Here is a 57,671-nt window from a genome sequence, read left to right as displayed (position 1 = left end):
GGACTAAACTTTTTTGAAAAAAGTGGTTGCTTTTCCACAGAAACTATGCTATTATATCAGTTGCGTTTACAAGAATACCCTCCATGGAGAAAGAGGTGAACATACAATGAAGGAAGGCCTCCACCCTAATTATGAGCAGACCACCATCCGGTGCGCCTGCGGCAACGTGATCGAAACTGGTTCCACTAAGAAGGATATCCGCGTGGAAGTGTGCTCCAAGTGTCACCCCTTCTACACCGGCAAGCAGAAGATGGTAGACACCGGTGGCCGTGTCAGCCGCTTCAATAAGAAGTTTGGCCTGGCCAAGTAAGATCCCGCTTTCAAAAGCCGCACCGAGGAATCGGTGCGGCTTTTTGCGTATCGCTGCAAAAAAGACGGGTCAGCCGCATACCCTATTTAATGGTCCTGTATGATATTAAATTAAGGAGGACAATGTCATGTTCAAGAAAATCGCGCCTAAGGAGCTGAAAGAAAATCCCTTTTCACTGATCGGGGACAAATGGATGCTGATCACCGCTGGAACAGAGGAGCGGTGCAATACGATGACCGCCTCTTGGGGCGGGCTGGGTGTCATCTGGGGGGCGCCCGCGGCCACCTGCTATATCCGGCCACAGCGGTATACCAAGGAGTTCATCGACCAAGAAGAATATTTCACCCTGACCTTTTTTGGGGAGGAGTACCGGAAGGCCCTATCCCTATGCGGTTCCAAGAGCGGACGGGATATCGATAAGGTAAAGGAATGCGGCTTTACAGTAAAAACCGCGGAATGTGGCGCTCCCTATTTCGAGCAGGCCGAACTGGTGCTGGTGTGCCGTAAGCGATTTGCCCAGGCACTGGATGCCAAAAACATCCCCCAGGAGATCCGGGAGAAGTGGTACCCGGAGAAGGATTACCACACCCTGTACATCGGGGAAATCGTGGAAGTTCTGCAAAAATAAGGCGGGGGCAGTCCCGCGCTGTGATTCGGAGGAAAAATGTCAGACAAACTTACGCAAGAAAAATTTGACCGGGCTGTGCTGGTGGGGCTGAACGCCTTCAGCATGTCCCAGGAGGAGAACGCCACCGAGGAGACGATGGAGGAGCTGGCCGCTCTGTTGGAGACTGCGGGGGGAGAGACCGTGGGTGTGGTCACCCAGTCCAAGGACAGCCCAGACCCCCGCACCTTTATCGGGGAGGGCAAGGTGGCCGAGGTAAAAGAGCTGGTCCAAGCCATGGATGCCAACATGGTCGTCTTTGATAACGCCCTTTCCCCCTCACAGCAGCGGGCCCTCACGGAGGACCTGGGAGTGGCGGTTCTGGACCGATCCGCCCTCATTCTCGACATCTTTGCCCAGCGGGCCAGAACCAAGGAGGGCCGCCTCCAGGTAGAACTGGCCCAGTACAAATATTTGCTGCCGCGGCTGCTTGGTATGTGGAAGCACCTGGAGCGTCAGGAGGGCGCCATCGGCACCCGTGGCCCCGGCGAGACCCAGTTGGAGAGCGACCGCCGGCATATCCGGAAAAAGATATCCAAGCTGGAGGGGGACTTGAAGGAGGTCCGCCGGGTACGAGCCACCCAGCGGGAGCGCCGCATCAAGAACGAGGTCCCGGTGGTGGCCATTGTAGGGTATACCAACGCGGGCAAGTCCACACTGCTCAACCACCTGACCGGGGCGGAAATCCCGGCAAACGACCGGCTCTTCGACACGTTGGACACCACTACCCGGACTCTGGAGATCTCTGACACCTGTACCGTACTGCTGTCCGACACGGTGGGCTTCATCCGTAAGCTGCCCCACCATCTGGTAGAGGCATTCAAGGCCACATTGGAGGAACTGGAGTATGCCGATTTGCTGCTCCACATCATCGACGCCTCGAACCCCCAGTGGAGGGAACAGGCCCAGGTGGTGGACCAACTGATCCATGAGCTGGGAGCGGACCAAACTCCGCGCATCGAGGTATTCAACAAGTGCGACCTGTGGACGGGGGACATCCGGCCCCACGGGGAGGGCATTGTATCCATCTCTGCCAAGACCGGGGAGGGGGTGCCTGAGCTGCTGGCCGCCATAGGGAAGCGGCTGGACAACGGAGCCAGGCGGGTTACGATCCATCTGCCCTATGACCGGGGCGGACTGCTGGAAAAGCTATACCAGGACGCGAAGGTGGAGAACGTGGAGTATGGTGAGACCATCGACGTGGTGGCGGTCTGCACCCCCAAGGTCATCGGCCAGCTTGGCCCTCTGGTGGAGGGGTGGAAGCCTCACAGAGAGCCCTGGGAGGAATGACGGTGGGCTTTGAGCTTCGGGAATGGCGTCCGGAGGACGCCCCCTCCATTACCCGGTACGCAGATGACCCCCAGGTGGCGGCCAATCTCCGGGACATATTTCCTGCCCCCTGTCACCTGTCCGATGCACGGGAGTTTATCCAAAGCTGTATGGCGGCGGATGAGGGACAGGCTATCTTCCGAGCCATCTCTGTGAACGGGCAAGCAGTGGGCAGCATTGCCCTGACCAGAGGGACAGACGTATACCGCCGCTCCGCCGAGCTGGGCTACTGGCTGGGGCGGGAATTCTGGGGCCGAGGCATTATGCCGGCCGCTGTGGAGGAGATGTGCCGCCTGGGCTTCCATCGCTGGGATATCGTTCGCATCTTTGCCGAGCCCTATGCCCATAACGCTGCCTCCCGGCGGGTGCTGGAGAAGGCAGGCTTCCATCTGGAGGGCGTGATGGCGCGGGGAGTAGTCAAAAATGGACAGCTCCACGACTACTGTATGTACGCAAAGCTGAAATAAGGAGAGGCGGGACGGCCAGCGCCGTCCCGCTTATTTTGTAAAGATCCCGCTCAGGGAGAACAGGTCGTGGTCAGATACCGTATGGCGACACGAAGGAGAATGGCGTCTTCCAGCAGGGAGTCACAGCTTTCGGAAAAGTCTTCCAGCCATGCGCTGCGGTCTTCATACTATCACCTTAAATCGAGCAAGAGCTGTAAGCTCTTGTTTCAAAAAGAATAGCTATCAGCTATACTATAATTGAAAGCAGGTGATTGCAATGAAGGATTATCGTAAGATTATGAGAGCAAAGCGAGAAGCAAAAGGCCTGAGCCAGCATAAACTGGCCCAGCAGCTTGGGATTACGCAAACATTTTTGAGTGAAATAGAGAGAGGCCGTAAAAATCCTTCTCTGGAACAGTTCTTCCGCATCTGCGAGGCGCTGGACATCCAGATGTTTCCCGAGGAGGAATAGGGTGCCCCGCCCGGCGGGCTGGTCAAACGCATACTATCTGCACTGAGGTGACTATATGATCGAATACTATATTCCTACCCAGCACAGCCAGACAGAACTGGTAGAGAAGCGATCCCGGTTTATCGGCCAGGTGTGGCGGGTGTCCTCTGAGGAGGAGGCCAGGGCCCGGATTGAGGAGACCAAAAAGAAGCACTATGACGCCCGGCACAACTGCTGGTGCTACCGGCTGCGGGAGGGGGGCGTGGAGCGATACTCCGACGACGGCGAGCCCCAGGGCACGGCGGGCCAGCCCATGCTCAATGTATTCCAACGGGAGAACGTCAATGATGTGGTGTGTGTGGTCACCCGGTACTTTGGTGGGATCCTCCTGGGGGCTGGGGGGCTGGTTCGGGCCTATTCCGCCGCCGCCAAGGACGCCCTGGACGGGGCGGGGATCTCGGTGGTCCGCCGGTGGGTGGCCATGGAGGTCCCCTGCACCTATGCCCAGTTTGAGGGGATGCGCCGGGAGATCGGCTCCTTCGGCGGCGTGGTGGAAGCTGTGGACTATGGGGTGGACGTCGTGCTGTCTGCCCTCTTGCCCGAGGAGCGGGCGGAGGACTTTGCCGCCCACATCCTGGACGTGTCCGCCGGTACCGTGGAGGCGCTGGAGGCCGGAGAAGCGTTTAAGGATGTCCCCTGGAGGCTTCCCACGGCGGATGAGAGCTGAGTGCTGCTTAGAAAAAAGCCTCGCATTCTTTCGCGCCGGAAGGCGCGAAAGAATGATAATCTGTTTTTTTCGGCAGCGTGTACGTCGGAAAAAACACTTCAAAGGCCGCCCATGGGCGGCCTTTTCTGATGCGGTGCAGTGTTTCTTTGTAACAAAAGGGCCTCGTCGATAGTCTTATAGTTAAAAACAGAAGGGGGAGGGAGAAACGGTTGAGCTGGGAAGATTACCGGGAGTTTGAATTGGTCTATCGGGAAAACGCAAGGCTGGTATATCGCTTTCTTGTCAGCCGTGGATGCCCTCCACAAGAGGCGGAGGACCTAACTCAGGATACCTTTGTTAAGGCTCTGCTTCATATCCACCGCTTCAAAGGGGAGTGCAGGCTGTCTGTCTGGCTGTGCCAGATCGCAAAAAATACCTGGCTGACCCATGAGACGCGGAGGCGGCGGGAGCCGTTTCCGGTGTGTCAGGAGCGCGGAGCGTGGGATAGCTCCCTCTGGGAATGGCTGGATCTGGTAGAGCGCCTGGAGGAGCCATACCGTTCTGTCTTTGTAGCTAAGGCCCTGGAGGAGCGCCCCTATGAGGAGCTTTCTGCTCAATACGGGAAGAGTGAGAGCTGGGCCCGTGTGACCTATCACCGGGCCAGGGAAAAATTAAGAGCCATGATAGAGGAGGGAGAAAAATGAAAAACAACTGTGATATCATCCGTGACCTGCTGCCCCTGTATGTGGACGGGGTATGCAGTCAGGAAAGCGCCAAACTGGTGGAGGAGCACCTGACAGACTGTCAGAGCTGCCGGGAATTGCTGGACAAGCTAAGAGGGGAGGAGGAAATTATCCCCGGCTCCCCCTCCGCTGCCCCGCCGGAGGACGGCGCCAAGGTGCTGGAGCGGACAGCAAGGACGGTGGGCTTTCATGTGGTGCGGGCGTTAGTCGGCATTTTTGCCATCGTTATGATCTGGATGGTGTACCTCTGGCAGGAGGGAATGGCGGGTCAGGGGAATTACCGATATGTGTCCTACGGCCTTCATGAGATATTTAACCTGGTGATCCTGATTACTGTGGCGGCCACCTGGATATGGCTGATCGCGGTGCTATGGCGTATAGTACGGCAAAAACGCTGGCGGCGGTATTGGGCTCTGGCGCTGACCCTGGCGCTACTGGCAGGGGCACAGATCGCCTACTTTGTTTGGATGTCCGGATATACCGCCCATACGGGCGTGGCACAGGTCCTGGAGGTAACTGATCAGACACATGTGGTAGTTCAGATCGGGGAGGAGATTTGGGAGATGGAAACCGTTCCGATTTTGTCTGATCTGCTGGAGGAGGATGGAACCGTGTATATGATCGATTACTATACTCGGACCGACCGGCCGGGATGGGCCTATCTAAACTATGTCTGGGATATCGTGATAAACGGCCAGGGAGAGTACACAGATGGATAGAGGACTAAAAAAGTCAGCCGCCCGTATGGGCGGCTGACTTTCTATTTGCCATATTCCATTACACAGCGCGGGTGACCTTACCGGAACGGAGGCATCTGGTGCAGACGTACACGTGAGTGGGAGTGCCCTTCACGATCGCCTTCACGCGCTTCACGTTGGGCTTCCAGGTGCGGTTGGAACGACGATGGGAGTGGGAGACCTGGATGCCGAAGGTGACGCCCTTGTCGCAGAATTCGCATTTGGCCATGTTGCTTACCTCCTCGCTATGAGAATCGCTTTCCAAAAAGCTTCGACTGATATCATAACAGATATTCCGGCAGAATGCAAGCACTTTTTTCAAAAACTGGCCACGAAAAAATTTTAGAAAGAGGGGCGGTGCGCTTGCGTCCCAGTCGCTTTTCGTCTATACTGAAAAATAAGGAAGATCAAGGGGGGATGCCCCATTGATAACACAGTGAAAGGAGCGTGTCCCAATGGCGGAAGGAATAAGCAGTGTCCGGCTGGGAGATATTATCCAGGAATTTGGTCTGGAGGTGCTGAACAAAGGAACAAACTATGAGAACGTCCCACTCCGGACGGTGGACGTAAACCGTCCCGGTCTGCCGCTGACTGGATTTTTTGAGCATTTTGATACCGCGCGGCTGCTGCTCATCGGTCTGACGGAGTACACCTATTTGGAGACACTGGAGCCGGAGAAGCGGAGAGAACGCTTTGAGGCGCTGCTGTCTTACCCGGTCCCCGGCCTGATCGTCACTCGTGGGATGGAGCCCTTCCCTGAGTGTATGGAGATGGCGGAAAAGTACGACCGCACGGTGCTGCGCACCAAGGCACAGACCTCCGCCTTCATGAGCAACCTGATCGGCAGCCTATGTGACCGCCTGGCCCCCAAAATCACTCGGTCCGGAGTTATGATGGAGGTATATGGAGAGGGTGTTCTGTTCCAGGGGGAGTCGGGCGTGGGTAAGAGCGAGGTAGCTATCGAGCTGATCAAGCGCGGCCACCGCCTGGTGGCGGACGACGCGGTGGAGATCCGCCTGACGAACCACGGCACTGTGGAGGCAACTGCTCCCGAACTGATCCGGCACTACATGGAACTGCGGGGCATCGGAGTCATCGACGTGCGCCGGCTATTCGGTATGGGAGCTATCAAGGACAAGCAGCAGATCGATCTGGTCATCGACCTGGAGCCCTGGGACGACCATGCGGTCTACGACCGGCTGGGGCTGGATACCGTGCAGACGGATATTTTGGGGGTCAAGGTGCCGGAGGCCACTATCCCGGTGAAGCCCGGCCGGAACCTGGCCAGTATTGTCGAGGTAGCGGCCATGAACAACCGCAACCGCAAGATGGGCCACAATGCCGCTCTGGAGCTGACCAACCGGATGGACCGGCACTTCGAAAAGCTGATGGAAGAGGGAGATCTGTGACCATGTACTATGTGGGTATCGATGTAGGAGGGACCAACCTGGTCGCCGGTCTGGTGGACCGGGAGGGCAGTATCCTGAGGAAAGCTGGGGTGCCGGTGGACAAGTCCCTAGATGGCGCGGGGCTGTGTCGCCAGCTGGTCCGGCTGGCCGTAGAGGTATGCCGGGAGGAGGGGGTGGCCCTGGATCAGATCCAAGCTGTGGGAGCCGGCTTTCCGGGCCTGGTGGACAACAGGACCGGCGTGGTAGTCCAGACCGCCAATATGCCCTTCCGGGATACGCCGGTGCGTCAGTTGTTCCAGCAGGAGTGGGATGTGCCGTTCTTTTTGGGCAACGACGCCAACTGTGCGGCCATCGGTGAGTACTGGGCCGGCGCCGCGAAAGGCTGTGACCCGGCAGTGGTGGTCACCCTGGGCACAGGAATCGGCAGCGGTATGGTGGCGGGAGGCAGGCTGTTTACCGGGTATGCCAATTCGGGCATGGAGGCGGGCCACATGATTATCCAGCCCGGCGGTGCCCCCTGCGGCTGCGGCAATCACGGCTGCTGGGAGCAGTATGGCTCGGCCACCGCCCTCATTCGGATGACCCGCCAGGCGATGGAGCAGGACCGGCACAGTGTTCTGTGGGAGCTATGCGGCGGCGATCTCTCCAAGGTCCAGGGGCGGACCGCCTTCCAGGGGGCCAGACAGGGGGACGGAACCGCCCTTCGGGTGCTGGAGAATTACCGCCAGGGGCTGTCCATAGGTCTAATCGATCTGGTCAATATCTTACAGCCCCAAATCATCTGTCTGGGCGGTGGCATCAGCAACGCGGACGACGATCTGCTGCTGACTCCCCTGCGGGAGCTGGTAAAGAAGGGCTCCTATGACAAATCCATGCCCACCCGGCTGGAGCGGGCCGCACTGGGCAACGACGCCGGAGTGGTAGGGGCCGCTCTGCTGTGCGACATGATATAAAATTTTAATAAAAAAATCCGAACCAGATCCCACAGATTTCGTCTAGAGAATTAGAGGACGCGGAAGGCTTTCACCTTGGTGGGAAGTGACGCGCGAAAGAGTCGAGACGAAATGAAAAAGGGGGATCTGTTATGAGAGGAAAAAAGACACTGGCCACGGGGCTGACTCTGCTGTTTTTGCTGCTGGCAGGCTGTGGCAGCGGAAACAATGGCAAGGACTCTGGGGCCGCTGCGGGAAACACGGCTTCCAGCGCGGACATATCTTCCGGCTGGGACATAGGCTTTGGCGGGGAGGCCGCTCCTATGGAGCCCAGCGCGGACGAACAGGGCACGGATAGCTCCGTCTATCAGAACGCCGGAGCCAAACTGGTCCGCCGGGCGGAGTTCAGCATCCAGACGGAGCAGTTCGACCAGACGGCCCAGGCCCTGGACCGTCTAGTGTCAGAGTGCGGGGGATATTTTGAAACCGCCGCTGTGCGCGGAGGGAGCTACCGGGATGCCAGTGCCAGCCGCTGGGGGGAGTACGTCGTCCGAGTGCCGGCAGAGCGGTACAGCGACTTTTTCAATAGCGCCGGGACACTGGGCTATATCACGGAGAGCAGCGAGAGCAGCGAGGACGTGGGGGAGCGGTACTATGACGCTGAGACCCGGTTGAAGACGCAGCGGACCAAGCAGGAGCGCCTGCTTGCCCTGCTGGAACAGGCAAACACCATGGAGGATATCATCTCACTGGAAAATGCCCTGGGTGAAGTGGAGTATCAGATCGAGCAGTTGTCCTCCACCCTGAACCGCTACGATGCGTTGATCAGCTACTCTACCTTTACCATCTATCTGCAAGAGGTAGGAAAGGTGGTCCAGGAGGTGGGGGAGAGCTCTACCCTCGGCCAGCGGATGACCGCCGGCTTCAAGGCCAGCTGCGAGGGCTTTGTCCGGAGCGCTCAGGAGCTGCTGGTGTGGATGTCCTACAACCTGGTGGTCCTAGTCATCTTGATTGCTGCCGCGGCCATTGGCGGATGGGCAGGTCTGAGAAAGTATAAGAAGTGGAAAACGGAGCAGTCTGAAAAGCAGGAACCGTAAAACCGGCCCCTCCCCACACAGGGAGGGGCCCATTTTTTGCGGCATTACGGAGTGGAACCCGTGAAAGGGGTACTGACCGAACAGAGGAGGGAGCCCGGAGAGGATATATTTCTGATTCTGCCTATTCTATTTGGAGAAAAAATTTGTTATAATAATTCGGTACATGATTTTATCCTGAGGATGCCAGGAGGCAATATGGATCGATTGGAACAGTTGTTGCGTAATTTAAGAGATCGCTGCCCTGAGCTGGAGCTGAGGACGGAGGAACCTATGTCTCGGCATACCACCTTTCGGATTGGCGGCCCGGCGGCCCTGATGGCCCTGCCCAGAACAGTAGGGGAGGCAAAGGCGGCGGTGAGGGCGGCCGGGGAGCTGGAAATCCGTCCCTTCTTTTTGGGCAACGGCTCCAACCTGCTGGTGCCGGATGAGGGCTACCGAGGATTTGTGGTGAAGCTGTGCGGCTTAGATCAGACCCAGGAGGTGAACCGCCGCCTGTGGGCGGAGAGTGGGATCTCACTGGCCCGTCTGGCCTGGGCGGCCTTGGGCCGGGGATTGGCCGGGCTGGAGTTCGCCCACGGCATACCGGGGTCCCTGGGGGGCGGTGTAATGATGAATGCCGGGGCCTATGGAGGTGAGCTGTCCCAGGTGGTCACTGCCGTCACCTATCTGGATGGGGAGGGGAACGAGCATACCATCCCCGCCGCCGGGTGTGAGTTTGGCTACCGCAGCAGCATCTTTGCTCGGCACCCCGACTGGCTTATCCTGAAGGCGGAGTTCTCTCTGCCCCAAGGGGAAGCGGAGGAGATCCGGGCGAAAATCGAGGAACTGGCCCGGCGACGCAGCGAGAAGCAGCCTCTGGAATACCCCAGCGCCGGCTCTATGTTCAAGCGCCCGACAGGCCACTTCGCTGCCGCCCTCATCGATCAGTGTGGGTTGAAGGGTGTGTGTGTGGGAGGCGCTCAGGTGTCGGAGAAGCACGCCGGTTTCGTCGTAAATCGGGGAGGCGCCACCTGCGCGGATGTGCTGGAGCTGGTAGAGCGGGTGAAGGCCCGTGTCCTGGCGGAAACTGGCGTAGCACTGGAGATGGAAGTGAAAGTCCTCCGGTGACGGGAGGGTCCTGGCGACAAGCCGCTGGCTTATGCTCTAGGAATAGAGGTGTCCAGGTGCTTGCCCTAGGGGCCTGCCGCTCTACCCGGTGGAAGGTCCCATGCCGCCTGTTGGACCTTATAGAAAGAGAAAAGCCGCCTGGTCCTTGGCGGAGAGGCGGCGGTGAGGTGTAATTGGATGGAATTTGTTATCATCTCCGGCCTGTCCGGAGCGGGAAAGAGCAAAGCCGCCTCTTTTATGGAGGATATGGATTTCTTCTGTGTGGATAATCTGCCCGCCCCCCTGATCCCCAAGTTCGCAGAACTCGGTATGGCTGGCTCCGGGGAGTATGACCGGGTGGTTCTGGTCACCGACATCCGGGGCGGCACCAACTTTGATAGCCTGTTCCAGGCCCTAACTGACCTGAAGGCCATGAAGTGCGCTTACCGGATCCTCTTTATGGATGCCTCGGACGAAACTATTATCAAGCGGTATAAGGAGAGCCGCCGCAGCCACCCTCTGGCCGAGGAGTGCGACAGTCTGGAGCAGGCCATCTCTCTGGAGCGGCAGATGCTGGAGCCCCTGCGCCGGCGGGCGGAATATATAATCGACACCACTAATCTGTCCCCCGCCAAGCTGAAGGGAGAGCTGCGCCGCATTTTTGCTAAGGGCAGTTCCACAGAGGGGCGGATGGACATTCGGGTGTCCTCCTTCGGATTCAAGCACGGGGTGCCTATGGAGGCCGATCTGGTCCTGGATGTCCGCTTCCTGCCCAACCCCTACTATGTAGCTGACCTGCGTCCCCTTACCGGACTGGACCAGGGGGTGCGGGACTATGTGTTTCACGGCGGCCAGGCAGAGGAGTTTTTGGAGCGGCTGTGGGCCCTGGTGGGCTGGCTCCTTCCCCGGTATGAGGAGGAGGGCAAGACGGCTCTAGTCATCGCCGTGGGCTGCACCGGCGGGCACCACCGGTCCGTGGCCATCGCCCATGCTCTAGCCGAGCGGATCAGAGGGCAGGGCTGGCCTGTGGCGGAGAGCCACCGGGACTTGGGAAGAAACTGATGGCAGGGGCCGTGGCCTGGATACGGGACACGGAGCAGGTCTGTCCTTTCAGGGAAAGGAGCGGTTATGAGCGATACGTTGCCCAGCCTCCAGCAGTGGGAGCGGGGGCCCAAGATCGTCGCTGTGGGCGGCGGTACGGGCCTTTCCACCATGCTGCGCGGCTTAAAAAAATATACCAAGAATCTGACCGCCATCGTCACTGTGGCGGATGACGGGGGAGGCTCTGGAATGCTTCGCCGGGATATTGGAATGCCGCCCCCGGGTGATATCCGCCACTGTATGGAGGCCCTGGCCAACACGGAGCCCATCATGGAGAAGCTGCTGACCTACCGCTTTACTGAGGGCTCCCTCTCCGGACAGTCCTTTGGCAACCTGATTCTGGCGGCCCTGAATGGGGTGACCGGCTCCTTTGAGGAGGCGGTCAGCCAGATGAGCCAGGTGCTGGCGATCACGGGCCGAGTCATCCCGGTTACCAGTGCGGACGTGCAGCTGGAGGCCATCTTTGAAAACGGGGCCCGTGTGGTGGGAGAGTCCAAGATATACCATTTTAAAAAAGAGCAGGACTGCCGGATCTCTCGGGTGGCGCTGATCCCAGAGCGGCCCGCCCCTCTGCCCGCCGCTCTGGAGGCCATCCGTGACGCGGATCTGATCCTGCTGGGCCCGGGGAGCCTGTATACCAGTGTGATCCCCAATCTGCTGGTGGACGGGGTGGCCAAAGCCATCGCCCAGTCGGACGCGCCAAAGATCTATGTGTGCAACATCATGACTCAGGATGGAGAGACAGAGGGGTATACCGCCGCTGACCACCTGGAAGCCCTGTTGGTCCACGGGGAGCCGGGGCTGCTGGACCTGTGTCTGGCCAACAGTGCGCCAGTTCATCCTGGGCTAGTGGAGAAATACCGGGTGGAGGACGCGGCGCCTCTAACGGTGGACCGGGAGCGCGTCGCCGCGATGGGGCTGGAGCTGGAGGAGCGGCCTCTGGCCTCCGACAAGGGCGATTTTGCCCGCCATGACCCGGATAAGCTGGCGGCCGCCCTGTTGGAGATCTACCGTCAGCGGGCGGTGCGCATCTTCCGGGGAGAGAGGCGCTACATATTGGAGGAATGACCATGTCCTTTTCCGGAGATGTAAAGACTGAGCTATGCCGGATCCCACTCAACCGGCGGTGTTGTGCCCAGGCGGAGGCCTACGGTGTGCTGCTCTACTGCAATACCTTCAGTGCCCGGGAGATCCGGGTGATGACAGAGAGCGAAGCCTTTGCCAAGCGGCTGCCTCCACTGCTGAAAAAGGCGTTTCGTATCACCTTTGACCGCCTGCCAGACGGGGAGGGGAAGTATATCTTCTCCATCATGGACCGGGATAAGCTGGCGGCTGTCCATCAGACCTTCGGCAGCGACTTGGGCGCGCTGGCCCTCCATTTGAATTTTGCTGTACTGGAGGAGAGCTGCTGCCGGACCTCCTTTCTGCGGGGAGCCTTCCTGGCGGGCGGATCGGTGACCGACCCCAGAAAGGGCTACCACCTGGAGCTGGCTACCACGCACCAGAGCGTCAGCCGGGAGCTGGAGGCCTTGATGCGGGAAATGGAGCTGGAGCCCAAAGCGGCCCAGCGGAAGGGAAATTCTGTCATTTACTTTAAGCAGAGTGACCGGATCGAGGATTTTCTTACCTCCATCGGTGCCCCTGTGTCCGCTATGGAAGTGATGAACGCCAAGCTGGAGAAGGACATCCGGGGCAGCGTGAACCGAAGGGTAAACTGTGATGCCGCCAATCTGGATAAGGCGGTGGAGGCGGCCATGGTCCAGTTGGAGGCCATACGGCGCCTGGAGGAGCGGGGCCGGCTGGCCCTTCTGCCGGACAAGCTGAAGGAGACCGCCGCCCTTCGACTAGCCCATCCAGAGGACACCCTGTCCCAGCTGGCGGAGCGGTGTGATCCACCGATCACCAAGTCAGCACTGAACCACCGCCTGCGGAAGCTGGTAGAGTTGGGGAGAGAGGAAGGATAGATGAACGGGCGTATGCAGGGAAGGCGCAAAATGGTTAGCCGGGTCGCATTCCCTGGGAGTCCCAAAGCACAAACTGACAGATTTTGAGCTGCCCCGCTGTTCTCTGGTTCAATATGGAAATATAGGACCCATGGACAGGGGAAGCGGAGAGAAGCAAAAAGCAGTTAAGAAAAAAGCGGTAAGAGGGACAGGCCCTAGCCAATCAAAAGCGCGCCTATGACAAGGAGAGATACGATGACAGTTTGTACATTTCGGACCGCGGTCCCAGGGGATGAGGAGTTGATCCTGTCCTTTATCCGGGCTCTGGCGGATTATGAGCATATGTCCGACCAGGTGGTGGCCACACCGGAGCTGCTGCGGGAATGGATTTTTGAGAAACAGAAGGCGGAGGTCATCTTCGCTGCGGCCGGTGGGAGAGAGGTGGGCTTTGCTCTGTTCTTCCACAACTTCTCCACCTTTTTGGGCCGGGCGGGCATCTATCTAGAGGACCTGTTCGTTTTGCCTGAGGAGCGTGGAAAGGGCTACGGGGAGGCCCTGCTAAAGAGACTTGCCCGTATCACGGTGGAACGTGGGTGCGGGCGGCTGGAATGGGCCTGCCTGGACTGGAACACCCCTTCTATTAACTTTTATATCCAAAAGATGTGCGCCACTCCCATGGATGAGTGGACTACTTACCGCCTCACGGGGGAGAGGCTAAAGCAGGCGGCGGAGTGAACCGCACTCTAGAAATCAAATTTTAGAGCGAGAAATGAAGAAGTGGTGGGGCAGTTTGTCCCAGGGAGGAGAAAAGGCTATGTCCTTTGTCCATTTACATCTGCATACGGAGTTTTCCTTACTGGACGGAGCCTGCCGGATCAAAAAGCTGGTGGAGCGGGTCAAGGAGCTGGGGCAGGATGCGGTGGCCATCACTGACCACGGCTGTATGTATGGAGTCATTGATTTTTACCGGGCCTGCAAGGCCGAGGGGATCAAACCCATCATCGGCTGCGAGGTCTATGTGGCGCCACGGGGCCGCACCCGCTTCCAAAAGGTCCATGAGTTTGACGCGGATTCCCGCCACCTGGTGCTCCTCTGCCGGAACGAGGAGGGCTATCGAAACCTGTCCTATATGGTGTCTCAGGCCTATCTAGAGGGATTTTACATTAAGCCCCGCATCGACATGGACTTACTGCGGGAGCACGCTGGCGGCCTGATCGCCTGCTCCGCCTGCCTGGGCGGAGAACTGCCCAAGCTGCTGCTGGCGGGGGAGTATGAGCAGGCTAAGGCGGTGGCACTGGAGATGCGGGAGCTGTTTGGAGAGGACGGCTACTACCTGGAGCTCCAGGACCACGGCATTGCGGCCCAGAAGCAGGTGAATGCCGCGCTGGTCCGCATCCATGAGGAAACAGGCATCCCCCTTATCGCCACCAACGACGCCCACTATCTCCGCCAGGAGGATGCGGAGACACAGGACGTTCTGATGTGCATTCAAATGGGCAAGACTGTGGACGACCCCAATCGTATGAAGTTTGAAACCGACCAGTTCTATGTCAAGTCAGAGGATGAGATGGCCGCACTGTTCCCCAACTATCCTGAGGCGCTGGAGAACACTGCCAAAATTGCCAAACTGTGTGATGTGGAATTTGAGTTTGGAAAATATCACCTGCCCCACTTTCAGCTCCCAGAGGGCTGGACAGACGGGGAGGCGTACTTTGAAAAGCTGTGTATGGATGGCTTTGCACGCCGCTATCCGGACCAGCCTGAGGAATATCGGAAGCAGCTGCGATACGAGATGGATATGATCCGTAAGATGGGCTTTGTGGATTATTTCCTTATTGTGTCCGACTTTATCGCGTTTGCCAAGGGAAACCACATCCCTGTGGGACCGGGGCGCGGGTCGGCTGCCGGCTCCATGGTGTCTTACTGCCTGAATATCACAGACCTGGACCCCATGCAGTACTCCCTGTATTTTGAGCGATTTCTCAACCCAGAGCGGGTATCCATGCCCGATATTGATATTGACTTCTGTATCCGCCGCCGGCAAGAGGTCATTGATTATGTAAACAAAAAATATGGCGCCGACCATGTGGCCCAGATCGTCACCTTTGGTACCATGGCGGCCAGGGGATCTGTCCGGGACGTGGGGCGGGTTCTTGGAATGCCTTACGGAGATGTGGATGCGGTGGCCAAGCTTATCCCCAGTGGTCCTGGAGCGCTGCACATCACGCTGGAGGAGTCTTTGAAGCTGTCTAAACAGCTGAGAGAGCTGTATGACGGGGATGAGAGCATCAAAAAGCTCATCGATACCGCCATGGCCATCGAAGGGATGCCGCGGAATACTTCCACCCATGCTGCGGGTGTGGTTATCACCAGCCAGCCGGTCTGCGACTATGTGCCCCTAGCGACCAACGACGGCCTGCCTGTTACCCAGTATGTGATGACCACTCTGGAGGAGCTGGGACTGCTGAAAATGGACTTCCTGGGACTGCGTAACCTGACGATTCTGGATGACGCGGTCAAAATGGTCCGAAGCAAGGAAAAGAACTTTACACTAGAAAGCATCCCCTTGAACGACCCGGCTACCATGTCTATGCTGTCAGAGGGGAAGACCTCCGGTGTGTTCCAAATGGAGTCTGCGGGAATGACCGGGGTGTGCCTCGGCCTCAAGCCACAGAATATCGAGGATATCACCGCCATCATCGCCCTCTACCGCCCTGGCCCCATGGATTCCATTCCACGCTTTATTGCCAGCAAAAACAATCCGGACAAGATTACCTATAAGCACCCGGCCCTGGAGCCCATCCTGTCCAATACCTATGGATGTATCGTTTACCAGGAGCAGGTCATTCAGATCTTCCAACAGCTGGCAGGCTACTCCCTGGGACAGGCCGACATGGTGCGCCGCGCCATGTCTAAAAAGAAAATGAAGGATATTCAGCGGGAGCGGGCTGCCTTTATCCACGGGGACCCGGAGCGGAATATTGTCGGCTGTGAGCACAACGGAGTACCCGCCGCTATTGCCGAGTCTATCTACGATGAAATCAACGATTTTGCCAACTACGCCTTCAACAAGGCCCACGCTGTGTGTTACGCCGTGGTGGCCTATCAGACCGCCTGGTTCAAGTGCCACCACCCCAAGGAGTACATGGCCGCTCTGCTCACCTCGGTGCTGGATTCCACCGAGAAGGTGGCGGAGTATATCTCAGAGTGCCGGGATATGGATATCCCTCTGCTTCCCCCTGATGTGAACGAGTCCCAGGCCGATTTCACTGTGGTAGAGGGAGGAATCCGCTTTGGCCTGGTGGCCCTGAAGGGGGTAGGGCGAAACGTTGTAAACGCCATGTTGTCAGAACGTGAAAAGGGTGGACTCTTTACAGACTTTATGGACTTCTGCGATCGGATGTTTGACCAGGATCTAAACCGGAGAGTGGTGGAGAGTCTCATCAAATCCGGAGCCTTTGACCGCATGGGCTACCGTAGGTCCCAACTGATGCAGGTATACGGCCAAGTGCTGGACGGGATTGCCGCGGCTCGGAAGCGGAACGTGGAGGGGCAGCTGGATCTCTTTGGGCTCGGCGGAGTGGAGGAGAGCGCCCCCCTTCCCGCGCTGGTCCTGCCGGAGCTGGCGGAGTACAGCGCTCAGGAGCTGATGACCATGGAGAAGGAAATCACCGGGCTGTATCTGTCCGGGCACCCCATGGATCAGTACCGGGAGATGGCCAGGCGGAAGGGGGCGGTGAGCATCGGCTCTATCCTGCTGGACTTTCAGCGGGAGGATGGACCTAAGGAGTACCGGGACAACCAGAGGGTATCAGTGGCCGGTATTATTTCCACTTACCGTACCAGAACCACCCGGAATAACACCTTGATGGCTTATGTCAACCTGGAGGATGATACTGCCTCGATGGAGCTTTTGTGCTTTGCCAAAGTGCTGGAGAACAGTGGCAGCCATATCAGGGAAAACTCGGCGATCCTGGCTACGGGCCGGATTTCTGTCCGGGACGAGAAGGAGCCACAGCTCATGGTAGATGAGATCCGCCCCCTGGGAGACCTAAATGGGGAGATGACAGGGGAGGAGGAAAAGACGCTCTACCTCCGCCTGCCCGCCAGAGAGGACCCTCGCCTGCGTAAGGTCCGGCTGGCCCTCTCTTTTTTCCCCGGAGAGAGCCGGGTGGTGCTTTATTTTGAGGACTGCAAAAAGCGTGTGGGCTCCTACTGCCAAATCCATCCAGCCCTGGTGGCTGACCTGACGGAACGGCTGGGGGCGGAGAACGTGGTGGTGCAGTGACGGCCAAGCCGCTTAACCAGGGGTTGACAGCCCGCCAGAAAGAGGATATAATAGCCCCGTAATCCGGTAGGTAAGGCTACCGTGGGGATATGGGTCGCTGCCGCAAAGGGATGGAGACATCCTTCGTTGGTTTGAACAGGTCCTGTCGAACAGAAGGCAGGATTTAACGCGACTTCACCGCCCCGCGATGCTAAAGCTTGGACGGTGGCATGATAGGGTATGTGCAGAGCACGCTTGCCGCCGCCGCGGCTTGCGTGCTCTTTTCTATCCGGAGCGATTTTGAAGCAAAGAGAGGTGAACATCTCATGGACAGCGGCAGTCGAGGTCCCGGCGGACAAACTCAATATGGTACGCGGCGTCCTGGGATGGGCGCCGAGACAGCCGGCTGAGTTTGCCGGACCTCCTGTCACGAAACGGTAAAAAACCGAACTCGACGACAAGGAGGAAGCTGTTATGAAGAACATCAATATGATCCCTGCCATCCCTGGGACTGTGGGGGCTATCATGTCCCGTCAGCCCCTGGAGCTCTCTCCGCGGATGCGTGCCCGGGAGGCGCTGGCCCGCCTGCGCCAGGTGGGTGTGCCCCAGGATTTTATGAGCAGCTGCTATGTGGTGGATGAGGAGGGGCGCCTGTTGGGTGCTCTTACCCTCTACGAACTGGTGGCGGCGCCCGACTGCGCCCGTTTGGATCAGGCCATGTCCGCCCCTAGGGCTGTCCTTACTCCGGAGTATGACCAGGAGGAGGCTGTGCGTCTGATGGAGGCGGCGGACTGCGTGGAACTGCCCGTGGTGGATGACGAGGGAAAGCTTGTTGGGACAGTCACCGCGGAGGACGCCATGGAGGTACTGCGGGACGAGGCCACTGAGGATATGGAGCGGATGGCCGCCATCCTTCCTTCCGAGCGGCCCTATCTAAAAACCAGCGTGTGGGAGATCTACAAAAAGCGTGTGCTGTGGCTCCTGCTGCTGATGGTATCGGCGGCCTTTACCGGGGCCATTATTACCCATTATGAGACTGCCCTGGCCGCCCAGGTGGTACTTACTGCCTTTATCCCCATGCTGATGGATACGGGAGGGAACTGCGGCAGCCAGTCCTCCGTCACCATCATCCGGGGGCTCTCCCTGGGGGAGATAGGATATGGGGACTGGTGGAAGGTGGCCTGGAAGGAGATACAGGTCGGAGTGCTGTGTGGGATTACCCTGGCCGCTGTCAATCTGCTGCGACTGACTGTTTTGGACCACCTGGATCTGATAGTGGCCATAGTAGTCAGCCTGACTTTGGTAGTGACGGTGATTGTATCAAAGCTGCTGGGCTGTTTCCTGCCTATTCTGGCCAGCCGTGCCCATCTGGACCCTGCTGTGATGGCCAGCCCCTTGATCACCACCATCGCGGATGGGATATCCCTGATGGTATACTTTCGTATCGCCGTCCTGCTTCTTAGAATATGACGCGGAATACCCGGCGGAGAGAGGAGAAAAGCTGGAGGAAAGGCTGTGCCTTTCCTCCAGCTTCTTTCGATTAGCGGGCAAGATTTCGGCGGTGGGACCTTGTCGGAATCAGCGGGTTATATGAGTTAGGGCGTGGCCGCGGCTGAGTACGGCGTAGACTGCGGCCGCGGCGGCCAGCCCAAAGAGCCCCTGAATGATATTCCCCGGCACGGAGGCCGCGGCGGCCAGCCCCTTGCCCAGCCACAGGCAGGCGTAGCCGAAATAGCCGGCCACCATGATGATCTCAGCCGCAAAGCCGCTCACAGCCTGGGAGAGGAGTACATTTGGAGCGCGGCGCCGTTGGAGAGCCTGAAACAGCAGGGCGGCCACTACGGCCATCGCCAGCTTGATAGCGAAGGTTCCAGGAGCATAATGAGCGTAGCCGGAGAGAAGGTCCGCCAGCATGGAACCTACGCCGGCGGCGGCCCCGCCGTAGAGTGGGCCCAGAACCCAGGCGGAGAGAAGAACGGCACAGTCTCCCAGGTTGACATAGCCCTGCATGGGGGAGGGAACCTGGATGACCAGGGTCATGATGGTACACAGCGCGGCAAAGAGGGCGGCTAATACCAGCTTACGGATCTTGGTATCTGACATGGTGATCGCTCCTTTAAAAGTGGTGGGGAAATTTTTGCTTGCTTTTTCAACTGAGTTGTATTTTAATCATATCTGATATGATTAAAAGGACCAAACTATAACTTTTTTATAGGACCAGATTGGGGGCTGTTTATGCTGACCTATGATTTGGAAAAGCGAGGGAGCCTGGCCAGGTACGACTATCTGTATCGCTGCATCAAGGAGGACATCCTGTCCGGCCGCTTGAAAGCGGGGGAAAAGCTGCCCTCCAAGCGGACCCTGGCCACCCATTTGAATACCGCAGTGGTAACGGTGGAGAACGCCTATGCCCAGTTGGAGGCGGAGGGGTACCTGAACGCCAGGGAAAAGCGGGGGTATTTTGTCAACCCGGTGGAGACAGGACCAGTTAGGGAGAATCCGGCAGAGGCCAGGGAAAAGAACAGGGAACAGCGGGAGTGGCGGCTGGACCTGCGGGGGACCGGAAGCGGGACAGAGGGCTTCCCTTTTTCTGTCTGGGCCCGTCTGATGCGAAGAATACTTACGGAGCGGGGAGCCGAGCTGCTTCAGGCGACGCCCCACAACGGTGTCTATCCTCTGCGGCAGGCAATCGCCCGACATCTCTACCAGTTCCGGGGCATTTCCGCCGCACCGGAGCAGATCGTGGTGGGGGCGGGGACGGAGTACCTGTATAATTTGATTGTGCAGCTTTTGGGCCGGGACCTGCTGTACGGGGTAGAGGACCCTGGCTACTCCAAGGCGGCCAGAATATACGGCCTGAACGGGGCGGGATGCATCCCCCTTCCGATGGACAGCCGGGGGGTGCGCCCTCAGGAGGTAGAGGAGAGGGGGGTGCAGATCCTCCATATATCGCCCAACCACCAGTTCCCCACAGGGACAGTGACCCCCATCCTGCGCCGGCAGGCGCTTCTGCGATGGGCGGAGGAGCAAAGGGGATATATCATCGAGGACGACTACGACAGTGAGTTTCGCTTTACAGGGCGCCCTATACCAGCGATGAAGAGCATAGACGCTGCAGGACGGGTCATCTATATGAATACCTTTTCCAGGTCACTGGCCCCCTCGCTGCGTGTCAGCTATATGGTGCTGCCGCCCTCTCTGATGGAGGAATATCCACGTCGGCTAGGCTTCTACTCCTGTACAGTTCCGGCGATGGAGCAGTATACCCTGGCAAGCTTTCTGGAGGAGGGCTATTTTGAGTCCCATGTGAACCGGATGCGTGTCTTTTACCGAAATCGCCGGGACGAGGTGCTGGCAGCCATCGGCCAAAGTCCTCTGTCCGGCCGCTGCCGTGTGCTTGGAGAGGAGGCCGGACTCCATTTTTTGCTGGAGCTGGAGACGGAAAGGGAGGACAGTTGGTTGTCGAGGGAGATGGAGGCGCGCGGAGTAAGGCTCTCCTTTCTCACGGACTACCAGCAGCGGCCGGGGGCGGCCCCCCTCCACACTCTGGTAGTCAATTATCCGGGAACAGCGCCCGCACGGCTGGCTCCTGCCCTGGCGCTTCTGGCTGGCCTGCTGGATTGACAGAGAGACAGCTCTGTATTAGAATGCAGGGGCAGAGATAAAAACACAAGGCGGTTGGTAGTCCGTCCGCGGGTCCGCGCTCCCGTAAGTAGCCTTCCCTCCCGGGTCGTCCCTTCTCTGACGTGTCATGTTAGGGAGGAAACTGAATATGGTTCCAAGTATGAGCAGTTTTATAGTGCTGTTCCAGTCCCCTTTTTGGGTGGGTATTGCCCAGCGATGGGGGGAGGAGGGCTATCAGGCGGCCAAAATCACCTTTGGCGCCCAGCCCACTGACACTCAGATCTATCAATGGGTGTTGAAGGAGTGGCACAGGCTGGTGTTCAGTAAGCTGTCGGAAGAGGAGCGCCCTACCCTGGAGCAGAAACAAAAGCGCCTTCAGCGGGAAGCGAGAAAGTCTACCCAGATCAGAGGGATAGGGACCAAGGCCCAGGCGGCTCTCGCGCTTCAGCGGGAGGATCGAGGGCTGGCCCGAAGGGAAAAGAAGCATCTGGAGCGTCAGGAGGAGGACAGGCGGAAATTCCTTCTCCGGCAGCAAAAAAAGCGCGAAAAAAAGCGGGGCAGATAATTCTGCCCCGCTTTTTGAATGTTGCAAATGTAATTCTAGAAGGAAAGCGGCTGGTCAGACCGCTTCAGTGGAGCGTAAGCAGGGGAGGTCAGGCTTCGCTCTCGGCCGGGGCGGATTTTTTGCTCCAACCTTCGCCGTGGATGACGTGGCGGGAAACGGTCTTGTAGACTAGGAAGGTAACGGTGGAATTGATGGTACCTACCAGCAGGTTAAAGGGAAGAATCCCAGGGAGGAGCAGGGAATCAACTACCTCCACAGGCTGGCCCATGAAGAGGGGGGTAATAAAGTGATTGGCGGGCAGCATAACTAATCCCCGTGCCAGCGTAGCTAAGAACAACCCAAGAACCGCGCCAGATTTAGTATGCCGAATACGGTAAACAGAACAAACCACCATCACCATGGTAGAGGTAGCGATAATATGCATGATAATGCCATAAAACAGCCCGCCGGTAGCGGCACTTACGGTAAGCCCTTGGACCACACTGACAACCACAGTGAGCAGGACGCCAGCTAAAGGACCATAGGCCAGGGCACCGATGAAAATGGGGATATCAGCAGGATCGTACTCTAAAAAGGGGACTAGAGGGATCAGCGGAATACGGATAAAGTATACCAGCACCACCGATACTCCGGCCAATAGGGCCAATACCACCAATTTCCGGGTCTGCTCTCGATTAGACATAAAAAACACTCCTTTATTGTTTTGGTACCCCTGAAAAGCCAAAATGCCTTCCAGGTGTTAAAACAATCAAGGAGGTGCGCGAACACGCGCAAAAACACACGTGTCATTGTTCAACACACATCTTCTTCCATCCGGACTGTGACCGTTGGTCCCGGAGTTCCACCGGGTCAGCGAATGTGCTGCCACATTCGGTCGCGGACTTTACCGCCAGTGGGGAGTTTCACCCCGCCCTGAAGACATTGGATTCAGTTGTCCATGGAGTATTATATGCCAGGGGAAGAAAAAATGCAAGAGAAAATTTCAAAAATCATAGCCACCGGCACTGCCGGTGACTATGATTTAAGGAAAGAAGTCAGTCCTGATACAGGGGGAAACGGGCGGTGAGGGCCAGGGCCTCCTCCTTCAAACGATCCACCTTGGCGGCAAAATCCTCCTGGGCGGCGGCACAGATCAGTTTGCCCACGATCTCCATCTGCTCCTCTTTAAAACCGCGGGCGGTAACGGCGGGAGTACCCACTCGGATGCCGGAGGTGACAAAGGGCTTTTCTGGGTCGTTGGGGATGGCGTTCTTATTGACCGTGACACAGATCTCGTCCAGCCGGTGCTCCATCTCCTTGCCGGTCAGATGGGCGGGGCGTAGGTCCACCAGCATCAGGTGGTTGTCCGTGCCGCCAGACACCAGATCCAGGCCGCCGGCCATGATAGTCTTGGACAGAACTTGGGCGTTTTTGATGATCTGACCCTGGTATTCCTTGAACTCGGGCTTCAGAGCTTCGCCAAGCGCCACGGCTTTGGCGGCGATAATGTGCTCCAGCGGGCCGCCCTGGGAGCCGGGGAAGATAGCGGAGTTCAGCTTTTTGGCGATGTCCGGGTCGTTGGTCAGCAGCATACCGCCACGGGGGCCGCGGAGAGTTTTATGGGTGGTAGTGGACACCACGTCCGCATAGGGGATGGGGGACGGATGGAGCCCGGCGGCGACCAGTCCGGCAATGTGGGCCATATCCACAAAAAGATAGGCCCCTACCTCGTGGGCGATATCCGCAAAGGTCTTGAAGTCGATGGTGCGGGGATAGGCGGAGGCACCAGCCAGGATCATCTTGGGCTGGTGTTTTTTAGCTAGGTCCCGGACCTGGTCATAGTCGATATATCCCTTGCTGTCCACGCCATAGGCCACCATGTGATAGTTCTTGCCGGAGAAGTTGACAGGAGAGCCGTGAGTCAGGTGTCCGCCGTTATCCAGGCTCATACCCATGACCGTGTCGCCCAGCTGGCACAGGGCCTGGTAGACAGCGTAATTGGCCTGGGCGCCGGAGTGAGGCTGAACATTGGCAAACTTGGCGCCGAACAGCTCCTTGGCCCGCTCGATGGCGATATTTTCCACCACGTCCACGCACTGACAGCCGCCGTAATACCGCTTGCCGGGATAGCCTTCGGCATACTTGTTGGTAAGAACGGTGCCGGCCGCCGCCAGAACAGCGGCGCTGACGATGTTCTCCGAGGCGATCAGCTCGATGTTCTGCTGCTGGCGGTCATACTCCGCCCGGATGGCCTGACCCACTTCAGGGTCCTGCGCGATGAGAAAATCCATAGACTCCTTGACCATGTATAGCTCCTCCTGATATCAATAAGCAGTTTGCTCTGAGGAAAAGAGATATTCCCCCAGAATAATATATATTATATCAGTAAGCGGAGAAAAAACAATGGAGGAATGAAAAAAAGCCGTCGAAATTTTCCGGTAAGTATGGTATGATATCAAAATGACAGAACTTCTCCCTCCTGTGGAGAAAGCTGAATGGAGAGAAACAGATATGAAAAAGAAAAAGGCCGATGTGGCCGCCATTATAGAGGAGCTGAAAGCCCTATATCCGGACGGAATCTGTTCACTGGACTACCGGAAGGACTACGAACTTCTATTTTCCGTTCGACTGGCCGCCCAGTGTACTGACGAGCGTGTCAATAAAGTGACTCCGGCACTGTATGCCCGCTTTCCTACTCTGGAGTCGCTGGCCAATGCTGAGATTGCCGAAGTGGAGCAGTACATACATTCCACGGGATTTTTCCGGGCAAAGGCCAAGGACATCGTACTAGCCTCCCAAATGCTTCTGCGGGAATACGGCGGCAAGGTGCCCAATACTATGGAGGACCTGCTGAAGCTGCCTGGTGTGGGCAGAAAGACAGCCAACCTGATCCTGGGAGACGTGTACCACACCCCCGGCGTGGTGGTGGCGGACACCCACTGCATCCGTATCTCCGGTCTGCTGGGGCTGACCGACGGCTCCAAGGACCCAACCAAGGTGGAGATGCAGCTGCGGAAGATCCTGCCTCCAGAGGAGTCCAATGACTTCTGCCACCGGCTGGTCCTCCATGGACGGGCCGTCTGTATCGCCCGGCGGCCCCAGTGCCAGCAGTGTACCCTGCGGCCCTGGTGTGATTTTTTTAGTAAGCAGCAGGGAAAAGGAGCATAAGGGCCGGAGCGTCCTTTCGCCAGGATGTCATCTATCTGGCGGGCAGCAGCGCATATGCGCAGAAAGGCGGAGCAACCATGAAGAAAAATTATACCATTTATCAGGTGGACGCGTTTACACGGGAGAAACTGGCGGGGAACCCCGCCGGTGTGGTGCCGGACGCGCGAGGGCTGACAGAGGGACAGATGCAGCGCATCGCCCGGGAGCTGAATAACTCGGAGACGGCCTTCCTTTTCCCGGGAAAAGAGGGGGAGTATGATGTCCATGTCCGGTTTTTCACCCCCACCCGAGAGGTACCTGTCTGTGGTCATGCCACCATCGCCTCCCACTATATCCGGGCCATGGAACTGGGTCTGGACAGCGCCCGGGTAGTCCAGAAGTGCGGAGCTGGCCTTTTTCCTGTGGATGTGTGCAAGGAAAACGGTGATTACCGGGTGGTCATGACCCAGGGCAAGGCCGTCGTAGGAGAGCCGTTGCCCCAGGAGTACCAGGCCCGCGTGCTGGACGCCCTAGGCGTGACATGGGACGACCTCCGGCCCGGATGCCCCATGGCTTCCGCCTCCGTAGGCTCTCCCAAGCTGATGGTGGTCCTCAACGACCTGGATAAGCTTCACAGCTTAAAACCGGACTTAGAGGCTCTCAAGGAGTTGAGTGGTGAGATTGGCTGCAACGGGTATCTGGTCTTTACCCTCCATCCTGGGGAGGAGCCTCTGGTCCATGGACGAATGTTCGGTCCTGCGAACGGTGTGGCCGAGGACCCGGTGACGGGGATTGCTAACGGCCCCATGGGTGCCTATCTGGTCCAATTTGGACTGATCCCCACAGATGGAGACGAGGTGCGCTTCACCTCTGTCCAGGGGGAGGCCATGGGCCGGCCAGGTGCTATGGAGGTCTGTGTGGAGCTGGAGGAGGGACGTCCCGGCGAAATCCGCATTATCGGCGACGCAGTGGTGGCGTTCCAGGCGGAGATAACGCTGGACGAGGAATGACAGAGAACCCCGTGAGGAGATGAGAAACGATGGCATACCGCCCGTTAGCGGATGAGATACGCCCCCAGAGCCTGGATCAGGTGGTGGGGCAGAGGCATATATTGGGAGAAAACGGCCTGCTGCGCCGGATCATTGAGGGGGGCAATATCCCCAACCTGATTTTTTACGGCCCCTCAGGCACAGGCAAGACTACGGTGGCGAACATCATCGCCCAGCGGACCAACCGGCCCCTGCACCGGCTCAACGCCACCACGGCCTCCATCTCTGACATCAAGGACATCATCGGAGATATCGGTACTTTGATGGCGCCGGAGGGTGTGCTGCTCTATCTGGACGAGATCCAGTACTTCAATAAGAAGCAGCAGCAGTCCCTGCTGGAGTTTATGGAGGACGGTCGCATCACCCTTATCGCCTCCACCACAGAAAACCCATTCTTCGCCGTCTTTGGGGCGGTGCTGTCCCGGGCTACGGTTTTCGAGTTTAAGCAGATCACGGCGGAGGATGCCCTCCCCGCTGTGGAGCGGGGTATCTCCATCATGGAGGAGCGGTTGGGCGCCCAGGTAGTATGCGAGGACGGGGTAAAGGAGCACATCGCCTGGGCCTGTGGCGGCGACATCCGAAAGGCCATGAACGCCATTGAGCTTTTACTCAGCGCCGCGAGGCGTGAGCAAGGGAAACTCCTTGTCAGCTTGGAGGATGCCAAAACGGTGGCCCAGAAGTCGGCGATGCGCTACGACCGGGAGGGAGATGCCCATTTTGATATCGCGTCAGCCCTCATGAAGTCCATGAGGGGCTCTGACCCGGACGCGGCGCTCCACTATCTGGCCCGGCTGCTGGAAGCGGGGGATATGATTACCGCCATCCGCCGCATCCTGTGCTCCGCCAGCGAGGATGTGGGCATGGCTTATCCTCTGGCGGTGCCCATCGTCAAGGCATGTGTGGACAATGCCCTTCAGCTTGGGCTGCCGGAGGCCAAGCTGCCTCTGGCCCAGGCGGTAGTCCTTTTGGCCACTGCCCCAAAGTCCAACACCTCCTGCATGGCCATTGAGGCCGCTATGGCCGATGTGCGCCGGGGCAGGGTAGGGGACATCCCGCGGCATCTCCAGAATGTCCACGCCGATTCCTCCGGTCTGGAGCGGGAGCAGGGCTATCTCTATCCCCACAGCTTCCCAGGCCGGTGGGTGGACCAGCAGTATCTGCCCGACGAGCTGAAGGATGTGCGCTATTACGTCTATGGGGAGAATAAAACAGAACAGGCCGCCAAGCGGTACTGGGATGAGATAAAAAGAAAAAGGGAGTGACCCCGCCTGGGGTGGGAAGAGGGAAGCATGGAGGAGTTAGAAGTTTTCAGAGCGTTGGTCATCGTCTGTCCGCTGATCTTTCTGGGAGGCATTGTAGACGCTATCGTGGGGGGCGGGGGACTCATCACGATCCCAGCCTATCTGCTGGCTGGGCTGTCTCCTCACGGGGCCACCGCTACCAATAAATGCAGCAGTTCCTGTGGGAGTCTGCTGTCCACCATCCGTTTTTTCCGTCAGGGGGACGTTCATCTCCCAAGCGTCCTGGTGGGGGCGGCGGCCGCCCTGGGAGGCTCCTGGATCGGAGCGCGGCTGAATATGATGGTTCCAGAACAGATCCTGTATTATATCATGCTGGCCATTGTACCTGTTGTGGCGGTTTTTCTCCTTGTCAGGCGGGACCTTGGAAGGGAGGACCGGTCCAGTGAGCTGAGTCGGGCCCAGCTTATGGCTATATCTCTTTCCATCGGCCTGGTCATTGGAGGGTATGATGGCTTTTTTGGTCCGGGTTCTGGCACCTTTATGATACTGGGCTACACTGCCCTTTCCAAGTTTGACCTGCTCACCGCGTCAGGAAACAGCAAAGCGATCAACTTTTCCAGTAACATCGCGGCGCTGGTGACCTATGCCCTGGCGGGTAAGGTCGTGTGGCTGGTAGGGATCCCTGCCGCCCTGTGCAGTGTGGCGGGCAACTATGTGGGCTCCAGTCTGGCCTTCAAGGGGGGCGCTAAGATTATCCGCCCTATGTTTTTTGTGGTGCTTGCCCTGCTGCTGGGGCGGCTGATCTATGATTTGGCAGTGTAGTCCGGCGTATTTGTGAGGGAGGGCAGCCTTGTAGGCCGCCCTCCCTCTTTCATTTTCTTCCGAAATAGCTGACCAGCAAATCGACACAGGCTCCGTAGGAGCGCATCCCCAGCTCCTGGCCGTTGCCCTTCAAAAAGGCGTCGTAGGCCTGTCCGGCCGCATCCTCGATAGGGGACTCTAGGGCGGCCCAATAGGCGTTGTTCTCATTCCAGTCTGTGGCCAGCTCCGGAGTAAACCACCGGCCGGCGATCTCGTCCCACAGGTCTGGAGCCACGGGGTACAGGGCGTTACACAGCTGGATCAGTCCGGCGAGATAGCCGGAGTATTGAAAGACGGTGTCTCCGCAGGTGACACAGGCGGCGATGCCCACAAAGTTGGCCTCCAGCTCAGAGGCTACCATCCGCTGGTGGGCCATCTCATGGGCGATGGTTTCCGGAATCAGGCAGGCGGGACAGTCCACATTCACATTGGCTTCTCCGGTGAAGGGGAAGTAGACGCCAGTAAAGCCCAGAATACTCTGGAGCCTGGAAAAGAGAAGGGGTTTTGCCCTGACCGGCGGGATATCCAGACAGGGAAATTCCTGGATAAGCCCTTCATAGACCTGTGTTCCTTTGTGAAAATAGTAATCACGGGGCACAGCGAAGCGGCCCTCTGAGTCCCGGTCCACCTGGCTGGAAAGCCGGGCGGCGTTTTGGGCAAAATACTCCGTGACGGCGGCCAGCGCCTCGACTGAGTAGGGAGCGACCTCCAGCCCACTGCGCCGGGTGAAGCTGGAGGCCTGATAGGCGGCGTTCCAAAACCAGAAAAGGGCCGCTAGGACCCAAAGCCACACGGCGGCCAGCGCCAGCAGCCGCCGTAAGAGAGGGGAGAGCTCCCTGCGCCGAACAGCTAAAACGATAGCCCGGACCAGCCAGACCACGCTGCCTGTCAAGACCAGGACGACCAGAACCTCGGCCACAGAGAAGGGAAAGATGGACCACATTCGGCCCAAAAACTGCTCCACAGGGGCCATTACGCCAAAGACCCACCGATCCATCACTCTGGGCAGAGGGCTGAGAAGATAAAACAGCCCAATGAGCAGGATTGGGAGGAACAGAGCGGCGGCCAATCCCCAGTGTATCTTTCGTTTTACCTTTGTTTCCATAGCGGCCTCCATGGGGCAGAAAAGGGGCAGGTCAATTTCCAACAACGACAGGTCCCGAGGTCCATTCCCGCCCGGGGACGGGAACGGACTCCAGGCACAGGTCATACAGGTCGGTGCATCTGGCCTCCTGTGCGAAAAGGGAGCGGCCCACCTCATCCAGTGCCTTGGCGTGGGCCGGCTTTGTGAGGATGGGCAGAGATGCCTGGGACTTCATCTTCTTCAGAATGGCTTGCCCCCTGGCGTTAAGGCCCAGCACACGAAGATAAGGCGGATTGTCTGGGCGGTCTGCCTCCGTCAACCCCAGGTAGGCCCACGTCAGCAGACGCCGCGTCCGGGACGCAGTCCAATGTCTGGGCTTGGCCAGATGGAAAAACTCCTCTAGGGAGCGGCAGTTTCGGCCAGCCCGCTCCAGTCGGACGGAGGCTCCCTCCGCTGCCCCGCTGTCAGGAAGCTTGGCCCAGTTTTCCGCTGTCATAGCGCGTAGGTTGGCCAGCAGACCCCGCTCTACCCGCTTCAAGGAGGGAGAACCATGCCAGCCCTCCTTTAGTACCTCCAGTCCTCCTTGGGGGAGATAGAGCTGTGCGGCTTCCCAGCTTCCCTGTTCCAAAAAGGCCCGAAGCTGGGTAGCGGAGAGAAAACGGGGGTGCTCCGCCACCTTTAACAGTACGCCGTGGGGAGCCCCCTCCCGTCTGACGGTCATAGGGAGAATACTGCTTTTCAGCCTGTCCAGCTCCCGGAGATACTCCACACCCAAATTGTTGTTGGGAGCAGACAGAAGCTCTGAACTATCGGGCCCAAGGATGCTCCGCACCGTTTCCTGCCGGGAGGAGGCGAATGGCATCCCCTCGTCCACGAAACGGCGTACTCCCGTCTCGTATACCGGACTGTTGAGACACACGGCCACCCGTTGGAGCCGGTCCACATCTCCGCACTCGCTGCCGAAGGAGAGCACATCCACCACTCCAGTGGCCTCCAACAGGTCCACAGCCCCCTGAGCGAAGGACTCCGCCGAGGAGACTGCCCACACCGTGGGCAGTTCCAGCACCAAATCGACGCCGCCCATCAGGGCCAGCCGGGCCCGGTTCCACTTATCAGTAATGGCACAGCCTGCCTGCTGGACCCAGTTTCCGCTCATGACAGCCACGACCCCGGCCTCGCCACCCACGGCCCGCCGGCTCTCAGAGATCTGATATTGGTGGCCGGTGTGGAAGGGATTGTATTCCGCCACGATGCCGATGACCCGCATGGAAGGCCTCCTGACAAAGAAAATTTCCTGTTTTTCGAAAAAACGGTTGTCCTGGCCGGGGAAAAGCGGTAGAATAGGGACCATGGACAGAGGATGAAACTATTATAGTGCATCCCCCGGCTCAAGGCAACCACAAGCTTGTGAAATTTGATTTGTGAAGGAGATCGATCTCAATGAACATTTTGGTCATCAACGCTGGCAGCTCTTCCCTGAAGTATCAGCTGCTCAACCCTGAAACCCAGCAGGTGCTGGCCAAGGGACTGTGCGAGCGCATCGGAATCGACGGTAAATTTACTTATAAGCCTGAGGGCAAGCAGGCCGTCAAGGAGGCCGACGTGGCCATGCCCACCCACTCCGAGGCCATCCAGACTGTGCTGAACGCCCTGGTGGACCCCGCCAATGGCGTCATTGGCTCCATGAAGGAGATCGATGCTGTGGGTCACCGGGTGGTCCATGGCGGCGAGAAGTTCGCCAAGAGCGTGCTCATCACGGACGAGGTCATGGCCGCCATCGAGGAGTGCAACCCCCTGGCCCCTCTGCACAATCCCGCCAATATCATTGGCATCAAGGCCTGTCAGGCCCTCATGCCCGGAACCCCCATGGTGGCTGTGTTTGACACCGCGTTCCATCAGACCATGCCCTCCGTGGCCTACACCTACGCCCTGCCCTATGAGTATTATGAACAGGACAAGGTCCGTCGCTACGGCTTCCATGGTACCAGCCATAAGTATGTGTCCCAGCGGGCGGCGGCCATGCTGGGCAAGCCCATTGAGGAGCTGAAGCTCATCTCCTGCCACCTGGGTAACGGCTCCTCCGTTACCGCTATTGACGGCGGAAAGAGCGTGGATACCTCCATGGGCTTTACCCCCTTGGCTGGTCTGCCCATGGGCACCCGTGCCGGCGACATCGATGCCGGTATTATGGAGTACCTGATGAACAAGTACGGCTATGATATCAAGGAGATGCTGAACATCCTCAATAAGAAGTCCGGTGTCCAGGGCATCTCCGGCGTATCCTCTGACTTCCGTGATTTGGAGAAGGCAAAGTCTGAGGGCAATCAGCGGGCCGCTCTGGCTCTGGATGTGTTCCATTACAGCGTGAAGAAGCTCATCGGCTCCTATGCCGCTGTTATGGGAGGCGTGGACGCCGTGATCTTTACCGCCGGTGTAGGCGAGAACGGCGCCGGCGACCGCAAGGCCATCGTTAGCGGCCTTGAGTTCATGGGAATCAAGATTGATGACGAGAAGAACGGCAAGCGGGGCGAGGAGATCGACATCTCTGCCCAGGACGCCACCGTGCGCACCCTGGTTATCCCTACTAACGAGGAGCTGATGATCGCTCTCGATACTGCCGAGCTGGCGAAGTAAAACGGCTGAACAAATCGTGTCATACAGGCCGCCGGAATTCCGGCGGCCTATTCTATTTTGTGGAGAGAACAGCCGCCCGTTGACAATTTCAAAAGCTCTATACTATAATAGAACCACTTTAAAAAAGGACGGGACAGGAATGGATATCCATGTCAATGACATCCTGAAAATGAAGAAGCCCCATCCCTGTGGCAGTCAGGAGTGGCTGGTCCTGCGGGTGGGGATGGATTTCAAGCTGCGCTGCCAGGGCTGCGGGCATGAGGTCATGCTCCCCAGGAGCAAGGCGGAAAAAAATATCCGCAAGGTATATCGGGACGGCAGCGAGGTGGGGGCGTGAGTCTCCCATCCAGTAATAGACGGACGGAAGGCGGGTCACACTATGGATAAGAGATTTTGGAGCGGCCGTATTCAAGACTTGGAACCCTACATCCCTGGGGAGCAGCCGAAGGACCGGGTATTTATTAAGTTAAATACCAATGAGAATCCCTACCCGCCTTCCCCTAAAGTGTTGGAGGCAATCCGCTCTGCTGCTGATGAGACATTGCGGCTCTATCCGGACCCGGAGGCATCCCAACTGCGGCAGACCATCGCGGAGTACCACGGCCTCACTCCGGAACAGGTGTTCTGCGGCAACGGCTCTGACGAGGTGCTGGGCCTGTGCTTTTACGCCTTCTTCTCCCCGGGCAGAAGGGTGATCTTCCCTGATATCACATACAGCTTTTACCCGGTCTACGCTCACCTTTTCCAACTGGATTTTGAGGAGATACCGCTCAATGAGGACTTTTCTTTCCCAGTGGAGAAGTTCCTGCGCGGCAGTGGAGGCGCGGTGGTGTGTAATCCCAATGCCCCCACCGGCCGTACCCTTCCGCTGGAGGAGATCTGCCGCATCTTAGAGGCGGACCCGAACAGGGTGGTGATGGTGGACGAGGCATATGCCGACTTTGGTGCCCGTTCTGCTGTGGAGCTGTTGAACCGCTACCCCAATCTGGTTACAGTCCACACGCTGTCCAAGTCCCGGTCCCTGGCCGGTATGCGTGTCGGCTATGCCTTGGGAAGTCCTGAGGTGATGGCCGCTGTGCGCTGTGTGAAAAACTCCTTTAACTCCTACCCTCTGGACCGGCTGGCCCTGGCGGCTGGGGAGGCGGCGATTCGGGATGTGGAATACTTTGAGGAGAGCCGGCGTAAAGTGATGGCCACCCGGGAGCGTACCACGGCCCGCCTGCGGGAACTGGGCTTTTTCGTCCATGATTCCAACGCCAACTTTATTTTTATTACGCATCCCGCTGTTGGCGGAAAAGAGCTTCAGCAGGGCCTGCGGGACCGCGGGGTCCTGGTCCGTTGGTTTGACAAACCCCGCATCCGGGACTATCTCCGCGTGTCCATCGGCACTGACCAGGAGATGGAGGCGATGTGCCGGGCCTGCCAGGATATTTTGAAAGGATAGAGACTTATGCGTTACGACAGTGACCTTCTGTACCGTCCGCCGGGAGAGTGGAGGAGCTATCTGCTCCAATGTACCATTGGCTGCTCCAACAACCAGTGTACCTTCTGCGGAATGTATAAATCCAAACAGTTCCGAATCCGCCCGACAGAGGAGATCCTGGAGGATATCGATATGGCTCGGGACTACTACGGTCCTGGACTCCAGCGGGTCTTTCTGATGGACGGCGACGCCATCATCATCAAAACGGAGGAAATGCTCCGCATCCTGAAAAAGCTGTACGACACCTTTCCTCATCTGGAAAAGGTCACGGTCTATGCCGGCCCCCGTAGTACGCTTTCCAAATCGCCGGAGGAGCTGAGGACGCTCCATGAGGCGGGTCTTTCCAGAGCCTATCTCGGAGTGGAGAGCGGCAGCGACACGGTGCTGCGTTTCATCCGGAAGGGAGTTACTGCCGACCAGATGCTGCTGGCAGGACAGCGGCTGGTGGAGGCGGGCATCGATCTATGGGTCACCATCATCTTGGGCATGACTGGGGCCAGGGGAGAGGGGGGCGACTGGCGGGAGCACATTCTGTCTACCGCCAAGATGATAAACGCCATGAAGCCAAGACACTTGTCCGCTATGACCTTTGCCCCGGCCAAGGGGACTCCGCTGGGGGAGGATGTGCTGGCTGGCCGCTTTGAGGTGTGCTCTGCCGACCATGTCCTGGAGGAGTGCCGTCTGCTGATCGAGAATCTGGATGTGGACCCGCTTCACTTTACCAGCAATCATGCCTCTAACTATCTGCCCCTAAAAGGCGGATTGCCGGAGGATAGGGGAAAGTTCCTCTCCATGATCGACCAAGCTCTGGAGGGAAAAATACGTCTGCGCAAGACATTGGACAGAGGTATCTGAAAAGAACTCCCCGGGCGCTGACCTATGGTCCGTCCGGGGAGCGATGGGCAACCTGTCCATTTTAGCTCTTGACAAGTGGGTGGGGGTATGGTAAGATAATCCTCGCCTCTGATTTGTTTGAAAAGATGAGGAGAGATGTCCGAGTGGTTTAAGGAGCCGGTCTTGAAAACCGGTGACTCGAAAGAGCCGTGGGTTCGAATCCCACTCTCTCCGCCACTTTTCATCTTTAGCCAAAGTAAATAGTGAACTCGTAGCTTACAGCCATGCAGAAGTACCCAAGTGGCTATAAGGGGCTCCCCTGCTAAGGGAGTAGGCGGGTAAAACCGTGCGGGGGTTCGAATCCCCCCTTCTGCGCCAAAATGAATGAACCCCGCTTTTCGAACATTTTTATCGAAAAGCGGGGTTCTTCGTTGTAAAAAGCCTTGGCATATCAAGGCTTTTGTTTTTTATATAGATTTCTGATATGAATCAAAACTTGTCAAACGCAAATGCAAAACTTTTACGGTTCACTGTTAGTTGAACATGACTTTTTGATATAAGACAAGTAATAAGCCTCATCAAAGGCTTGCGGTGTCTGGTATCTCAGCGTTAGGTGGGGACGCACCTCATTGTAGAACGTAATGTATTCTGCGACACATCTGCAAAAATGTTTTTCTGATGTGTATTCTCGGCGATAGGCTTCTTCACGCTCAAAAGAAGAAAAGAACGCTTCAGCCACCGCATTATCCAATGGCCGCCCGCAGGCCGAAAAGGACTGCTTGGTTCCGCACCGCTGTAAAAGTTCAGAAAATGTCTTAGATATGTATTGTGAGCCTTTATTACTGTGGAAGGTCAGGTTGTCAGGCCGGCCTCGCTCCTCAAATGTTTGTCGAAATGCTAATGTAGCCAGCCGTGTGCTCATGTGGCGAGATACCTTATACCCAATCACCTTGCGGGAATAAAGGTCCAGGATTACACACAGATATACCCAATACCTTTTGACTTTAAAATATGTAAGGTCACTTACCCAGATTTGATTTGGTCGACTTGCTGTGAACACCCGTTCCAGCAAGTTTTGTTTTTGCCGTTGCTGCTTTGCTTTATATAATTTCTTAGCATCGGTGCGGACACTGTGCAGATCCAGTTCCTGCATAATGGCAGAGACTCGCTTAGCACTGACACGGATTCCGCTTTCTGCCAATATCATACGGATTTTTGATGCACCGAATCTTTGATCATTGTCATCAAATACCTGCTTCACTTTTAATTCGAGCTGTTTCTGTTCCTCCTGATATTTACTTCGGTCTGCACGACGGAAAATGTGGTTATAGAAGGTCCCCCTTGCAACGCCCAGAGCGTCACATAGCTCATGTACACTAAAAGGGTTGTCCGGTTGATTATAGAGATGCTCCAGTGTAGCAAGCCGTTTTTGAAGCGGCACGGCTGGGATAAAGCCGGACAACCGAATCACATCCATCATATGTTCCAGCCTTTGAAGCTGATGTGAAACAGCATCAAATTCTTTAGGAGTGTATGATCTCTGCGGAGTCATGATGGAGCAAAACTGCTTTCGCCAGTGGTACAGTGTGCTTTGAGCAATATGTAACTCTTGGCACAGAGATTGGATGGACTCACCCTTTTCATAGCGGCGGATAGCTTTGATTTTGAACTCCAGCGGGTAGGTGTACGGCATAGGTTCGACCTCCTTTGTATATGAACCTATTATAGCAATTGCGAAAAATAGTTCTAAGAGATATAATATGAACAAGTATTTTTTAACACCTTTGACCCTTTAAGGGAGGGATTTGTCTGTTCACAAAAAAAGTCTTAGCTGTATTGGAGGAGCTACGAGATATAAGCCATGACAATAAATATGTAGTATTATCTCAATTAAAAGATGCGGCTGAAAAAGCATCCAACGAGCAAGATAAAGCTGCCCTTACAATCATCGGAGGCGCTCTTTCACTGGGGTATAATCACTCTGAATGCAATTACCGTCCGCTGATTCAATTATCTGATGGTCATCGTTCGTATGCAATGGAGGACATTGATTCGGGGGCCATTGAGATACTTAAAGAGGCAGTTAATGTGATATCTCCAGATTGGATGCGGGCGCAATTATCAGATATCATATGGATTCAAATATCTGACCACAGCTATGCAGAATGTGCCACAAGAGAATACATCTCAGTGTTTGAAAATGTTTTTGATGAAGGGCATTGGGTGGGTTGCTTTGAGGCTATTCAACATGCTTATGATATTTCCATTAGGTTAGGGAAAAAATCTACTTCGTTTTTGCAAGTGCGAGAAGCCATTAATTCTGCGCTTAAAAAAATGGACAGAAATGACCCGTTATTTCTGTCCATAAAACTCATTGAGCTCTCGTACAATGATGCCAAACCAGACGAACAAGCACTATATCTGTCTCTTGTTCAGAGAATATATCAGCAGAACAAATCTTGTGCTGACGAAGAGCATATCCATATTACAGAGGCATCTTTCCAATTATTATGCCGACTTCTAAAAAGAGCCAATCGCACAATGGAACTTCAATCGGTGTCCACTGAAATGGCACAATATTATGCAATATGCGGCAAACAGTTAGCAAATGGAGATCCTTCCAGGATACACCGTGCAATCGATTTGCTTCAAAAAGCCTGCAGGCTATACGACAAATCCTCAGATAGACAAACAGTTTTGGATTTAAGAGCCTGTATTAGTGAATATCAGCGTAGAGCTTTGTCAAATATGGCATCAATTCCCTTTGAGTTTGATGTAAAACCAATTTATACCCGTATTTCTCAATTATTTGAGGGATTATCATTGAGGGAAAAGATTGTTCAATTTGGATTATTATCCAGGATTTATAGAAAGAGGGATGTAAAAAAACAGGTCTTGGATAATCAACAGAAGTTTTTATCAACATCCCTCTTTACAAGTAAAATACTAAATGATGAAGGACATACTGTTGAAGTTATCCAACCGCTTGATTTACAAAACCCGGAAGGTGATCCAGAGACACTATTCAAACACATGGTAAAATATGTGTCAGAGAGCAGAAACTTGGATGAAACTATTTGCCTTCAATTTGCATATGGTTTCGTCAAAAATGCAGGGCAAGTATCTCTTGATGATCTCTCCTTTTTAACAGAAAAGAATGCAGTAATACCCAACGGAAGAAATGAGACCATAAAATTCGGACTTTATTTGGGGTTGAGCGGAAAACTTTATGCGGCAATGCATATTTTGCTTCCGCAAATGGAACATATTATCCGCAATCTGGTTGCATTATGTGGCGATACTGTTTCGTTTATAAAAGAGGGCTGTGAGGAATATAAGCCTCTTTCACAATTATTTAAGTCAGATAAATTGCATGAATACTATGATGAAGATATAATTTTTACTTTTCAGTCCATTATGGACGAACGTGCTGGTGCAAATCTTCGAAATATAAATGCACATGGGCTTATGGGGCCAAGCATTGGTAATGGTGGTGCTGCCTTGTGCTTCTTGAGCCTTATAATAAAATTTCTCTCACTGTATTCAGTCGAGGCTAACAGAATAATGAAAAAACTTAGCAGTAAGCGAAAAGAAATAGAAACTCAAGAGCAATAAAACCCTTGATTCTTCTCATTCTTTATTCCGCTCTTTAGAGTTTGAATGCTCAGGATTGGCAGGGCTGTCCATGTGTAACCTTTCGCCGCAACACAGCAGGAAAAATCATGGCGCATAAGTGACACCAACCAGCAAGTCAGTTGTATGTGGTCACGGAAAAGCTAAAATGCTTGAGAGGTTCGGAATTGTTACCCCCTGCCAAAAAGCCGCAACAATTTGGATGTAGTGGGCTGTAAGCTTACTGTTCCAAGGTGTTGCGGCTTTTTATTTGTAAAATTTCTGAAGGTAAAAAAGATGCCAGACGAGGATTTCTGAAATCGAATAGACTTGCACTTTTTGGAACCAAAGGCAGAAATAAACGCCCTTTTTCAAATCAAAAAGGCGATGAACTGCTCCTTGTCAAGCAGACAAAGCAAAAGATAAAAAATTAAGCAGAGGATTCTATAGCCAGTAGGATCCTCTGTTTTTTATTTAGTGGAAGTTTCGATAAATTCCGCCGACGTCATACAGCCAAGCTTTTTCTGATGTCAATGGTTGTTATAGAAGTTAATGTATGCACAGATCGCCTCCCGAAAGGTATCATAGTCCTCAAAATGATAGAGGCGTTACAATCCCGTTTTCAGGATACCCCAGAACCCCTCCATCGGGGTGTTATCAAGACAGCGTCAAACGCGGAACATACTCTGGTATATGCTAGCCCGTTTCATAACTTTTTGGAAGGGGCGGCTGGTGTATTGGACACCCAGGCCGTTGTGAAGCAGCGGCTTTGTGTGCGGATATTTCTGAAGAGCCTGCTCGAAAGTATTCAGAAACAGAGGAGTATTATTACGACGGCTCAGGGAAAACGCAACAATATTCCTTCCGTAACAAATCCAACACGGCGCTCAGGCACGCCTTGCCGCCTTGAAGTCGCTGGCCCACACACTGTTTTGGTTTGACATCCGACCCACAAAAATGTCACCGCTGGTTGTCAAACATGCTTTTATGGACATGCCTTGGTAGGTATCCACGATGAGGACGGCAGCCTGTCGGCTGGAAATCTGCTGGATGATCCCAGCGTACTCCATTTCTGGCAGAAAATATGAGACAGCAGATCAACGCGACAGAAACTGCTGTAGGTCTTCTTCTGATGTTCACCGCCGTACCGGTTCGGTTACTTGAAATTGGCGGCTATGCATCTGTGTGAGCAGGATATCACCCTGTTTCTCTCGTATGCGTGGATCGGTACGGAGTCCCCAAACAATGACCCGAATCTCAGCAAAAGAAATCTGTTGGATATGTTTCGTTCTATTGACCCACACAGGCTGATGAATGAGGGGGAGTACGATCTGTTCCGGCGTCTGGACGATGTGATGACGGCCTAACACACTGTGATCCCACTCAACGCCCAAAATGCCAGGGAATTGTCATGGACGATGAACCGTGAGGTTACTGAGTGGTTTGCCCACCAGCATGGTGAAAACGGCACAATATATGAGGCGCAGCTCAGAAAGAAGAAGATCCTATGAGAATTAACATCGGAGCAGCCCCCATACATCATGACGGCACGATACTCTCCCTACACCCACTGAAACGGGAGAAAACGGTTTCACGCCGAATCAACGGCGTATTCCGCCTGCTTGGAGAGAAAATAACCTTGGAACAGTTCTGCGAGGAACATGATCTGGCATACCCCCAAGATAATCAAGAATTTACGCCCTGCCTTACCGGATGAGGCGGGACTGTTCTATTCCGAGCTGGAGCCTGAAAAGGACAAAGCCCTCAGTACAGTCGGCCATATAAGACTTGACTACGGCCACGGCGGGAAGGAGTTCTGATATACCTGGTGGCCTCACAATGACGACCGGTTCAACATGCCAGAATTCAAAGATATCCTGTAGCGGTTTGTGACAGCTTGCGAGGGGATGGGCCGCTGAAGGATCTGAGAGCCATGAGAGCCGACTGCCTGCGGCACGGCGGGTCTATTACAGAAGGTAACCGCCGCTATGGGACAACGAGAGACAGTGCTGGCCGGGGATCCGAATCATAGCCGCTGAGTTGGCTCTCTCAGTCCACGGTCAAGCGGGAGAATGGGAGCTTCAGTTCTAACCTATACAAACTCCAATGATGAATAAAAAGCAAGGGCCCCGCCAAGGTGCTCTTGCGTCTTGACCGTAGACGAGGGTAGATTCATGGTGAATCCACCAGAAGGACCCACTCTAAGGAGAAAATATAAGGCGGACAAGGATACTTATGGCCTCAAACGACTCTATAATATTCCTACTGAAAATGACCACGAACTGTAATTTCTGGCTCAATAAACCAAGTAGCCCCAAACAAAGACTTGATTTGCTCCTTACTTTGGCGCAGATCTGACTAAAATATTAAAAATTCACAACTAGTATCAGTCGAATACTTGATCAAGCTGTCAGGGTAAGAGAAGATATCTGGAGTACAAAAATTTAAATATGAAGTCGCCGGCGCAGCTCCTTTACCCGATCCCGGCCGATGGGGAGGGAATCGGAGGAGCCGCGGACCCGGAGGGCAAAGCTGCTGTTATTCCAGGGAAAAATATCCTGGATATATTTCAGGTGGACTAGGCAAGTCTTGTGGATGCGGTAAAAACCCTGCCCATCCAGGCGGCTTTCATACTCAGACATAGGAGAGTTGTCGCTGTAAGATTCGCCGGACAGAGTATGGAGGACACAACCACGGCCGGCCCCGTCAGTCTCAATATAGGTCACGTCATTGACATCAAGCAGAATGGTATGACGGTTACAGCTGACGGCAAGACGGAGCGGCCCAGGGGTCTTGTGGGGAGAAGACTGAAGTTCTGCCACACACTGGTCCAGCGCCTGACGGATCCGCTGGGGATCAAAGGGTTTGAGAATATAGTCGTCCACCCGAAGTTCAAAGGCAGTGACCGCGTACTCAGAGTACGCGGTGGCGAAGATGATCTTCGCCAATGGCATGAGACGGCGAGCGAGGGAGGCCACCGTAGTTCCCTCCAGATCACCCAGATGGATGTCTATAAAAAGAATATCAAAGGTATCCTTCTCCAGCAACTGGATTCCCTGGGCACCACTGGATGCCTCAAATATTTCGGCTTGTGGCAGATGTTGACGAATCTGGTGGATCAACTCAAGGCGGGAATATTTCTCGTCATCGATTACTGCGATACGCACTGGACCTCACTCCTTTTCACATCAGAATAGGACTGGGAAGGCGGAGTCAGGGGAATAGAGAAAAACACAGTAGAGCCGGCTTGGGAGCTGTCGATGGTAAATTTGCACTGTTCTCCGTAGATGCTGCGAAGCCGCTTCCGTACATTGAACAGGCCGGAGTAGCTTGGATCTTCCGGGTCCTGAAGCATCTCTAGAACCTGGGGCGGAAATCCGTGGCCCCGGTCAGAGACTTGGATATAGGCCCGCTCCTGATCCTGGCGAATGCAGATACAGACGTGTCGCTCATCTACAGAGGTGCTTCCGTGGCGTACTGCATTCTCAACAATCGGCTGGAGAATCAGCGGAGGGAGGTGGAGCCGGGTCAGGTCGTCAGGTAGCTCGCGGGTCACATGGATAGCTCCCTCAAAGCGGGCATCTACAAGGGCCAGATAGTTATCCACATTGGACATCTCCTGGACTAAGGTAACAAAGGGCTCGTTGATAGATAGAGTTTGGCGCAAATAGCTGGCCAAAATCAGAATGGTCTCTCGTGCCCGTTCGGAGTCGGTGAGGCACAGGGCGGAGATAGTGTTTAGTGCGTTATATAGGAAGTGAGGATTGATCTGGGACTGAAGGGCCCGGAACTCTGCCTGCCGCCGCAGCTCGATCTGGTGGTGGAATTCTCCCAGCTCCAGTTGGGAAGAAAAAAGCTGGGCCAAACCGTCCGCCGTGCGGATGTCTGCATCCAGAATTAGATTGGGTCCCATAGGGACCACCAGGATCAAAACACCCACTGCCTCGTCATCCCACATAAGAGGGGCGGCAATGGCGGCGTTGTCTTCCTGGTGAACTGGTACGTCTACCTCGCCGGGAAAATCCTGCATTACCACCAGTTCTCTCCGCTCTAGGGCCTGGCGGGCAGGTTCGGGCAGGGGGTGACCCTGAAGGGCAATACCACTGGAGGCCAGTACCTGCTCCCGGTCTGTGATAATCACCTGAAAATCAGGCAAGGTGGCTCGGACGGTATCCGTCGCCTGTTGGAGGGCGTGCCTATCCCCAAGGCCCTCTCGGAGATAGGGGAGGCATTTCTGAGCGATGTACAGGGCGAGGTACTGCTGCTCTACCAGTTCAATGGTCAAACTGCGGTTGAGTCGGTTGAGCAAAGTCATGAAGATGACAAGCCCCAGAGAATTCACCACCATCTTGGGCAGAAGGATTACCTTCTCCAGGGCGATAGCGGCCTCAAAGGGTTTAGCCAAAATCAGAATCAAGACACATTGTACCAGTTCGGATACAAGAGTAATGGCGACAAGGGCGAGGTTCCGCCTGGAACACCGGCTGAATCGGCGGTAGCACAGAGCACCGATGATACCAAAGCCAAAGGTACCCACCCCACAGGCCAGAGAGGTGAAGCCGCTCGGATCAAAAAGATAGCGGTGCAGGCCGCTGAGAGCGCCCGCGCACAGTCCGGAGAGGGGGCCGCCCACAAGACCAGCAGCCACAGTGCTCACCACCCGCGTGTTGACTACCGCCCCCTGGAAATTCATTCCTGTATAGGTCCCGCTGATGGACAGCAGGCCGAAGATCAGTCCCAGGCATAGCTGATTGGGGACGGAACGGACCCTGCGCTTCAGTATGATGCGCAGAGGGCGGACCTCCGTCAGAATGGCGGCGACGATGTAGAGCAGACTGATGTTAAGCAGGAGATAGATCAGCAAGCTGTTCTTCATACAGTTCACCTCGTTCCTGGCAAGTCAAATGGGCGAGGAGCCGTGGCCGGACCGGATATAGCTGTGGCAATTAACAGATTCTTAACAATCATAAGTTTAACATGAACGGGCTGGATTTTCAAGAAAGTGGAGGAACCGTTCTCACACGGTTTCCAACCGTTCTCACAGGTAAAATGACCTTAGGCCGAAAATTCGTTGACGAAGATGTTTTTTGCACATAAAATGCGCCATAGAAAGCGGAAAAATTGTGCGTATTGTGAGCTCCGCTTTTATTTCCACGGATGGCCGCTGAAATAAAAGAACTACTTTGAAGAAAAGGAGAGAATTGAAAGATGAAGAAGATCCTGGCTTTGGCTCTTGCGCTTTCCATGGCACTGTCCCTAGTCGCCTGCTCCAACGGAACGGAGAATACCTCCAACGGGGGAGGCTCTAACGGCGGAGGAAGCTCTGCCTCTATTCCGGATGGCTCCGCTGGGGGTGACAGTGAGAAGGGGCTGACCGCGGATGAGCGCGCCGGTGAGTTTATCACTGTGGGCACCGGCCCAACCTCCGGTATCTATTTCCCCATTGGCGGTGCCTTTGCCACCGCCTTGGCGGACTGGGGCTATAAGACCAGCGCTGAGTCCACCAACGCCACTGGACAGAACATCCAGAATATGCTCAACGGTGATCTAGAGATCGCCATCGCCATGCAGGACGCTGTCATGCAAGCCTACACCGGCACCGAGGCCTATGACGGCATCGAACCAGCCGAGAACCTGCGTGCCCTGATGCGCTTGTGGCCTAACTATGTTCAGCTGGTTACCACCGCCGACACCGGCATCACCTCCATCCAGGACCTGGTGGGCAAGCGCGTGGGCGTAGGTGCCGCCAACTCCGGCGTGGAGATCAACGCTCGTATGATCCTTAACGCCTATGGCATTACTTACGATGACATTACCCCAGACTACCTGGCCTACGGCGAGGCTATCGAGAACATGAAGAACGGCCAGTGTGACGCCGTGTTCGTCACCTCCGGTTTGCCCAACGCCACGGTTATGGACCTGGGTGTTCAGTATGACATGGTGGTGGTCCCTCTGGACGGCGAGGGCCGCGACAAGTTGGTGGAGGAGTATCCCTACTATGCCAAGTCTGTCATCCCCGCCAATACCTATAACAACACTGAGGATATCGAGGGCATCTTTGTGTACAACATCATGTTGGTCCGGGATGATCTGAGCAATGAGATGGTGTACGACATGCTGGAGGGTATTTTTGCTAACATTGATACCATTAAAAATTCCCACAACACCGCCAACGAGAACATTGACATCACCTTCGGTGTCGACGACATCCAGCTCCCCCTGCACCCTGGCGCCGAGGAGTTCTGGAAGGACAACGGCTACCTGTAACTGTTGATGTAAACCCTCGTGCCGGAGGACAAATACCATAGTCTGTCCTCCGGCCTTTTTTGAGGACGCATTCGAATGAGACACAAGGCTCACTTTTTTCTGCCGCTGGCAGTTTTAGCTGCGGTGGTGTGCGCGGCTCTGTGGTGGGCATTTCTTAGCCCACATATGGTTTTCCAGCTCTATGACAGGGAGAACGAACGGGTCGTACTGGAAGTCCCGGCTGGCCCCGGCGACCAGCTCCGGCTGGAGATCGAACATTCTTTTGAGCACATTCCCTGGTACGAATATTACACCGTGACCGACGACGGCGCATTCAACCTGGATGCCATCGCAGTGGCGGGATACGGCGCGGGAATTCCGGCAGAAATGGACGTGCCCACCCACATCGAGGATGGGTTAGTCTGGATGGAGGAGATCAACAGCCGTTTTGAGCAGTTTAGGTGGATCACATCGGCTTCTTATATGAAGGGGCTGCAGCTCAATGGCGAGGAGATTTTTGACTTTCGGACACTGCCGGACGCCAGCCGAATCCGGGGTGATATGATTATGAAAAGGGGGTACCTCTCCATTGGCTGACATGGAAAAGAATCCTGTGATCGAAGCGTCGCCCATTGATGAGGCCAAGGGCGCAGAGATTATGGAGAAGTACGAGAAGGAGTCTCGTACCCGCAAATTTGACGCAGGCTGGCTGGTAAAGCTGATTTATTTTATCTGCCTGGCCTTCACTATCTACCACCTGGCCTATGCCTCTGGAATCCGGGCGCTCCAGATGGTCAGCATTAAGCACCACGCCATCCATGTGGGGCTTATCCTGGTGCTGGGCTTTGCTCTGTATCCCGCATTTAAAAAATCGACCCGCAGAAAGATCGTCTGGTATGATTGGGTGTTCCTGATCTTCTCTGCGGCCATGCCCATCTATGTGTTTCTGCGCTATCCCACTTTTATCTCCACTGGTTTCCAGGGAGAGATGATCGACGTAGTGATGGGCACCATCATGATCTTCCTGGTCATGGAGTGTTCTCGCCGGATCAGTGGTCCGGCACTGACGATCTTGAGCGGGATTTTCCTAATCTATGCCATCTTCGGCCGCTCTTTCCCCGGCGTATTCATGCACCGCGGTTACACCTGGCACCGGATCGTCACTTACCTGACTACCGATATCTATGGAATTTATGGCACCTCCATCCAGGTGTCCGCCACCTATATTGTGCTGTTCATCATCTTTGGCGAAGTCATGAACAAGTGCGGCATGGGCCAGTTCTTTAATGACATCGCCAACGCTTTGGCTGGTCACACAAAGGGCGGCCCCGCCAAGGTGGCCGTGTTGGCCTCTGGTTTCCTGGGCTCCATCAACGGCTCTGCTGTGGCCAATGTGGTGACTACCGGCACCTTTACTATCCCTCTGATGAAAAAGACCGGCTATAGCAAAGAGTTTGCCGGCTCTGTGGAGGCCACCGCCTCTGTGGGCGGCCAGCTTCTGCCCCCTATCATGGGAGCCGCTGCCTTTGTTATGGCAGAGACCTTGGGCGTCCAGTATGGAGAGATCATCAAGGCGGCTGTGATCCCGGCCCTGATCTATTATCTGGGTATCATCATCCAGGTACAGATGCGGGCCACCAAGGATAACCTGCTGGGCCTGCCCAAGGACCAACTGCCTCGGGTGGGACAGGTAATGAAGGAGCGCGGCCACCTGCTCATCCCCATCGCCTTCCTGCTTTACATGTTGATCTGGAGCGGCAAGACGGTGATTTTCAGCGCCTTCTGGACTATCGTGGTCACCATTGTAGTGGCTCAACTTCGGCCCATCAGCCGTATGAGCGTCAAGGATATCTGTGACGCCTTTGTAGCGGGCGCTAAATCCACTGTTTCTGTGGCTATCGCCTGCGCCTGCGTGGGTATCATCGTGGGAATCTGTGGCCTGACCGGTTTTGCCCTGAACGTGGCCAACACCATTATCAGCATTGGTCACCAAAACCTGTTCCTGACCCTGCTGTTTACCATGGTTACCTGTATGATCTTGGGTATGGGCCTGCCTTCCATCCCCTCCTACTTGATTACGGCCACCATCGCGGCTCCTGCTCTGGTGGAGCTGGGGATCCCCGCTATCGCGGCCCACATGTTCTGTTTCTACTTCGCCATGTTCGCCAACCTGACTCCCCCCGTTGCTCTGGCGGCCTTTGCCGCGGCTGGATTGTCGGGCGGCAATCCTATGAAGACAGGCTGGCAATCGGTAAAACTAGCCCTGGCCGGATTCATTGTCCCTTATATGTTCGTTTATAGTCAGCAGCTCCTGCTGATGGACGTAGATTTTATCAGTGGTACTCGTGTGGTCATAACCTCCTGTATCGGCGTGGTGCTGATCGGCGCGGCGGTAGAAGGTTATCTCTTTGGCCGGCTGAATCCGGTGTTGAGGGTCATTTCCTTTGGTGCGGCTATGATGCTCATAGATAGTGGCGCAATTACTGATCTGATCGGAATAGGTGGTTTGTTCGTCATCATTTTGTTCCAGAAATTTGTGGTTGCCAACCGGAACAGAAAACCTACCGCGGCATAGCAGCAATATTCTCTGAAACAGGTCACCCGGCAGAGATTCCTGCCAGATCGGCCCGCTATTTCAGGAAAAAAACCAGGTACTGGGATTTGCTGAAAGTAAAGGCCCCGCACTCCTTTGGGCGGGGCCTTTGGTTCTTCTATAAGTTAAAATCGGTCTAAAACTGTAAAAAAGAAGCCGGAAGCATTGACTGGCGTCAGTGGGAGAATCCCAGAGGCGTCAATCAATACTTCCGGCTTTCCTTGATATAACTGCTGTTCAGTTTTGATATACTTATGGCGTAACGAAGATGAATCCAGCTTCTATGCGGACTCTGCACAATGCCTCCGCTTGGCTTAAAAACTTTAAGAAATCAGAGCCAGCATTAGGCGAATATTCAATCAAGCTATCAGGGTAAAGGGAAATATCTATACCTCGTTGTTTCAATTCTAATTTTACCATCTACATCTCTCGTGCCTACGCCCCAAGCAAGCTATCGAGGTGATTGAAACGGATCTGTCTAGCCTGAAGTGAATCATAGCCAGAGTTGCACCTACTCCGCTGAACATCATGCAGGAGTTCTGGAACAAGGGTGTCAAGTTTGTTCTAGACTATAGAATGGCTGAGGCCGGTCGCAATAACCTGTCCACTCCGCCTCAGTTAGTTTCCTAGGATGTTACGAGGCGAAGTATGCCTCTGTGGGCAAGCTTTTCTATCTGCCAATCCCAAGTTGATCGATGACGACGGCAACGAGATCACTGAGCCCGATATCCCTGGAGAGCTTATTTAGGGCAGGCCCCAAATCGTCTGCAGTTATTGGGCAACGTGACCGAGACAAAGAATACTCTGGTAGACGGTTAGGCGCATACTGGGGATATGGCCTCTTTCGATAAGGACAGCTTCTATTATATCGTTGGCCGCAAGAAAATAAAAAAGGTAATGAGCTTGAGCTATTCTGAGGGAACCGAAAAATGGAAAAATCGCAGCATCGATCCGGCAGGGAGCAAACGAGTATCTGAAACAACACTACAACACCGTGTTTAAAGTCTTTGTTGTTGTGTTCGTTGTACTCCTGTTACCACCAATGGAAAATGCTTTCAATCTATACACCTGTTGCATTTGTGACTGGTGGTCTATTCTCTATGCTAGCGGGCTTTATCGACAGGAAGATTGCTAGTGCCTCTAATGCCCGGTACCGCTCACGCCGTTTCTGAGAGTCTTGTTTATATAAGCTTCCACAAAGGTTGATTCTATCATCCAAATCCCTCTCTCCAGGACAGAAAATTACAGAAGATCAAGCTGGTGACGTTGTAAGTGACTGTTCCTGCAAACGTTGTGAGACAAAATTTAAGAAAGTTTCAGCTGTCGGAGAAATCTTACGGTCATTCATACATGCAAACACGCGCTGCACTTTCAAATCATAACCATTAACTGGTCGACAACACAGGCTATCGGACTCAAAGTGCTCGGCAGCAGTGCTGATAAAAACAGAAACAGCGCGACCAACCTGAGCCCATAGCATTGCCCCATTGCGGGTAGAACTAACGGCAAAAACATTAGGGCAAAAACCCGCTTTTCGACAAGCTTGTAACAGGCGGCTTTCAATACCACGAGGGTAGGCAATTGGAACATTTTGTAGCAAACTAATCGGAATCACATCAATATCGCCAGATAACCAGTCACTGTCCCGGGGATATGCAACCATAGTTCGGGCAGTGATAGTTTGAGACAACTTTAAATTCAGCTCTGTATGAAGGGAAGCACTACTCAAGATGCCAACATCAATTCTATTCTCATCAAGCATTTCAATTAGGACTTTTGTGCTCGCTTCATAAAGTTCAAAACGAATTCCCGGATATGCCCGGCTAAAATCCCCCAAAATTAGAGAAAGCGTAGGATCCGGTAAAATGTGGGTCAAACCCAGACGCAAAATTCCTTGTGTCCCTCTGGTACATGCCTGTATTTGCTTTTGGGCATTATCCTCATGATCACATATGCTTTTCGCTCGATCATACAAAATAAGTCCAGCTTCTGTGGGATGGAGTCGACGTCCATTTCTCTCCATTAGGACCGCATTGAATTCTTTTTCTAATACTTTTAATTGATTGCTAAGAGCTGGCTGAGCAATGTGGAGTTTTTGCGCTGCTGCAGACATACTTCCTTCGTCGATGATAGCAATAAAATTGCGATAATATTCAACGTTCATACCCTTTCTCCTGACCCAACAAATATATCTACAATTTATAATAAATTAGAATAGGATAATTTGCAATATAAAATCAAAATTATCTATTTTAAAAAATTAAAATAGTCAAAACTACTAAGTTTAAATTTTTCTACAGGGCATTTTAACTTTTGCTACCTACTCTATATATAATGTATTTTTATTAAAATCTTAAAAATTTGGTATTTGTATTTATATTAAATTATTGATATAGTTAACACAAGAAACAAGCCTAATCAACATATCAGGCTGGTAAAAATGGTCAAAACACACCATTGCTAATACGACCAAAGTTTTACTATTAGATTCCACTGAAATCAGCAAGGCTTTATCTAACCTTATTGTGCCGTATTTACTAAGCCTACAGATAATGCTCTACTTTTGAAGCTTATTATATATAAAGGAGGTCAGGCAATAATGTCAACGAAATTCACCTATGTAGGTGGTATGTGTATGCTGATCCAGCGCAGCGACGGATACAAGATATTGGTAGATCCATATCTCCGCAAAAACAAGGATACGAACAAAACACCCGAGGATTTTTACGATGTAGATCTAATTTTGGTCACTCATCATGCAGGTGATCATTATGGAGACGTGGTGGAAATCATGGAACACAGTAATGCCAAACTTGTTGCTCCCAGTGATGTAGCCTACTTTGTCAAAAAAGAATGCCAAGTTCCCCTGACCTCTCCTAAAGATGATCCAGAAAATGGTCGGGTATATGCCAGCGCCTATGGAGATACTCGTTGCTTTGGTGTAACAAAAACACATTGCGCCCAAGCAATTCACCTCTCCCGCGGAAAAGTCAACGATGTACCAGTTTATGGTTTACCGGCTAGCTTCGTTATTGAAGTAGAACCCGGCGTGACTTATTTTCATCCTGGTGATACGGCACTACACGAAGGCCTGAACTTGCTGCATGAATTGTATCATCCTAACATTATGGCTATTGGCGTATCAAACATCAAGCCGCATGCATCTCGTGAGATGTCGGCAAGAGAAGCAGCGATAGCATGTTCCTGGATTGGTGCCGATTATATTATTCCAACCCATTACATGCCCGACACTGACGACCTAGACGAATTTCTCCAAAATATTAAGTACATATACCCTCGGGCCCAAGTATTTCCCGGCATCGGAAAATCTTACCTTTTCCACCCAAGCACGGTAGAGGAATTAGAGGGAGCGGAAAATATATGATAAATGGAATAAAAGTAACGTTCTTTGGCGGCATGACTGTACTACTGGAAAACGAAGCAGGCTTTAAAATTCTAGTAGATCCTTATTTCACCAAAAATCCACACCGAGTCCGTCATGCTTATGATTTCTATGATGTGGATCTGATTGCGGTGACGCACAACGCAAATGACCATTATGGAGATACCACTGAGTTACTGATAAACGGGAAGGCATCTTTAGTAGCTGCAAATGATGTTATTTACCGTGCAAAACAGGAATGCAGAAACATGGTCGATAGTAGTCGTCTTTATTCTACGATTTATGGGGACAGCAAGGAATTTGATGGTGTGTCTATTCGCGCTGTGTTGGCCCAGCATATATCTAAAACAGAATTTGGAAATGGTATTCGTAGTTTTGCACCGCCCCTTGGCTTCATCATCCAGTTTGATAACGGAGTAACTTATTACCATGGAGGCGACACAAGCCTCTACGGTGACATGAAACTGCTGCGAGAATTATATCATCCGGATATTGCCTGTCTGAGCATTGATCGATGGAAACCCCGGTTTGGTTGTGTCCTCTCTCCTCGGGAGGCAGCTATGGCAGCTAGTTGGCTAGGAGTTGACGTGGTAATTCCGGGACATTATCCCCCCGGTAGTACCGCACCTGAAGAGTTTAAAGAAATGATGCGGGCTTTTTCTCCTAATGTACAGTTAAAGGGGAAGATGAACAGTCCTTTTCGATATATTCCCTATCAGATTCTAGATGAATAGTATCATCGGCGGAAAGTGAGGAACACTGTAATGACAGAAAATAAAGTTGGATTTCGAATTTTTCAACATGTAAATCGTGCGGACCATGAACTAGTGGAGGCGTTCCGGGGCATTTCGAGTTGTTGTATATCGGACCAGACCTCTAGAATGTACTGTATGAGTCAAGAACTTCACCCATTGACAGATCTGCCTCTATTGGGCACCGCAATTACAGTAAATACCGCCGAGGGTGACAATTTAATGATTCATAAAGCCATTGATATGGCACAGCCTGGCGATGTAATTGTAGTGAATGCGCATGGGTGCAAGACACGCTCCGTCGTAGGAGAAATGATGGTCCGTCATGCAGCTGCCCGAGGAGTAACTGGCTTTATCGTAGATGGTATGACCCGCGATCCAGAAGGGATCCGGCAAGCCGGAATTCCAGTTTTCTCTCTGGGCAGTATTATTCTCGGCAGCCATCGCAACGGTCCAGGTGAAATCAACGTCCCAATCAGTTGCGGCGGTACTGTGGTCATGCCAGGTGATATTGTAATAGGAGACACAGAAGGCATTGTTGTGTTGAGACCTGATGATGCTGCCGATATTGTAAGCGCAGCTCGCAAGAAGCACGAACAAGAGTTGGACAAACGAAAAAAATATAAAAGTGGTGCTGTATCTGCTTCCAACAGGGATTGGATCGATCGTACATTAACTGAAAAAAACGTTCCCGTTTTGTGACAAGAGCCTCGTAACTAACTTCCCCCATCTTTTGGCAAATGATTATCTGCAGTAGGAGGTGACAAGCTAAGATGAAAGCAGATATTTTGATTCATGGTGGCACTGTAATCGACCCAGCGCGTGGAATTCACGAACAAAGGGACGTTGCCATCCGGCACGGAAAGTTCCTGGAAATCCCCATGGGCGAACCAGTAGAGGCCGGACAAATTCTACCTGCCCAAGATCATATTGTGACACCGGGATTGATTGACCTGCATACCCACATCAACTATTTAGGTAGTGCAAATGGATTGCCAGGCGACACGTTCTGCCTGCCTAACGGTGTGACTGCCGTAGCTGATGCAGGAAGCATAGGCGTTTCAAATTATCGCGCACTACTCCACCAAACGGATGCATGGATGGTAAAAACTCGTTTTTTTATCAATGTCAGTGCTGGTGGGCAAATCATGTCCAAACACTTCCCAGAGCCCCTTGACCCTTCTAAATGGGAGGACGAATTATTTCAAAAGGCCTTTGAAGATGGACGCGGAAGGATTCTTGGACTTAAAGTTAGAACCAGTAAAAAGGTAGTTGGTGAATTAGGCCTGAAACCTTTGAAAGCAGCAATCGAGCTGGCGCGGCGCTTTTCAATGCCTTTAGTTGTTCATCCTACAGACCCACCCGTCCCGATGGGGGAACTGGCTGAACTATTAGACCCAGGTAGCATTCTTTGCCATATTTTTCAAGGTGTTGGAATGACCTGCATCGAAAACGGCCATCTATCTGAAGGCCTGTTACAGGCCAGAGAAAGGGGGGTAATCTACGATGTAGCACACGGGCGATTGAACTTTTCTTTCCCAGTGGCCCGTACAGCGTTAAATCTTGGCTTGGAACCAGACACTATTAGTACCGATGCCAGCCAAGCCAACTGGAACAAAACGCCTATGGTGAGTCTTCCAGTTGTCATGGGGAAATTCTTAGTCATGGGGATGTCTTTGGACCGGGTCATTGAAAAGGTCACCTGCAACCCTGCCCGAATACTTGGACAGGCAGGTAAATGGGGAACAATGGCACCTGGTACCTGTGCGGATGCAGCGATTATTAAGATTCAAAATCGGCCAGTTATTTACCAAGATTGTTTTGGTAACGAGCAACCAGGAGAGCAGGTTTTGTCGGTTAGAGCTACTATCCTAGATGGTAAACTTGTGTACCGCGCTGCGGAAATGATGTAATAATGCATATTCGATATAAAAACAAATAAGAAAAGGAGTCACAAGTATGAAAAAATTGTTTTCTCTAATCCTGACCGGTACAATGGTGCTCAGCATGGCTGCTTGCTCTGATAGCAGCTCCAAAACATCTCAATCCTCCGCCTCTGGACAATCTTCCCAGTCATCTTTCTCGGCAAGTCAGCCCAGTGAGTTCACTTATCCGGCCGGTGACATCAACTGGGAATTGGCCGGTAATGCCGGCAGTGGTCCTGATACCCTGATGCGTGCCCTGATTACTGAACTGGAACCTGCAATGGGGAAGACTATCGTGCCAGTTAACAATCTTTGGAATACCGCACTGGAAAATATGTTGGCCGCCGAGCCCGATGGTCTGACAGTTTCCAACATTCCCACCCCTAACGCTTTCAAACGTGATCTGGATCCCGCGAATGAGGACGATCCCTCTTGGCGTGATCTGGCCTTAGTGTGTAACATTGTGACTTATCCAAACCTGATTGGTGTGCGCCCTGATGATGAGCGTTTTGCAGATGTTAATGACCTGAACGACTTTATTGACTGGTGCAAATCCAATCCTGATGAGAGCTTACTGGTGGCAGTGAAATCCAATAAGGGGGCCGATGACATCGCGCTATATAAGCTACAGAATGAGACCGGATTGACCAATGAGCAGTTGATTCACCTGAATGCTTCCTCTGCTTCGGAGAACATGGCTTCTTTTCTGGGTGGTCATGTGGATGTGCTGATGAGCAATACCCCGGAGGCCCTCTCTGTTTACAACGACGGTAATCTAAAGATCTTGGCCGTGTTTGACGAAGAGCGCAGCGAATTCTTCCCCGATGCACCTACCGCTAAAGAGCAGGGTATCGATGTGGTAAATGGCGTAAGTTTGGGGGTTGTTATGAACCCTGAATGTGATAAAGAGATTATCAACGCCCTGGCTGATTATATTGTTAATGCCACAGAGGATCCTGAATTCCAAAAAACTTTGAAGAGTCTCGGTTTTACTTTGAATGTTAAGCCCACGGATGAGTACACCAAGATGATGGTGGAAGAAGAGGCGCAACTCAAGGAGATCGCCCCCTTGCTCGGCTGGGCATAATGAATCGAACTTCTTAAAAAGAAGCTTGTTATTAACGCCGACCGAGGCGGATACGCCTAAATGGAGATCCGTCTCGGTCAAATCTTTATAAAGAAGGGAGTACGTGGCGGTACATTAACATACATTCCGTACCGCACTCAGGATCATATGAAGAAACATGTCCACGAGGACCTGCTAACAAGCGTATTTTTCATTTTGGTAGGTCTGCTATTCTTCTTAAGCAGCAGAGATCTTGCCCCAGAAACCACCTACTTCCCCTTGATGTGCGCGGGAGGCATGATAATCTTGTGTATCCCTGTCCTGATCCGCGGGATAAAAGAGACTATCTCCATGAACAAGAAAAGTGAAACAAATACCACTTTCCAAATTTCCTGGCGAGAATTGAAGGGCCCCATTCTTACTTTCCTAATGATTATTATATATGCTCTTTGTATCTCGTTCATCGGTTTTTTTGTTTCAACCTTTATATTCATGATGGTGTTCATGTATTTTCAAAATTTCAGAAAGCTAATACCTATGTTGGTCATTACTGTTGGATTTGAAATTCTGGCCTGGTTTGTGTTCGTTTTTGAACTCCATCTACGTCTACCTGCTGGGCTTCTATTTTAGTGGGGTGATACACAATGTTCAATACGTATTCCTACATTCTAGACTCTATTCCAGCTTTTCTTAATGCTCTATTTTCTGTGGAAATGGTGATTGCTCTGTTGGTTGGCATTGTAGGCGGCCTGATTATTGGAGCGTTGCCCGGCTTGAATCCTGCAGCGGGCATCGCGCTTTTGATGCCAATCACATATAGTATGTCTCCGATTCCAGCTCTAACTATGCTCATGGGCATATACACGGCTGGTATTATGGGTGGCAGTTATACTGCCATTCTCCTGCATACCCCTGGTACTACCTCTGCGGTGGCCACTCTAACTGATGGCTATGTTTTAACACAAAAAGGGCTACCACTTAAGGCGCTAAGTACCAGCACCTATGCTTCTACTATCGGTGGTATTATCTCTGCTATTGCCTTGTTGTTGATTTCTCCTATACTAGCTGAGGTTTCCCTCACTTTCGACTCCGCAGAATACTTTCTCCTTGGGTTATTTGGAATCAGCTTAATCGCTAGCCTTGCTTCCGATTCTTTACTAAAAGGCTGTATCGCCGGCCTTTTCGGTTTGTGCATGAGTTGCGTGGGGCAATTTCCACTGGAATCCGCTTATCGCTACACCTTTGGCGTTAAGCATCTGCGCACTGGGCTGAACGCTACCATCGTATTGCTGGGGCTATTTTCTATCTCACAAGTTTTTGTTCTTGTTCGTGATGCATTGAATGCCCAAAAATCTGGAAAAAATCAAGAAAAAAAGCAGGATATGATTAACTTGAAAGGGGAAGATTTAACTCTAAAAGAAAAGATCAGTTTGATTCCTACGATTCTTTATACCTCTATTGTTGGTTTATTTGTTGGCATCCTTCCCGGTGCTGGTGCCAGTATCGGCGCATTTATGGGCTATAATGAGGCCAAGCGGATTTCCAAACACAAAGAAGAATTTGGGAAAGGTTGTATTGAAGGCATTGCTGGCCCGGAGGCCGCTAATAATGCTGTGACCGGGGGCAGTATGATCCCATTGATGACCTTGGGTATTCCGGGTAGTCCAGTAGCAGCCATCCTTTTAGGCGCATTGATGATCCATGGCCTGCAGCCTGGGTATAAGTTGTTTACTGAGGAAGCAGATATTACCTATCCCATCATTTTTGGTTTTTTGCTTGCTAACATTGGCATGTTCTTTATCGGCAAAGTGTTTATCCGCCTTCTTCGTCATATTGTAGATATTCCACCTGCCGTACTTAACACTATGATTGTAGTGCTGGTGGCAATAGGTGGCTATTCTATTTCCAACTCTATCAACGATCTTATCATCGCTGCAATCTTCGGCCTGGTGGGCTACTTCTGTCGAGTTTCCAAATTCAACAGTTCCGCGCTAACCCTAGGGCTTGTATTAGGAACTATTACAGAAAAGGGATTGCGTCGTTCCATTACTATGGCCAGAGGAGATGTTTTAGGTTACTACCTCGGTCGTCCCGTCTGTATTATCCTGGCGGTTCTTATCGTGGTATGTTTGCTCGGCCCTGTCCTAAAAAAAGCAATTCAGAATCATTCCAAATAAGTAGAAAAGAGTGTATATAATGCCTGTCTATGCCTATGTCGGTACATATACGACAGAAAATTACAAGAATAATCGTAATGCTCACGGGAAAGGAATTTACGTCTTTCGCATCGAAGAAAATGGCACCTGGATTCAAGTGCAGATTGCCGAAGGATTGAACCCCGCTGTTTTGGCCTTCGGACGAAACATGGATTATCTTTACTGTGTCAACACAAACAGCGGAAACTGCTCTGCCTATCAGAGAGATAAACAAACTGGTCTTCTAACCTACCTAAACAGTGAAAAAACACCGGGCGAAAACGTAATGGTTATGTCGGTTAGTCCTAGTGGAGACTGCTTAATCAGCGCCGATAAAAGTGGCCTGGTAGCCTGTTTACCCATTGGAGAAGATGGAAAACTGAAAAAAGAGTTCGGTGGTTTTACATTACCCGGCCAAAAAGGACCTCTGAATGAAAAAATTCAACCTCATTCCCGCCCACATCATGTACCATTTAGTCCAGATGGCCGATACATCCTGATTGCGGACAAAGGCCTGGATTTGGTTCACAGCTACCGTATCAACTTTGAAACCAAGCACTTTGAAGAAATTCAACATCTTCCATTTCGCCCTGCGTCATGCCCACGACACATTTCTTTTCACCCAAACGGGCATTTTGCTTATGTGAATACCGAGTATACCAGTACAGTGGTTGCCTGTCATTATAATCCGGAAAATGGTACACTCGCTCCCTTTCAAATTGTCCCTTCCATTCCTGACGACTACGTGGAAATCAAAAATACTTCTTCGGAAATCATGGTTGGTAACCGAGGAAAAAATTTATATGTTTCCAATCGCGGAATGAATAGTATCGGCGTATTCTCTGTCAACCAAGAGGATGGTCGACTCTCGCCGATACAGTGGGCATCCACTAAAGGTGTTAAGCCTCGCTTTTTTACCATTGAGCCTGGCGAAAAATATCTGTATGCATGTAACCAGATGTCGGATACAATCGTAGAGTTTGAGATTGATCTGTTAACCGGATGTCTGACACAAACAGGGAACGTGATTGAAACTCCGGTTCCTGTGTGGATTCTTTTTTCCGGAAGCGTACCCTGCCACAAGCAAAGCACATTAGGCTAATAAGGAAGGAAATCATGATGGAGATACAAGATATTCGTGCCCGTGCCCGCAGAGCCGAAACTAGCTTCGGCTTAGTAGTTGGAATGAGCGACCCATATATAATCGATATGGCTTATTGTGCGGGTTATCATTTTATTCGTATTGATTGTGAGCATGTACTATATGATTATAATACTCTCCAGACTTTTTTCAACGCAGCACGACATCTAGGATTACCTGCTCAGATCAGAGTACCAGACCTGCACAATATTTCTGCAATTTTGGCTTTAGAACCAGCAGCCATTGTTTTGCCTGATGTAAACAGCTGCAAGATGGCTTTGGCTGCGATTGATGCAGTAAAATTCCCTCCATTTGGGAAACGAGGAATGAATGGAGGTACTCGAAATGTGCGCTTTGGACCTTATTCCAGAGAAGAATACATGCGAATAGGAAATGATCGTCTCAATTTAGTAGTTCAAATCGAAAGTCGAGAAGGGTTGGAACATATCGACGAAATTCTCTCTCTGGACGGAATCGATATGGTGGCCTCTGGAAAAGCTGATTTGTCTCAGGCACTTAGCGTACCCGGTCAAAAGGACCACCCTGATGTAATCGCAGCAGAAAACTACATTGTCGAAAAGGCAAAACAGCACGGAAAGATTCTTACGTTATCTGTCTCAGACCCTAAAAGGCTTCAAGAGCTAAAAGAAAAAGGCGTCCACTGCTTTTCCATTGGGCGGGATGAAGATTTGTGTTTGAAGGCAATCAAAAATCAGCTAAATAAGATGAGTAAGGCTGAAAAAGAACTAACTGAGTAAAATACAGATGTAACAACCGTTAACCCGTCAAAATAATATCTTTGAGACAATGCAAGATGGATTAATATTTTTGGTGATTTTCAACCCAAACTTTATTTCGACCTCACTGGGAAGATTTGACATACAAGTAAGCACTAATAAAAAATATTTTAAAACAAATTAATTCGCAAATTGCAAGTGTAAGTTGGACACCTGCACGGTAGAACTTAGTGAATCAGAGCGTCGGTCAGGATGGAAGCCGCTGGCTTCCGTCCTGGG

At 53.4% G+C, this 57,671-nt stretch carries 53 protein-coding genes, 2 tRNA genes and 2 riboswitches; of the genes, 45 read left to right on the top strand and 10 right to left on the bottom strand.

Annotated elements, in window-relative coordinates; genetic code table 11:
- Positions 1-106 precede the first annotated feature (106 nt).
- The 8 genes from rpmE to OCV64_RS08875 all read left to right on the top strand — a co-directional run bounded on the left by rpmE (position 107) and on the right by OCV64_RS08875 (position 5,368).
- Entirely contained in the window at positions 107-310 is a 204-nt protein-coding gene (gene rpmE / locus OCV64_RS08910; protein WP_147572169.1) for a 50S ribosomal protein L31, read from the top strand.
- 127 nt (positions 311-437) lie between these two features.
- On the top strand, positions 438-938 hold the full coding sequence (locus tag OCV64_RS08905) for a flavin reductase family protein (protein ID WP_147572170.1): 501 nt from the start codon (positions 438-440) through the stop codon (positions 936-938).
- A 36-nt stretch (positions 939-974) separates the two neighbouring features.
- Positions 975-2,264, top strand: a complete 1,290-nt coding sequence (hflX, locus tag OCV64_RS08900; protein WP_186852099.1) for a GTPase HflX — start codon at positions 975-977, stop codon at positions 2,262-2,264.
- Positions 2,261-2,770 carry a GNAT family N-acetyltransferase gene (locus OCV64_RS08895; RefSeq protein WP_262669833.1) on the top strand — a complete coding sequence of 170 codons (510 nt, stop codon included), beginning with the start codon at positions 2,261-2,263 and terminating at the stop codon, positions 2,768-2,770. The genes hflX and OCV64_RS08895 overlap by 4 nt, the downstream gene beginning before the upstream one ends.
- Positions 2,771-3,026: 256 nt before the next feature.
- Entirely contained in the window at positions 3,027-3,221 is a 195-nt protein-coding gene (locus tag OCV64_RS08890) for a helix-turn-helix domain-containing protein (protein WP_262669832.1), read from the top strand.
- Positions 3,222-3,276: 55 nt separating this feature from the next.
- Complete coding sequence (locus OCV64_RS08885) at positions 3,277-3,927, top strand: YigZ family protein (RefSeq protein WP_186852101.1); 651 nt, start codon at positions 3,277-3,279, stop codon at positions 3,925-3,927.
- 209 nt (positions 3,928-4,136) lie between these two features.
- Positions 4,137-4,610: an RNA polymerase sigma factor gene (locus OCV64_RS08880; protein WP_186852102.1), complete on the top strand. Its 474-nt coding sequence runs from the start codon at positions 4,137-4,139 to the stop codon at positions 4,608-4,610.
- The gene (locus OCV64_RS08875) at positions 4,607-5,368 is read left to right on the top strand and encodes a zf-HC2 domain-containing protein (RefSeq protein WP_262669831.1); all 762 of its coding nucleotides are present in this window, start codon (positions 4,607-4,609) and stop codon (positions 5,366-5,368) included. Before OCV64_RS08880 ends, OCV64_RS08875 begins: the two co-directional genes overlap by 4 nt.
- A 58-nt stretch (positions 5,369-5,426) precedes the next feature.
- Here OCV64_RS08875 and rpmB read toward each other — a convergent pair whose 3' ends face one another.
- Positions 5,427-5,615, bottom strand: a complete 189-nt coding sequence (rpmB, locus tag OCV64_RS08870; RefSeq protein ID WP_087288054.1) for a 50S ribosomal protein L28 — start codon at positions 5,613-5,615, stop codon at positions 5,427-5,429.
- Between the two features lie 226 nt (positions 5,616-5,841).
- On the opposite strand from rpmB, the gene hprK reads away from it, so the two are divergent.
- The 10 genes from hprK (at position 5,842) to mgtE (ending at position 18,691) form a co-directional block, all read left to right on the top strand.
- Positions 5,842-6,795 (top strand): HPr(Ser) kinase/phosphatase, encoded by a 954-nt coding sequence (hprK, locus tag OCV64_RS08865; protein ID WP_147572176.1) that lies wholly within the window; start codon positions 5,842-5,844, stop codon positions 6,793-6,795.
- A gap of 2 nt (positions 6,796-6,797) precedes the next feature.
- On the top strand, positions 6,798-7,748 hold the full coding sequence (locus OCV64_RS08860; protein WP_240288888.1) for an ROK family protein: 951 nt from the start codon (positions 6,798-6,800) through the stop codon (positions 7,746-7,748).
- Between the two features lie 131 nt (positions 7,749-7,879).
- Complete coding sequence (locus OCV64_RS08855) at positions 7,880-8,824, top strand: DUF4349 domain-containing protein (protein WP_262669830.1); 945 nt, start codon at positions 7,880-7,882, stop codon at positions 8,822-8,824.
- A 195-nt stretch (positions 8,825-9,019) separates the two neighbouring features.
- Complete coding sequence (gene murB, locus OCV64_RS08850; RefSeq protein WP_147572178.1) at positions 9,020-9,931, top strand: UDP-N-acetylmuramate dehydrogenase; 912 nt, start codon at positions 9,020-9,022, stop codon at positions 9,929-9,931.
- Between the two features lie 177 nt (positions 9,932-10,108).
- Positions 10,109-10,972, top strand: a complete 864-nt coding sequence (gene rapZ, locus OCV64_RS08845) for an RNase adapter RapZ (RefSeq protein WP_147572179.1) — start codon at positions 10,109-10,111, stop codon at positions 10,970-10,972.
- Between the two features lie 66 nt (positions 10,973-11,038).
- Complete coding sequence (locus tag OCV64_RS08840) at positions 11,039-12,079, top strand: gluconeogenesis factor YvcK family protein (protein WP_186852104.1); 1,041 nt, start codon at positions 11,039-11,041, stop codon at positions 12,077-12,079.
- Between the two features lie 2 nt (positions 12,080-12,081).
- The gene (gene whiA, locus OCV64_RS08835; protein ID WP_186852105.1) at positions 12,082-12,975 is read left to right on the top strand and encodes a DNA-binding protein WhiA; all 894 of its coding nucleotides are present in this window, start codon (positions 12,082-12,084) and stop codon (positions 12,973-12,975) included.
- Positions 12,976-13,209: 234 nt separating this feature from the next.
- Complete coding sequence (locus OCV64_RS08830; RefSeq protein ID WP_186852106.1) at positions 13,210-13,689, top strand: GNAT family N-acetyltransferase; 480 nt, start codon at positions 13,210-13,212, stop codon at positions 13,687-13,689.
- Positions 13,690-13,768: 79 nt separating this feature from the next.
- Positions 13,769-17,242 carry a DNA polymerase III subunit alpha gene (locus OCV64_RS08825; protein WP_262669829.1) on the top strand — a complete coding sequence of 1,158 codons (3,474 nt, stop codon included), beginning with the start codon at positions 13,769-13,771 and terminating at the stop codon, positions 17,240-17,242.
- A 55-nt stretch (positions 17,243-17,297) separates the two neighbouring features.
- A riboswitch (M-box (ykoK) riboswitch) is annotated at positions 17,298-17,459 on the top strand.
- Between the two features lie 236 nt (positions 17,460-17,695).
- Positions 17,696-18,691, top strand: coding sequence for a magnesium transporter (gene mgtE / locus OCV64_RS08820; protein ID WP_147572184.1), 996 nt, complete (start codon positions 17,696-17,698; stop codon positions 18,689-18,691).
- A 108-nt stretch (positions 18,692-18,799) separates the two neighbouring features.
- On the opposite strand, the gene OCV64_RS08815 is transcribed toward mgtE, so the two are convergent.
- Positions 18,800-19,324: an ECF transporter S component gene (locus tag OCV64_RS08815; RefSeq protein WP_262669828.1), complete on the bottom strand. Its 525-nt coding sequence runs from the start codon at positions 19,322-19,324 to the stop codon at positions 18,800-18,802.
- Between the two features lie 132 nt (positions 19,325-19,456).
- Here OCV64_RS08815 and pdxR point away from each other — a divergent pair, with 132 nt between their 5' ends.
- Both pdxR and OCV64_RS08805 read left to right on the top strand, forming a co-directional pair.
- Positions 19,457-20,845 carry a MocR-like pyridoxine biosynthesis transcription factor PdxR gene (pdxR, locus tag OCV64_RS08810; RefSeq protein WP_147572186.1) on the top strand — a complete coding sequence of 463 codons (1,389 nt, stop codon included), beginning with the start codon at positions 19,457-19,459 and terminating at the stop codon, positions 20,843-20,845.
- A 148-nt stretch (positions 20,846-20,993) separates the two neighbouring features.
- The gene (locus OCV64_RS08805) at positions 20,994-21,410 is read left to right on the top strand and encodes a YjdF family protein (RefSeq protein WP_262669827.1); all 417 of its coding nucleotides are present in this window, start codon (positions 20,994-20,996) and stop codon (positions 21,408-21,410) included.
- Between the two features lie 88 nt (positions 21,411-21,498).
- Here OCV64_RS08805 and OCV64_RS08800 read toward each other — a convergent pair whose 3' ends face one another.
- Together OCV64_RS08800 and glyA are read right to left on the bottom strand one after the other, a co-directional pair.
- Positions 21,499-22,092: an ECF transporter S component gene (locus OCV64_RS08800; RefSeq protein WP_147572188.1), complete on the bottom strand. Its 594-nt coding sequence runs from the start codon at positions 22,090-22,092 to the stop codon at positions 21,499-21,501.
- Between the two features lie 115 nt (positions 22,093-22,207).
- Positions 22,208-22,334: riboswitch (FMN riboswitch) on the bottom strand.
- A gap of 110 nt (positions 22,335-22,444) precedes the next feature.
- Complete coding sequence (glyA, locus tag OCV64_RS08795) at positions 22,445-23,695, bottom strand: serine hydroxymethyltransferase (protein ID WP_279287530.1); 1,251 nt, start codon at positions 23,693-23,695, stop codon at positions 22,445-22,447.
- 205 nt (positions 23,696-23,900) lie between these two features.
- On the opposite strand from glyA, the gene nth reads away from it, so the two are divergent.
- The 4 genes from nth (at position 23,901) to OCV64_RS08775 (ending at position 27,648) form a co-directional block, all read left to right on the top strand.
- On the top strand, positions 23,901-24,557 hold the full coding sequence (gene nth / locus OCV64_RS08790; protein WP_240287388.1) for an endonuclease III: 657 nt from the start codon (positions 23,901-23,903) through the stop codon (positions 24,555-24,557).
- A 77-nt stretch (positions 24,558-24,634) separates the two neighbouring features.
- Positions 24,635-25,546, top strand: a complete 912-nt coding sequence (locus tag OCV64_RS08785) for a PhzF family isomerase (RefSeq protein ID WP_147572191.1) — start codon at positions 24,635-24,637, stop codon at positions 25,544-25,546.
- Positions 25,547-25,575: 29 nt separating this feature from the next.
- Positions 25,576-26,847: a replication-associated recombination protein A gene (locus OCV64_RS08780; RefSeq protein ID WP_147572192.1), complete on the top strand. Its 1,272-nt coding sequence runs from the start codon at positions 25,576-25,578 to the stop codon at positions 26,845-26,847.
- 27 nt (positions 26,848-26,874) lie between these two features.
- Positions 26,875-27,648 (top strand): TSUP family transporter, encoded by a 774-nt coding sequence (locus OCV64_RS08775; RefSeq protein WP_240287392.1) that lies wholly within the window; start codon positions 26,875-26,877, stop codon positions 27,646-27,648.
- 49 nt (positions 27,649-27,697) lie between these two features.
- Here OCV64_RS08775 and OCV64_RS08770 read toward each other — a convergent pair whose 3' ends face one another.
- Together OCV64_RS08770 and OCV64_RS08765 are read right to left on the bottom strand one after the other, a co-directional pair.
- On the bottom strand, positions 27,698-28,792 hold the full coding sequence (locus tag OCV64_RS08770) for a DUF3810 domain-containing protein (protein ID WP_262669826.1): 1,095 nt from the start codon (positions 28,790-28,792) through the stop codon (positions 27,698-27,700).
- Positions 28,793-28,823: 31 nt separating this feature from the next.
- Positions 28,824-30,038: a tRNA(Met) cytidine acetate ligase gene (locus OCV64_RS08765; RefSeq protein WP_262669825.1), complete on the bottom strand. Its 1,215-nt coding sequence runs from the start codon at positions 30,036-30,038 to the stop codon at positions 28,824-28,826.
- Positions 30,039-30,211: 173 nt separating this feature from the next.
- Here OCV64_RS08765 and OCV64_RS08760 point away from each other — a divergent pair, with 173 nt between their 5' ends.
- The 6 genes from OCV64_RS08760 to OCV64_RS08735 all read left to right on the top strand — a co-directional run bounded on the left by OCV64_RS08760 (position 30,212) and on the right by OCV64_RS08735 (position 34,100).
- Positions 30,212-31,405: an acetate/propionate family kinase gene (locus tag OCV64_RS08760; protein WP_186852114.1), complete on the top strand. Its 1,194-nt coding sequence runs from the start codon at positions 30,212-30,214 to the stop codon at positions 31,403-31,405.
- A gap of 139 nt (positions 31,406-31,544) precedes the next feature.
- Positions 31,545-31,742, top strand: coding sequence for a DUF951 domain-containing protein (locus OCV64_RS08755; protein ID WP_147572196.1), 198 nt, complete (start codon positions 31,545-31,547; stop codon positions 31,740-31,742).
- A 42-nt stretch (positions 31,743-31,784) separates the two neighbouring features.
- Positions 31,785-32,849 (top strand): histidinol-phosphate transaminase, encoded by a 1,065-nt coding sequence (gene hisC, locus OCV64_RS08750; RefSeq protein ID WP_262669824.1) that lies wholly within the window; start codon positions 31,785-31,787, stop codon positions 32,847-32,849.
- Positions 32,850-32,855: 6 nt separating this feature from the next.
- The gene (locus OCV64_RS08745; protein WP_262669823.1) at positions 32,856-33,743 is read left to right on the top strand and encodes a B12-binding domain-containing radical SAM protein; all 888 of its coding nucleotides are present in this window, start codon (positions 32,856-32,858) and stop codon (positions 33,741-33,743) included.
- A gap of 129 nt (positions 33,744-33,872) precedes the next feature.
- Positions 33,873-33,959: transfer RNA gene (locus tag OCV64_RS08740), tRNA-Ser, on the top strand.
- A gap of 49 nt (positions 33,960-34,008) precedes the next feature.
- Positions 34,009-34,100, top strand: a tRNA-Ser gene (locus OCV64_RS08735).
- A 142-nt stretch (positions 34,101-34,242) separates the two neighbouring features.
- On the opposite strand, the gene OCV64_RS08730 is transcribed toward OCV64_RS08735, so the two are convergent.
- Complete coding sequence (locus OCV64_RS08730) at positions 34,243-35,415, bottom strand: IS3 family transposase (protein WP_262669822.1); 1,173 nt, start codon at positions 35,413-35,415, stop codon at positions 34,243-34,245.
- A 143-nt stretch (positions 35,416-35,558) separates the two neighbouring features.
- On the opposite strand from OCV64_RS08730, the gene OCV64_RS08725 reads away from it, so the two are divergent.
- The 3 genes from OCV64_RS08725 (at position 35,559) to OCV64_RS08715 (ending at position 39,051) form a co-directional block, all read left to right on the top strand.
- Positions 35,559-37,337, top strand: a complete 1,779-nt coding sequence (locus OCV64_RS08725; RefSeq protein ID WP_262669821.1) for a DUF4209 domain-containing protein — start codon at positions 35,559-35,561, stop codon at positions 37,335-37,337.
- Between the two features lie 1,172 nt (positions 37,338-38,509).
- The gene (locus OCV64_RS08720) at positions 38,510-38,701 is read left to right on the top strand and encodes a hypothetical protein (protein WP_240287182.1); all 192 of its coding nucleotides are present in this window, start codon (positions 38,510-38,512) and stop codon (positions 38,699-38,701) included.
- A 140-nt stretch (positions 38,702-38,841) separates the two neighbouring features.
- A complete protein-coding gene (locus OCV64_RS08715; protein WP_262669820.1) occupies positions 38,842-39,051 on the top strand; it encodes a hypothetical protein in 210 nt (69 codons plus the stop codon).
- 727 nt (positions 39,052-39,778) lie between these two features.
- On the opposite strand, the gene OCV64_RS08710 is transcribed toward OCV64_RS08715, so the two are convergent.
- Both OCV64_RS08710 and OCV64_RS08705 read right to left on the bottom strand, forming a co-directional pair.
- Positions 39,779-40,501: a LytR/AlgR family response regulator transcription factor gene (locus tag OCV64_RS08710; RefSeq protein WP_186852119.1), complete on the bottom strand. Its 723-nt coding sequence runs from the start codon at positions 40,499-40,501 to the stop codon at positions 39,779-39,781.
- A complete protein-coding gene (locus OCV64_RS08705; protein ID WP_262669819.1) occupies positions 40,486-42,210 on the bottom strand; it encodes a LytS/YhcK type 5TM receptor domain-containing protein in 1,725 nt (574 codons plus the stop codon). Before OCV64_RS08705 ends, OCV64_RS08710 begins: the two co-directional genes overlap by 16 nt.
- Positions 42,211-42,542: 332 nt before the next feature.
- On the opposite strand from OCV64_RS08705, the gene OCV64_RS08700 reads away from it, so the two are divergent.
- The 3 genes from OCV64_RS08700 to OCV64_RS08690 all read left to right on the top strand — a co-directional run bounded on the left by OCV64_RS08700 (position 42,543) and on the right by OCV64_RS08690 (position 46,155).
- The gene (locus OCV64_RS08700; protein WP_186852121.1) at positions 42,543-43,601 is read left to right on the top strand and encodes a TAXI family TRAP transporter solute-binding subunit; all 1,059 of its coding nucleotides are present in this window, start codon (positions 42,543-42,545) and stop codon (positions 43,599-43,601) included.
- 75 nt (positions 43,602-43,676) lie between these two features.
- Positions 43,677-44,177, top strand: coding sequence for a DUF1850 domain-containing protein (locus OCV64_RS08695; protein WP_240287186.1), 501 nt, complete (start codon positions 43,677-43,679; stop codon positions 44,175-44,177).
- A 1-nt stretch (position 44,178) separates the two neighbouring features.
- Positions 44,179-46,155 (top strand): TRAP transporter permease, encoded by a 1,977-nt coding sequence (locus OCV64_RS08690; protein WP_240288880.1) that lies wholly within the window; start codon positions 44,179-44,181, stop codon positions 46,153-46,155.
- 1,270 nt (positions 46,156-47,425) lie between these two features.
- On the opposite strand, the gene OCV64_RS08685 is transcribed toward OCV64_RS08690, so the two are convergent.
- Complete coding sequence (locus tag OCV64_RS08685; RefSeq protein ID WP_262669818.1) at positions 47,426-48,337, bottom strand: LysR family transcriptional regulator; 912 nt, start codon at positions 48,335-48,337, stop codon at positions 47,426-47,428.
- A gap of 435 nt (positions 48,338-48,772) precedes the next feature.
- On the opposite strand from OCV64_RS08685, the gene OCV64_RS08680 reads away from it, so the two are divergent.
- From OCV64_RS08680 to OCV64_RS08640, 9 genes are all read left to right on the top strand, one after another.
- On the top strand, positions 48,773-49,558 hold the full coding sequence (locus tag OCV64_RS08680) for an MBL fold metallo-hydrolase (RefSeq protein WP_262669817.1): 786 nt from the start codon (positions 48,773-48,775) through the stop codon (positions 49,556-49,558).
- A complete protein-coding gene (locus OCV64_RS08675) occupies positions 49,555-50,310 on the top strand; it encodes an MBL fold metallo-hydrolase (RefSeq protein WP_262669816.1) in 756 nt (251 codons plus the stop codon). Before OCV64_RS08680 ends, OCV64_RS08675 begins: the two co-directional genes overlap by 4 nt.
- A gap of 30 nt (positions 50,311-50,340) precedes the next feature.
- On the top strand, positions 50,341-51,030 hold the full coding sequence (locus tag OCV64_RS08670) for an RraA family protein (protein ID WP_186852126.1): 690 nt from the start codon (positions 50,341-50,343) through the stop codon (positions 51,028-51,030).
- Between the two features lie 71 nt (positions 51,031-51,101).
- Positions 51,102-52,241, top strand: coding sequence for an amidohydrolase family protein (locus OCV64_RS08665; RefSeq protein WP_262669815.1), 1,140 nt, complete (start codon positions 51,102-51,104; stop codon positions 52,239-52,241).
- 46 nt (positions 52,242-52,287) lie between these two features.
- Positions 52,288-53,340: a tripartite tricarboxylate transporter substrate binding protein gene (locus tag OCV64_RS08660; protein WP_186852128.1), complete on the top strand. Its 1,053-nt coding sequence runs from the start codon at positions 52,288-52,290 to the stop codon at positions 53,338-53,340.
- Between the two features lie 60 nt (positions 53,341-53,400).
- Positions 53,401-53,949 (top strand): tripartite tricarboxylate transporter TctB family protein, encoded by a 549-nt coding sequence (locus tag OCV64_RS08655; RefSeq protein WP_262669814.1) that lies wholly within the window; start codon positions 53,401-53,403, stop codon positions 53,947-53,949.
- 14 nt (positions 53,950-53,963) lie between these two features.
- Complete coding sequence (locus OCV64_RS08650; RefSeq protein WP_186852130.1) at positions 53,964-55,496, top strand: tripartite tricarboxylate transporter permease; 1,533 nt, start codon at positions 53,964-53,966, stop codon at positions 55,494-55,496.
- A gap of 19 nt (positions 55,497-55,515) precedes the next feature.
- The gene (locus OCV64_RS08645) at positions 55,516-56,616 is read left to right on the top strand and encodes a lactonase family protein (protein WP_186852131.1); all 1,101 of its coding nucleotides are present in this window, start codon (positions 55,516-55,518) and stop codon (positions 56,614-56,616) included.
- 14 nt (positions 56,617-56,630) lie between these two features.
- The gene (locus OCV64_RS08640; protein WP_262669813.1) at positions 56,631-57,413 is read left to right on the top strand and encodes an HpcH/HpaI aldolase family protein; all 783 of its coding nucleotides are present in this window, start codon (positions 56,631-56,633) and stop codon (positions 57,411-57,413) included.
- Positions 57,414-57,671: the final 258 nt, after the last annotated feature.

It is taken from the genome of Muriventricola aceti (assembly GCF_025567565.1).
Classification (GTDB): Bacteria; Bacillota; Clostridia; order Oscillospirales; family Oscillospiraceae; genus Lawsonibacter; species Lawsonibacter aceti.
The sequence above is the reverse complement of the archived record's forward strand: the minus strand, read 5'-3'. Positions and strand labels throughout refer to the sequence as shown.

Coding starts and splice junctions, on each gene's coding strand:
- OCV64_RS08675 (WP_262669816.1), top strand. CDS start 49,555: ATGATAAATGGAATAAAAGTAACGTTCTTTGGCGGCATGACTGTACTA.
- OCV64_RS08885 (WP_186852101.1), top strand. CDS start 3,277: ATGATCGAATACTATATTCCTACCCAGCACAGCCAGACAGAACTGGTA.
- OCV64_RS08665 (WP_262669815.1), top strand. CDS start 51,102: ATGAAAGCAGATATTTTGATTCATGGTGGCACTGTAATCGACCCAGCG.
- OCV64_RS08680 (WP_262669817.1), top strand. CDS start 48,773: ATGTCAACGAAATTCACCTATGTAGGTGGTATGTGTATGCTGATCCAG.
- OCV64_RS08700 (WP_186852121.1), top strand. CDS start 42,543: ATGAAGAAGATCCTGGCTTTGGCTCTTGCGCTTTCCATGGCACTGTCC.
- rapZ (WP_147572179.1), top strand. CDS start 10,109: ATGGAATTTGTTATCATCTCCGGCCTGTCCGGAGCGGGAAAGAGCAAA.
- hflX (WP_186852099.1), top strand. CDS start 975: ATGTCAGACAAACTTACGCAAGAAAAATTTGACCGGGCTGTGCTGGTG.
- murB (WP_147572178.1), top strand. CDS start 9,020: ATGGATCGATTGGAACAGTTGTTGCGTAATTTAAGAGATCGCTGCCCT.
- OCV64_RS08800 (WP_147572188.1), bottom strand. CDS start 22,092: ATGTCTAATCGAGAGCAGACCCGGAAATTGGTGGTATTGGCCCTATTG.
- OCV64_RS08875 (WP_262669831.1), top strand. CDS start 4,607: ATGAAAAACAACTGTGATATCATCCGTGACCTGCTGCCCCTGTATGTG.
- OCV64_RS08780 (WP_147572192.1), top strand. CDS start 25,576: ATGGCATACCGCCCGTTAGCGGATGAGATACGCCCCCAGAGCCTGGAT.
- nth (WP_240287388.1), top strand. CDS start 23,901: ATGAAAAAGAAAAAGGCCGATGTGGCCGCCATTATAGAGGAGCTGAAA.
- OCV64_RS08765 (WP_262669825.1), bottom strand. CDS start 30,038: ATGCGGGTCATCGGCATCGTGGCGGAATACAATCCCTTCCACACCGGC.
- OCV64_RS08650 (WP_186852130.1), top strand. CDS start 53,964: ATGTTCAATACGTATTCCTACATTCTAGACTCTATTCCAGCTTTTCTT.
- OCV64_RS08840 (WP_186852104.1), top strand. CDS start 11,039: ATGAGCGATACGTTGCCCAGCCTCCAGCAGTGGGAGCGGGGGCCCAAG.
- OCV64_RS08655 (WP_262669814.1), top strand. CDS start 53,401: ATGGAGATCCGTCTCGGTCAAATCTTTATAAAGAAGGGAGTACGTGGC.
- OCV64_RS08690 (WP_240288880.1), top strand. CDS start 44,179: ATGGAAAAGAATCCTGTGATCGAAGCGTCGCCCATTGATGAGGCCAAG.
- OCV64_RS08770 (WP_262669826.1), bottom strand. CDS start 28,792: ATGGAAACAAAGGTAAAACGAAAGATACACTGGGGATTGGCCGCCGCT.
- OCV64_RS08720 (WP_240287182.1), top strand. CDS start 38,510: ATGCATCTGTGTGAGCAGGATATCACCCTGTTTCTCTCGTATGCGTGG.
- OCV64_RS08695 (WP_240287186.1), top strand. CDS start 43,677: ATGAGACACAAGGCTCACTTTTTTCTGCCGCTGGCAGTTTTAGCTGCG.
- OCV64_RS08830 (WP_186852106.1), top strand. CDS start 13,210: ATGACAGTTTGTACATTTCGGACCGCGGTCCCAGGGGATGAGGAGTTG.
- glyA (WP_279287530.1), bottom strand. CDS start 23,695: ATGGTCAAGGAGTCTATGGATTTTCTCATCGCGCAGGACCCTGAAGTG.
- OCV64_RS08715 (WP_262669820.1), top strand. CDS start 38,842: ATGAGAATTAACATCGGAGCAGCCCCCATACATCATGACGGCACGATA.
- OCV64_RS08785 (WP_147572191.1), top strand. CDS start 24,635: ATGAAGAAAAATTATACCATTTATCAGGTGGACGCGTTTACACGGGAG.
- OCV64_RS08775 (WP_240287392.1), top strand. CDS start 26,875: ATGGAGGAGTTAGAAGTTTTCAGAGCGTTGGTCATCGTCTGTCCGCTG.
- OCV64_RS08905 (WP_147572170.1), top strand. CDS start 438: ATGTTCAAGAAAATCGCGCCTAAGGAGCTGAAAGAAAATCCCTTTTCA.
- OCV64_RS08760 (WP_186852114.1), top strand. CDS start 30,212: ATGAACATTTTGGTCATCAACGCTGGCAGCTCTTCCCTGAAGTATCAG.
- OCV64_RS08825 (WP_262669829.1), top strand. CDS start 13,769: ATGTCCTTTGTCCATTTACATCTGCATACGGAGTTTTCCTTACTGGAC.
- rpmE (WP_147572169.1), top strand. CDS start 107: ATGAAGGAAGGCCTCCACCCTAATTATGAGCAGACCACCATCCGGTGC.
- OCV64_RS08805 (WP_262669827.1), top strand. CDS start 20,994: ATGGTTCCAAGTATGAGCAGTTTTATAGTGCTGTTCCAGTCCCCTTTT.
- OCV64_RS08890 (WP_262669832.1), top strand. CDS start 3,027: ATGAAGGATTATCGTAAGATTATGAGAGCAAAGCGAGAAGCAAAAGGC.
- OCV64_RS08895 (WP_262669833.1), top strand. CDS start 2,261: ATGACGGTGGGCTTTGAGCTTCGGGAATGGCGTCCGGAGGACGCCCCC.
- OCV64_RS08815 (WP_262669828.1), bottom strand. CDS start 19,324: ATGTCAGATACCAAGATCCGTAAGCTGGTATTAGCCGCCCTCTTTGCC.
- OCV64_RS08645 (WP_186852131.1), top strand. CDS start 55,516: ATGCCTGTCTATGCCTATGTCGGTACATATACGACAGAAAATTACAAG.
- OCV64_RS08745 (WP_262669823.1), top strand. CDS start 32,856: ATGCGTTACGACAGTGACCTTCTGTACCGTCCGCCGGGAGAGTGGAGG.
- OCV64_RS08755 (WP_147572196.1), top strand. CDS start 31,545: ATGGATATCCATGTCAATGACATCCTGAAAATGAAGAAGCCCCATCCC.
- OCV64_RS08705 (WP_262669819.1), bottom strand. CDS start 42,210: ATGAAGAACAGCTTGCTGATCTATCTCCTGCTTAACATCAGTCTGCTC.
- OCV64_RS08860 (WP_240288888.1), top strand. CDS start 6,798: ATGTACTATGTGGGTATCGATGTAGGAGGGACCAACCTGGTCGCCGGT.
- hprK (WP_147572176.1), top strand. CDS start 5,842: ATGGCGGAAGGAATAAGCAGTGTCCGGCTGGGAGATATTATCCAGGAA.
- whiA (WP_186852105.1), top strand. CDS start 12,082: ATGTCCTTTTCCGGAGATGTAAAGACTGAGCTATGCCGGATCCCACTC.
- pdxR (WP_147572186.1), top strand. CDS start 19,457: ATGCTGACCTATGATTTGGAAAAGCGAGGGAGCCTGGCCAGGTACGAC.
- mgtE (WP_147572184.1), top strand. CDS start 17,696: ATGAAGAACATCAATATGATCCCTGCCATCCCTGGGACTGTGGGGGCT.
- OCV64_RS08685 (WP_262669818.1), bottom strand. CDS start 48,337: ATGAACGTTGAATATTATCGCAATTTTATTGCTATCATCGACGAAGGA.
- OCV64_RS08670 (WP_186852126.1), top strand. CDS start 50,341: ATGACAGAAAATAAAGTTGGATTTCGAATTTTTCAACATGTAAATCGT.
- rpmB (WP_087288054.1), bottom strand. CDS start 5,615: ATGGCCAAATGCGAATTCTGCGACAAGGGCGTCACCTTCGGCATCCAG.
- OCV64_RS08660 (WP_186852128.1), top strand. CDS start 52,288: ATGAAAAAATTGTTTTCTCTAATCCTGACCGGTACAATGGTGCTCAGC.
- OCV64_RS08855 (WP_262669830.1), top strand. CDS start 7,880: ATGAGAGGAAAAAAGACACTGGCCACGGGGCTGACTCTGCTGTTTTTG.
- OCV64_RS08640 (WP_262669813.1), top strand. CDS start 56,631: ATGATGGAGATACAAGATATTCGTGCCCGTGCCCGCAGAGCCGAAACT.
- hisC (WP_262669824.1), top strand. CDS start 31,785: ATGGATAAGAGATTTTGGAGCGGCCGTATTCAAGACTTGGAACCCTAC.
- OCV64_RS08730 (WP_262669822.1), bottom strand. CDS start 35,415: ATGCCGTACACCTACCCGCTGGAGTTCAAAATCAAAGCTATCCGCCGC.